This window comes from Amycolatopsis sp. NPDC051903, assembly GCF_044452505.1.
In the GTDB taxonomy this organism is placed as follows: domain Bacteria; phylum Actinomycetota; class Actinomycetes; order Mycobacteriales; family Pseudonocardiaceae; genus Amycolatopsis.
The window spans coordinates 1-49238 of the sequence record NZ_JBITBT010000059.1 but is presented as its reverse complement, the minus strand read 5'-3'; the positions used below and the strand labels follow the sequence as shown (position 1 = coordinate 49238).

The following is a 49238-nucleotide window of genomic DNA, read 5'->3' as shown; positions in this document are numbered from 1 at the left end:
CTCCGGTGCGCTGGCGGCACGCCGCCCGAGCGGCTCCGGCGCTCGGCTGGGCTCCCGGCGTGGGGGGGGGGGGGGGGGGCCCCGCCCCCCGGCGGGGGGGGGCCCGCCGCGCCCCCCCCCCCCCCCCCCCCCCCCCCCGCCCGCCCGGCCCCCCCCCCCCCCCCCCCCCCCCCCCCCCCCCCCCCCCGGCCCCGCGTGGCCGGAATCGAGGCGCGTCCACACCGGCGTCGCTGATAGACTGGCGGACGCACGTGATCACGAGGGACAGGGAGCTGACCACCGCGATGGTGGCTGAGGACGACATCTCCGGGTGAGCCCGGCGACGACAGCGGTGCGCTCGTACGCGACACCGCACCTCGTCGTGTCCCCCTCCAACAGCCCCTGCACCCTTCCGGGCTGCCCCCGTGCGCCCGCATCGCGTCTGTGAGTTCCGCCATGTCCCAAGCTTCTGTCGTCGGCACCGGCCTGTCCTTCTCGTGGCCGGACGGCACCTCGGTGTTCGACGACCTGTCCTTCACGCTCGCGCCGGGCCGCACCGGCCTCGTCGCGCCCAACGGCGCCGGCAAGAGCACGCTGCTCAAGCTCGTCGCCGGCGAACTGTCCCCGCGGGCCGGTTCCGTGGCGGTCGACGGCCTGCTCGGCTACTTGCCGCAGACGCTGCCGCTGGCCGGTGAGCCGACCGTGGCCGACGTGCTGGAGATCGCGCCGATCGTGCGCGCGCTGGCCGCCATCGAGGCCGGCGACGCGAGCGAAGAGCACTTCACCGCCGTCGGCACCGATTGGGACATCGAGGAGCGCGCCCGCGCCGACCTCGACCGGCTCGGGCTCGGCGACGTCACGCTCGACCGCCGCCTCGACAGCCTCAGCGGCGGCCAGATCGTGTCGCTCGGCCTCGCCGCCCAGCTGCTCAAGCAGCCCGACGTGCTGCTGCTCGACGAGCCGACGAACAACCTCGACCGCGACGCCCGCCGCCGCCTGCAGGCCGTGCTCGGCGACTGGAAGGGCACGCTGCTGCTGGTCAGCCACGACCGCGACCTGCTCGACCGGATGGACCGCATCGCGGAGCTCGACCACGGCTCGCTCCGGCTCTTCGGCGGGAGCTTCACCGAGTACGAGGCGGCGAAGCAGGCCGCGCGCGAGGTCGCGGAGAAGAACGTGCGCTCGGCCGAGCAGGAGCTCAAGCGCGAGAAGCGCGAGCTGCAGCAGGCGCGTGAACGCGCGGCGCGGCGCGCGTCGACCGGCGCCCGCACCGGCAGCGACATCCCGCGCATCGCGCTCGGCAACATCAAGCGGCGCGCGGAGACGGCTGCGGGCAAGGCCAACGACATGCACGCGCAGCGCCTCGACGCCGCCAAGGCCCGCTACGACGAGGCCGACCGCGCCGCGCGCGAGGACGACACGATCGTGTTGTCGCTACCCGACACGGCCGTGCCCGCCGGACGCACCGTGTTCCACGGCGAGCGGCTGCGCGTGCGGGACCTGTTCGCCGGTGAGGGTGCGACGCTGGCGATCCGCGGGCCGGAGCGGATCGCGCTCATCGGCGCCAACGGAGCCGGCAAGTCGACACTGCTGCGGCTCGTCGCCGGGCAGCTCGAACCCGACAGCGGCCTGCTGACCAGGGCCGACGGTCGCGTCGCGTACCTCTCGCAGCGGCTCGACCTGCTCGACGACACCCGCACGGTGGCGGAGAACCTGCGCGCGGCCGCACCGCACCTGCCTGAGGCCGACCGGATGAACCTGCTCGCGCGGTTCCTCTTCCGCGGGCCGCGGGCGCACCTGCCGGTCGGCGTGCTCTCGGGCGGCGAACGGCTGCGGGCGACGCTCGTGTGCGTGCTGTGCGCCGAACCCGCGCCGCAGCTGCTGCTGCTCGACGAGCCCACGAACAACCTCGATCTGGCCAGCGTCGAGCAGCTGGTGAGCGCGCTGAACTCGTACCAGGGCGCGTTCGTGGTCGTGAGTCACGACGACCGGTTCCTGGCGGAGATCGGCGTGGGCCGCTGGCTGACGCTGGCCGGCGGCGCGCTCGCCGAATCGGGGCCGCCGCCGGGTTTCTGACAAATGTCACGGGCGAGGGATGCGCCGGCTCACTGCCGTGGGCCGGCGCGCTCGACCAGCATGGGTGGAGCACCAGGGGAGACCTCCACTCAGTCCGGAAAGGACAGTCATGAACGCCGCTTCCACCGCCGTGTCCCACGAAGAACTCAACCACCCGCGCAGCCTCTCGGCCTTCCGCACCACGAGACTGCTCGTCCTCGCGTACCTCACGCTGAGCGTGCTCACCGTCGGCGCCGTCGTGCTGCTGCGCAACAACCACACGATGGTCACCGACGCCGTGTGGGTGCGCACGGTGATCGTCGTGGCCAGCGCGCTGCTCACGCTGACCTTCACCCTCCGCGCGAGCAAGGGCTCGCGCCGCGCGTACCTGCGGCTGCGGCTCGTCACCGGGGTCATGCTGGTGGCGCTGGTCGTCATCGCCGCGCTGCCCGGCGCGTTCCCGGTGTGGCTGCGGGTCGAGCAAGGTGTGTGCGCGCTGCTCCTGCTGGGTGTGGTGCTGACCGTCAACGGGCGGCACCTGCGCTCGTTGTTCGCACGCTCCTGACCCGGATCCCGGTAGCGTGCCCGCCGTGGAAGACAACGCCGATCGCTGGGTGCTCGGGTGGCGCCGGTTCGTGCTCGACGCCGGCATGCTCGTGTACCCGGCGGTGACCGTGGCCGGTCTGGTCCCGCGCGGCGGCACCACGGCCGTGGTGGGCTGTGCGCTCGTGGCCCTGTTCAGCTGCTGCTACGTGGTGGCCGCGATCGCCGCGGACCGCCTGGCCCTGCGGGTGTTCTGGTGGTCGCTGGGCGCGCAGGCGGTGCTGTTCCTCGCCGTGTTGCCGTTCGCGCAGGCCGACGCGTTCTTCCTGGCCGCGGTCGTCGTGGCGTTCCTGATGCGGCTGCTGCGCGGCCGGGCGGCGGTGCTGGTGCTTCTGGGAGCCGGGCTCGCGGCGATCGTGGTGCCGCCTGCTGTGCCGTCGTGGCACTCCGGGCCGGGGTGGTCGCAGGCGATCGCGCTCGTCTTCACCGCGCTGATGGTCTACGCGTTCTCCGAGGCGGTCCGCACCAACCGCGCGCTGGTCGAGGCCCGCGCGGAGGTGCAGCGGCTCGCCGCCGAGGCGGAGCGCACCCGGATCGCCCGCGACCTGCACGACCTGCTCGGCCATTCGCTCACCGCGATCACCGTCAAGAGCAATCTCGCCCGCCGGCTCGGGGAAACGGGCTCGGACCGCGCGTTCGAGGAGATCGGCGAGGTCGAACGCCTCTCGCGGCAGGCGCTCGCGGACGTGCGCGCCGCCGTGTCCGGCAGCAACCAGGTCACGCTCGCCGGGGAGCTGGCGCGGGGCCGGGAGCTGCTGCGCGCGTCGGGGGTCACGGCGGTGCTGCCGACCGCGACGGACGTCGTCGACGGCGCGCACCAGGAACTCTTCGGCTGGGTCGTGCGCGAGGGGCTCACGAACGTCGCGCGGCACGCCCGGGCGACCAGCTGCACGGTCACGCTCTCGGCTTCGGAGGTGGAAGTGCGCGACGACGGGGTGGGCGGGCCGCGGCCGGCCGGCAACGGGCTGCACGGACTGCGGGCGCGGGTCGCCGAGGCCGGTGGCCGCATGGAGGCCGGGCCGGTCTTGCCGCGGGGCTGGCGGCTGTGCGTGTCGATGGGGGAACTGTGACGATCCGCTTGCTGCTGGCCGACGACCAGGCGCTGGTGCGCCAGGCGTTGTGCGCGTTGCTGGAGCTGGAGGACGACTTCGAGGTCGTCGCGTCGGTCGGGCGCGGGGACGAGGTCGTGGACGCGGCGGTGGCGCACCGCCCCGACGTCGCGTTGCTGGACATCGAGATGCCCGGCCTCGACGGGCTGGCCGCCGCCGCGGTGCTCGCCGAGCAGGCGCAGGGCTGCCGGGTGGTCATGCTGACGACCTTCGGCCGCGCGGGTTACCTGCGCCGCGCGATGGAGGCCGGCGCGGTGGGCTTCGTCGTCAAGGACGCGCCGGCCGAAACGCTCGCCGACGCCATCCGCCGGGTGGTGGCGGGGGAGCGCGTGGTGGACCCGGCGCTGGCCGTCGCGACGCTGGCGGCGGGGGAATCCCCGTTGACCGCAAGGGAACGCGACGTGCTGATCGCCGCGCGCACGGGGGTGTCGGTGGCCGAGATCGCGGGCACGCTCTACCTGTCGGAGGGCACCGTGCGCAACTACCTCTCCGCGGCGATCGCCAAAACGGGCACCCGCAACCGCATGGAGGCGCTGCGCGTCGCCGACGAGCGCGGGTGGCTGTAGGTCCCCACGTCGTGGGTACCCACGACGGGTAGAGGTGCGGACGGCTCGCCGGGGACAGCCTGGACTCGTCAGGACAACTGGGACGAGAGAGGCAGAAACCGATGACGGACAAGAAGATCATCGCGGTGGTGGGGGCGACCGGGTCGCAGGGCGGTGGTCTGGCACGCGCGATCCTCGACGACGCCGGCGGGCCGTTCACCCTCCGCGCCGTGACCCGCGACGCGTCGTCGCCCGCGGCCGAGGAGCTGGCGGCGCGCGGCGCCTCCGTGGTGGAGGCGGATCTGGACGACGAGCAGAGCGTGCTGCACGCGTTCTCCGGTGCGTACGGGGCTTTCGTGGTCACGAACTTCTGGGTTCAGCGCACGCCGGAAGAGGAAGCGGCGCGCACGCGCGCGCAGATGGAGCTGGACCAGGCGGCGATCGCGGCCCGCGCGGCCAAGGCGGCGGGGCTGAAGCACGTGGTCTGGTCCACGCTGGAGGACACGCGCCCGCACTTCGAACACCAGGGCACCGAACTGCCGACGCTGCTGGGCGAGTACAAGGTGCCGCACTTCGACGCCAAGGGCGAGGCCAACCGCTTCTTCACCGAGCTGGGCGTGCCGACGACGTTCCTGGAGACGACGTTCTACTACGAGTCGTTCCTCATCGGCCAGGGCCCGCACCGCGGCGCCGACGGCAAGCTCGCGCTGACCAACCCGATGGGCGATTCCGTCATGGCGCTGGTGGCGTCCGAAGACATCGGCCGCACGGCCTACGGCATCTTCCTGGCGGGTCCGAAGTACATCGGCCGCACCGTCGGCCTCGCCGGCGCGCACTACACGGGTGCCGAACTGGCCGCCCTGTTCACGAAGGCGCTGGGCGAAGAGGTCGGCTACCGCCCGCTGACCCACGACGAGACCCGCGCGGGCGGCTACCCGGGCGCCGTCGAGATCGGCAACATGTACCAGTTCTACGCCGACGCCGCGGACTCGTTCATCGAGTCGCGCGACCTCGACCGCGTCCGCCGCATCAACCCGCGGCTGAAGCCGCTGGAGGAGTGGTTGCGGGAACACAAGTCCGAGATCCCGCTGGACTGAACCGCTCACCGGGACCGGCCGGGCTTTCCGCGGCCGGTCCCGCCCGGGCCGTGCCACGATGGGTCAGATGGCACTTCCCGATCCGGTCCCGGCGAACGACTACGACACCTTGGCCGAGGGCTACTCCGCCGAGAACCAGACCAGTCTCCAGAACGCGTACTACGAACGGCCCGCGACCCTGGCGCTGGCGGGAGAGGTGGCCGGACGGCGGATTCTCGACGCCGGCTGCGGCGCCGGCCCGCTGTTCGCCCGGCTGCGCGACCGCGGCGCGGTGGTGACCGGCATCGACGCGAGCGCCGGGATGCTGGCGCAGGCGCGACGGCGGCTCGGCCCCGACGCGGACCTGCGGGTCGCCGACCTGGCCGACCCGCTGCCGTTCGCCGATGCCACGTTCGACGACGTGATCGCGGCCCTGGTGCTGCACTACTTCGAGGACTGGGGACCCACGCTGACTGAAGTGCACCGCGTGCTGAAGCCGGGCGGGCGGCTCATCGCGTCGGTCGACCACCCCTACGCGGTCCACATGATCCAGCGCGAGGAAGGGCAGAAGACCAACTACTTCGAGACCTACGAGTGGACCGAGGAGTGGACGTACGGCGGCCCGCCCGTGCGCATGAGCTTCTGGAACCGTCCGCTGCACGCGATGACCGACGCGTTCACGGCGGCCGGCTTCCGGGTCTCCGTCATCAGCGAGCCCCCGCCGTTGCCGGAGGTCCGTGAGCTCTTCCCCGACGCGTACCGCGCGCTCACGACGAACCCGAGCTTCCTGTTCTTCGTGGTGCACGCGGACTGAGCCGGGTCACTCCCAGGTCGCCGTCGCCGGGTCGACGCCGTGGGCTTCGGCGTTGGCGTTGATGGCGTCGCGCAACCAGTTCGCCAGGTCCGGGGCCAGCTCGCCGTAGTAGGCGGCGAACCCTTCCTCCGGCGAGGAGAGCAGGCGGCCGAGGCAGACGTGGCGGGCGTGCGGGCAGTCGAAGTACCCGGCCACGGTGGCGCGGTGGCGTTCGGCGAGGGCGTTGGCCTCCGGGGAGCCCGGGAGGACGCCCGTCCGGCACGCGGCGGCGAGGTCGGCGTTCAGCTCCTCCGTGGTGGCTGCGATCTCCTGCCAGTCCTCGGGGCTCATGGTGGCGGCGCGTTCGGCGTACTGGGCCCACTGCGGGCTGTCGCCCCAGCGGTCTTCGGCTTCACCGACCCACTCGGGCCGCCAGTCGGAGCCGAAGATCTCCACCTGCTGCTCCGGAGTCAGCTGCATCCCCGACTTCGTGGCGGCGAGCATCGTGTCCACAGCGGACACCATCGTCTGCAGCCGCGCGATCCGCTCCACGAGTTCGCTGCGCTGCCGGCGCAGGTGGGCACCGGCGTCGACGGCCGGGTCGTCGAGGAGCCGGCCGATCTCGGCGAGCGGGAAGCCCAGCTCGCGGTACACGAGGACCCGGTGCACCCGGGCGACGTCGTCACCCGAGTACACCCGGTACCCCGCGTACGTGCGTTCGCTCGGCCGCACGAGCCCGATCGCGTCCCAGTGGTGCAGGGTTTTCACACTGACACCGACGAGTGCGGCCGCCCGGCCGACGGTGAGGCCTTCGCTCATCGGGCCAGTGTGGCGTCAGCCGCGCGGGACGTCGATCCCGACGGCGCGCAGCTGCGCGGCCTGCTCGCTGTCCGGGTCGATCGGCCGCGCGGCCGTCATGACGACCCGCGTGTGCTCGGGCGTCACGATCGTCAGCTCGAGGGAGTTCCACGGCTTCTCCTCCGGCCCGCTGGTGCAGCCGGGCCGGAGCTCCTCGCACCGCTTGGCGATCTCGTCGAGCTGGTCCGGCACGCACGCGAAGCTGATGCGCACCCCCGACGGTTCGGCGGCCTCACCCGGCAGGAGCAGGACGTCCTGGAACGCCCAGCGCCGCAGGTGCGTGATCTGGCCCGGGATGGAGAACAGGTCGATGAAGCCGAGGCCGTGCAGCCAGAAGTCCTTGGACTGCTCGAGATCGGCGGTCGGGAGCATCGGGAACATGGGCATGCCGTAGATCTCGCGGTAGGGCTCCGGGGCGACGGCGTCGAGGGCGGGCAGCGGGACGGGACTGGTGTATTCGTTCACGTCCCCGATGCTCAACCCTCCTGTCGCGTCAGGGTCAAGGCTTCAGCAGCACCCGGATCGGGTTGCCCTCGTGCTCGCGCAGCCGCCGCACGCCTTCCTCGGCCTCCTCCAGCGGCAGGACGGCGCTGATCGAGCCCGACACGTCGAGCCGCCCGCGGGCGACGAGTTCCACCAGATCGGCCAGGTGCGACATGCGGTACCCGAGGTGGCCGACGACCGTGTGGCGGCGCCGCACGAAGTTCATCTCCGCACCCAGCGTCAGCTTGTCGGGTGACATGCCGACGAGCGCGAGGCGCCCGCGGTGGCCCAGCGCGCGGTCGGCCTGCGCGATGCTCGACGCGCGGCCCACGCAGTCGAACGCGACGTCGAGACCGTGGCCGCCGGTGATCTCGGCGAGCCGGTCCGGGGTTGCGTCGTCGAGGGGGTCGAGCACGAAGTCGGCACCGAGGCCCAGCGCCCGTTCACGCGCGGCGGGCAGCGGATCGAGCGCGACGATCGGCGACGCGCCGGAGATCCGCGTGAGCTGCACGAGGTGCGTCCCGAGGCCGCCGAGGCCCCAGATGCCGACGGACTCCGCGACGCGCAGGCCGACCGTGTCGAGGGCGCCGTACGGCGTCGAGACGGCGTCAGCCAGCACCGCGGCCTGCTCCAGCGGCACGTGCTCGGGCACGCCGACGAGGGTGGTCGCGGGCGTGACCACGTACTCGGCCCACGCGCCGTCGTAGTCGAACGCCATGATCTCGAGCCGCTCGCACACGTCGATCCCGCCACCGTGGCGGCACTCACGGCACGACCCGCACGGCCGCCCCGCGGCGACGACCACGCGGTCACCGGGCGCCCAGAAGTCCACCTCGTCCCCGACCGCGGCGACCGTACCCGCCGTCTCGTGGCCGGGCGTGATCACCGGCAGCCGCGGCGTGAAGTGCCCGTCGAGCTGCGTCAGGTCCGAATGACAGATCCCACACGCGGCGACCCGCACCACGACCTCACCGCGGCCGGGCGCCGGCACGGGCACCGTCTCCACGGTCAGCTTCTTCGCCTCCGCGTCGAACCGCGCCGCCCGCATCGTGGCCGGAAGCCCGCCCATCGGAAACCCTCCTCGTGTCAAGACCCGTGCCCGGACCCTAACGACGCCTTCCCCCGACGATCAACGGATTCGGCCCTTCCGGCCTCCCGGTGTGCCCTCGGCTGTCCTGTGTGGACCGTGCGGGGGTGGTGGTGGGTTTGGTGGGTGTTGTCGGGTTCGCGGTGCCGGCGGGGTGGGTCTTGCCGGCTTGGCCGTCGGTGCCGTAGCAGCAGTGCTGCAACGACTGTGAGAAACCGCCGGAGCGCGGTGGGCCTGTCCTCCGGCCTGGACTGCTGTCAGCCGCGGTCCTGCGTGCCTTTGGTGGCGCGGTGCACTGCCCGCGCGGCGCACCAGCCCCGGCGCGGCGGACCACTGGGGAGCGGCGGACCGCTCAAGTGCGGTGGACCACTCAAGCGCCGTGGACTGCTCAACCGCGCCGGACTATTCGAGAGCGGCCGTGAGCTCGAGGTGGATGCCGTCCGGGTCGTCGATGGACAGGATGGCGATGCCGAACGCCGGCAGGTTCCGCAGGGTGCCGTGGCGGACGTCGGTGCCGTCGAGGCGTTCGGCGGCTTCGCGGAGTTCGGCGAGGGAGCCCAGGCGGAAGCTGACGTGGTCCAGGCCCACGCGTTCGGACTCGAAGCGGTCGGTCGGGTCGGCGACCGGGCGCAGGCCGAGGATGAGGGTGTCGTTGCCCAGTACGACGCCGCCGTAGAGGGCGTCGGGATCTTCGCGCACGGCGGGGTCCTGCGGGCTGCCGGGCGATTCGGCGACGACCCGGAAACCGAGCACGTCCTGGTAGAAGGCGCGCGAAGTCTCGAGGTCGGTCACGGTGAGCCGGAGGTGGTGGACGCCGCCGAGGGCGGTGACGATCGCCATGGTGGGCCGCCTTCCGCGTCAGGTCCGCCGCCCCCGCGGCGGCGGTGCCCTTCTTCGACGCTAAGTCGGCGGCCAACGCGCCGGAAGTGTCCGGGTCCGCCCAGTTCTATACCGCGTTCGACGGCCCTGTCCGTCGGACAGGTCACGGCCGCGGTGTCGTGGCCCGCTCAGGAGTGACCGCGGCCCACCGCGCCGCGAGGTGCTGGCCGACCGCTTCACCCGACTGGTTCTGCAGCGACCGCAACCCGCGCCGGTAGCGGCGGTACTTGTGTGCGGCGACGAGGCCGATCAGGCCGAACACGATGCCGCCCGCGACGTTGGTGTGGGAGGACGACCCCGTGAACACCACGTTCGTCAGGTCCGGGAAGAAGGACAGCACGGCGATGGCCAGGCAGACGATCGCGACCACCAGCACGAAGCCGGGGCCCTTGAGCCCGACGCCGCCGCGCATGGCCGTGGTGCCGGCGCGCACGTCGCTTTCGGCGGAGCCGCGGCTCTCCGCGGCAGCCGGCCCGGCCCGGCCGGCCCGGGCCACGACCAGCTCCAGGACCTGCTCGGGGTGCGGGTCCCGCAGTTCCAGCAGCCACTGCCGCTGGTCACCCGCGAGCCGCAGCACGGGCTGGTCGCCGGCGCGGCCGAGCTGGGCGTGCGCGAGTTCGCGGTACGGCATCCCGGGACCCCGGCCGGTGGGCCCGCCGAGCTTTCCGGGGGCGCCGCGCACCACGCGGTCGGCCTGGACCAGCAGCCACCCGTCGGTCAGCCGGACCGCGACTTCCGTGCGCGCGGCCGCCAGATCCCGGCCCAGCGGCCGGTTGAGCACGACGCGCGCGAGCCGCCCGCAGCCGTAGGCCCACACCACCGCGACCGGCGCCGTGACGAGCGCGCGCCAGCCGGCCCCGGTCCCCAGCGCGGTTTCGATCGCCCCGGAGGCCAGCAGCTCCAGCCCGAGCAGCACCCCGGCCCACCCGAGCACCGTCGCCCACACCGACGGCCTTCGGTGGAACGCGACCACGAACCCCAGCACGAGGACGGCGTAGGGACTCAGCGCGCGCAGCACGGCGCCCGCCCCCAGCGTGGGCGGCGCCGAAGCCGGCCCAGGCGTTGCGACGGCCCATCCCAGCGCCGCGAACGGCACCCCGAGCCCTGCCAGCACCAGCACGGCCGCGCCCAGCCACCGCACCGGCGTTCCCGTCCCCTTGGGCAGCGATTCCAGCACCACGCCACTGTCCCACGCCGGCGCTTGCCCGGACGGGTGATCATGATCGTCCACTGTGGACGAATACGGCGTTCCGGAAGACGGGCCGTTCGGCCGCCGTTCACCGTCCCGCCGCCCGGCGGCAACTGGATCACCGCAGGTCGTAGCCGCGCGATCACCGGTGGTCACAGTGCGCGGATCCCGCTGTGATCCGGGGGAGATGTCGGAATAGCCGGGTCCCGTTCGTCGTAGAGGTGTGGTGGCTACCGACTGAGGGAGAGAGCTGTGACGAACAGGCTGGAAGCCGAACCGAGCACCGCGGTGCCCGCAGGGGGCGGGCAGCTGAAGCTGGTGCTCGTGCTGGGGGCATTGGTCGCGCTCGGCCCGTTGTCCATCGACATGTACCTGCCCGCGTTGCCGCGCATCGCGCAGGACCTCGTGACGTCCGAATCCACCATCCAGCTCACGCTGACCGGCACGGTCCTCGGGCTGGGGCTCGGGCAGCTGCTGGTGGGGCCGCTGTCCGACGCGGTCGGCCGGCGGATCCCGCTGGTCACGGGGACGTTGATCCACGTCGCGGCGTCGCTGCTGTGCCTGGTGGCGCCGAACGTCGAGCTGCTGACCGCAGCTCGCGTGCTGCAGGGCCTCGGCGCGTCGGCGGGTGCCGTGCTGGCGCTGGCCGTGGTGCGCGACCTCTACACCGACCGCGGGGCGGCCAAGCTGCTGTCGCGGCTGATCCTCGTGATGGGCGTGTCGCCGGTGCTCGCGCCGACGATCGGCAGCGCCCTGCTCAACTGGACCGAGTGGCGCGGCGTGTTCGTGGCGCTCGCCGTGATCGGCGCGGCCAGCGCGCTCGCCGCGGCGCTGCTGCTGCCTGAGACGCTGCCCAAGGCGCGGCGCCAGCCGTGGCAGGCCAAGGCGACGCTGAGCTCCTACCGCGGGCTGCTCACGGACCGCTCGTTCGTCGGCCTCGTGATCGTCGCGGGGCTCGCGATGGCCGGGCTGTTCGCGTTCGTCAGCGGCGGTTCGTTCGTGTTCCAGCAGCAGTTCGGGCTCGACCAGCAGCAGTTCGGCCTGATGTTCGGCGCCAGCGCCATCTGGCTGATCGCCGCGACGCAGGTCAACGCGCGCCTGATGAACCGCTACGAACCGGCCCAGGTGCTGCGCGTCGCGAGCGTCGCGGCCGCCGTTTCGGCGGCGATCCTCGTGCTGACGGCCGTCACCGGTTTCGGCGGGATGTTCGGCGTCGCCGTGCCGGTGTGGGTCGTGCTGTTCTTCGCCGGCCTGATCCTGCCCAACGCGCCCGCCGTGGCCCTCGACGCGCACGGCGACAACGCCGGCACCGCGGCGTCGCTGCTGGGTGCCGTCCAGTTCGGCATCGGCGCGGCCATCTCGCCCGTCGTCGGCTTCCTGGGCAACAACGCTGCTGCCATGGCCATCGTCATGTTCGGCGGCCTGGCGCTCGCCGGCGTCGTGCTGTGGACCGTCGCGCGCCCGTGGCAGGTGGCGGTCCCGGCCGACACCGCCGAGCTGACCGGCTCGCCCGAGCCGCAGCCGGTGGCCTGCGCCGAAGCCGGCTGACGCGGGTCTGATCACCCGGAGGCCGTCGGGCGGACAGCCGTTGGTAGGTTCTGCGGCTACCGCTGGATGGTCGAACGGGGAGGGCTACCCGCGTGAGTAATCCGCTGATCGCGCCGACGGAAGATTCGACCAAGGCGTATTCCGGGATCTCCCTGCTGGAGACGGCGAACGATCTGTCGACGGCGATCGAGTCCGGTGACTGGGCGTCGGTCGCGATGGGTGCCGTGGGCACCGCGCTGGACGCGTTGTCGATGGCGATGGACCCGTTCGGCGCGATCTTGGCGGCCGGGGTCAGCTGGCTGATGGAGCACGTCGGGCCGCTCAAGGACGCGTTGAACGGGTTGACCGGTAATGCGGATCAGATCAAGGCGCAGTCGGAGACGTGGGCGAACGTCGCCAAGGAGCTGGGCAGCGTCGCCTCGGACCTGAACAGCGCGGTGATGTCGGATCTGCAGTCCTGGTCCGGGGACGCGTCCGATGCCTACCGGCAGCGGGCCCAGGACCTGGGCACGTTGCTGCAGTCGGCGCAGAAGGGCTGCGAAGGCGCGTCCAGCGGGGTCAAGACCGCGGGCGAGGTGGTCGCCGCGGTCCGCACCCTGGTCCGCGACATCATCTCGGAGCTGGTCGGGCACCTGATCAGCTGGGCGTTGCAGGTGCTGTTCACCCTCGGCATCGGTCTGGCGTGGGTGGTGCCGCAGGTGATCAGCGCGGTGGCCAAGACCGCGTCGCAGATCACCTCGATCGTCACCAAGCTCGTGAAGGCGCTCAAGGCCCTGATCCCGTTGCTGAAGAAGGCCGGGACGCTGTTCGAGGACGCCGCGAAGGCGTTGAAGAACATCAAGGGTGGCAAGGTCTCGACGGCGGGCAAGGGTGGCGACATCGGCCCGATGCCGAAGGATCCGCCCAAGCCCGCGGGCAGTGGTGGTGGCACGCCGAAGGGTGGGGGTGATGGTGCGCCGCCGCCGGCGAAGTCCGGTGGTGACGACTCGACGCACTCCTCCAGCGCCGGCGGCGGGGGCAGCCACGGCGGTGGCGACACCCCGCCCCCGCCCGCCAAATCGGGCGGCGACGACGCCACCCACGCCTCCGGCTCCGGTGGCGGAGACACCCCGCCGCCGCCCCCGAAGAGCGACCCGCCCCCGCCGGCCAAGACCGAACCCGAACCCCCACCGGCCCCGGCGCCGAAGGGGCTCGGCTCCGATCCGGGCACCCCGAAGAGCGGCGGCGGTACGCCGAAGGGCTCGCCCAACAAGCCCTCACCGCCCCGCGACCGCGCGGTCGGCCCGGACAAGCGGGTCTGCGAGTCCGACCCGATCGACGTCGCCACCGGCGAAATGGTGCTCGAGCAGGTCGACCTGGTGCTGCCGCTGGACCTCGAGCTGTCACTGCAGCGCACGCACGTCTCGTCGTACCACGCCGGCCGCTGGTTCGGGCGGTCCTGGGCGTCCACAGTGGACCAGCGACTCGAGGTCGACGACGAGGACGTCTGCTACTTCGCGCCCGACGGTGTGGTGCTCGTCTACCCGCTGCCCGCACCGGGCACGACGACGCTGCCGGTCGAAGGGCCGCGCCTGCCGCTGACCCGCAGGCTCGACGGCGGCTACGTGCTCGGGCACCCGCAGCGCGACACCCGCCTGCGGTTCGACCCGGTGCCGGGCGAACGCGCGGGAGTGCTTCCCCTGACCGCGGTGACCGGCGCCGAGCAGCGCCTCGACGTCGAGTACGACGAGGCCGCGCGCCCGCTGCGGATCCGCCACTCCGACGGCTTCCAGGTCGAGTTCACCACCACGCGCGACCGCGTCACCGCGATCTCGGTGGTGGACCCGGACGCGGGCGTGAGCGTGGCGGCCGTGCGCTACGGGTACGACGCGGACGGCCGGCTGTCGGAGGTCGTGAACTCCTCGGACCGGCCGATGCAGTTCGACTACGACACCCAGGGCCGTGTCACCGGCTGGCAGGACCGCAACGGCACCTGGTACCGCTACGTCTACGACGCTGCCGGCCGGTGCGTGAAAACGGTCGGGGACAAGGGGTTCCGCGACGGCACCTTCGCGTACGACCGCGAGCGCCGCGTCACCGCCTACACCGATTCCCTCGGCCGGCGCACCGAGTACCACCTCAACGAGGCCAACCAGGTCGTGCGGGAAGTCGACCCGGCGGGTGGCGTCACGACGTCCACTTGGGACCGCTACGACCGGCTGCTCACCCGCACCGACCCGCTCGGCCGCACCACGGCTTACGAATACGACGAGACCGGCGCACTCGGCCGGGTGGTCCGGCCGGACGGCAGTGTCGTGCAGGTCCACCTCCGGGCCGGCGCCGTCGCCGCCATCAGCGTGCGCGACGGCGAGCGCACCTGGACCCGCACCTACGACGAGGCACCGGATCCGTTCGCCGGTCAGCTCGGCACCGCCGAGGCGTTCCGCCACGACAGCGGCACCAGTGCTTCGGTGCTGCCCGACGCGGTTGCGGAGGCCGGGCGCTCGGCGAAGACGTCGGTGCCCGACATGTTCGGCCGTCCCGCGCTCGTCGAAACCCCCGGTGGGCGGGTGCGGCTCGACTGGACGGTCGAAGGCCGGCGCGCGGCCCGCGTCGGCGCCGCCGGCGGGCGCGAGCAGTGGACGTACGACCCCGAGGGCAACGACGTCGCGCACGTCAACGAAATCGGCGCGGTCACCCGGCGCGAGTACGGGCCGTTCGACGTCGTGGTGGCCGCGGTCGACGAGACCGGCGCGCGCACGACCTACACCTACGACACCGAGCTGCGCCTGGCATCGGTGACCAATCCCGTCGGCCTGACCTGGCGCTACGTCCGCGACCACGCGGGCCGCGTCGTCGAGGAGCGCGACTTCGACGGTCGCACGCTGCGCTTCGAGTACGACGCCGTGGGCCGGCTGACCCGGGCGTTCAACGGGCTCGGCGAACTCACCGAGCACACCTACGACACGCTGGGCAACCTGGTCGGGCGCCGCACGCCGCACGGGCTCACCACGTACTCCTACGACCCCGTCGGCCGGCTCCGCCGCGCGGAGAACGGCGACGCGGTCATCGAGTACGAGCGCGACGAACGCGGTCGCGTGATCGCCCAGACGACCAACGGCCGCACGACCACCTTCGCCTACGCCCCGGACGGCACCCGGGTCCACCGCCGCACTCCGTCCGGTGTGGACAGTGTGTGGTCCTTCGGGGACGGCGGCGCCCCGATCGGCCTCGCCGGTGCGGGCCACGTGCTCTCGTTCACCCGCGACGCCGCGGGCAAGGAGACCGGCCGGACCGTCGACGGTGCCGTGGTCCTCACGCAGCAGTTCGACGCCGAGCAGCGGCTCGCCGGGCAGGAGACCGCTGCCCTGCAGCGCCGGTACGGCTACCGGCCGGACGGGCACCTGGTCCGCACCTCCGACAACACCGGTGGCGGCGCGCAGTTCCAGCTCGACGCCGCGGGCCGCGTCGTCGAGGTGGTCGAGCCCGATCGGCGCGAGGGCTACCGCTACGACCCGGCCGGCAACATCGTCTCCGTCGCCGCGGCCGGTGCCCCGGCGCCGGAGTCCGGTCCGCGCAGCTACGCGGCCAACTCGCTCACCGCGGCCGGCGTGCTCGCCTACCGGTACGACGCGCAGGGGCGGGTCGTCCAGCGCCGGGTCGGCGCGCTGGTGTGGAACTACGGCTGGGACGCCCAGGACCGCATGACCGGCGTGACCACCCCCGACGGCACGCGGTGGCGCTACCGCTACGACCCCGTCGGCCGGCGCATCGCCAAGCAGCGCCTCGGGCCCGGCGGCGAGGTCGCCGAACAGGCCGACTTCGTGTGGGACGGCGCGAAGCTCGTGGAGGAGACGCACCGCCGGCCCGACGGCACGATCCGCGTGCGCACGTGGGACTACGACCCCGACTCCGCCGCGCCACTCACGCAGCACGAAAGCGCCGGCGGGAACCGGCTGTTCCACACGATCGTCACCGACCCGGTCGGCCGGCCGACGGAGCTGCTCGACGCCTCCGGTCGCCTCGGCTGGCGCGGCCGCACCACGGTGTGGGGCCGCGACCTGCCGGGCGGCGGCGACCCGACGGCCACCCCGCTGCGCTTCCCCGGCCAGTACTTCGACGCCGAGACCGGGCTGCACTACAACGTCTACCGCTACTACGACCCGGCGACGGGCCGCTACGTGAGCCAGGACCCCCTCGGCCTCGCGCCCGCACCGAACCCCGTGGCGTACGTGCGGAACCCGCTGCGCGTCGCCGACCCGCTCGGCCTCGCGCCGACCAGCTGTTCCGAGATCGACCTCGGTGAGTCGAACCGGCCGGGCAGCTCGCACGACCCGGCTCACGTCGGCGACACCGGCAGCACCGCCAACCCGTCGCGGTCGTCGTCTCCGGGGTCCGAGTCGGAGGACATCACCGACCAGGCCGCGCCGCCGCCCCAGCAGCACCAGCCGGCACCGGCGGGGCCGGACTTCTCGCACAACCCGCCGTCGGCTCCGGACTACGTCTACCACGGCTCGGGCGCGCCGCCGGACAAGGTGTTCAGCGAAGGCCTCACGTCCGATGCGATCCGCAACAACCGGCCGCCCATCTACGACATCGACACGCACCAGCACCGTTCGTACGGTTCCGGCAGCGGGTACGTGTCCACGTCGGGCAACTACAACACCGGCGTGCAGTTCGTGCCGATCAAGCCGAACGCGCAGGTCACCGAAGGCGCGGACTGGTGGGGCAAGGGCGGCACGCAGTACCACGGCCACGACGGCTACGTGTACACGATCAAGGGCGACGCGAACACGATGGTCCACCTGCCGTCGCACCCGGACCGCGTCCCGGCGTTCGACGGCCAGGACGAGTGGGCGGCGGTCGACCACATCCCGGGCTCGCAGATCGTCGGAGCCAACAAGATCAGCGGAAACTACAACGTGCAGCCGTTCGGTGCACCGGGCCAGCCGCCGACGATCGTGCCGGCCAAGAACGGCATCCAGAGCACCTGGATCCCGAACCCGGACTTCCAGGGGTGAGCGCCGTGAACCAGCCCGACGAATCGGAGAACCCCGTGGTCAGCCCCCAGAACCCGGCGCTGACCCCGGAACTGCGCGAGCGCGCCCGGCAGTCGCCGGACAGCTGGCTCTACGTGGTGGACCCGGCGTTCGAAGGTGCCGAGGAGGTGCCGGGCGTGGCGATCGCCGGCGCCTACCGCGTCGACGAGCGGGGGGAGATCGCCGGCGGCTTCCAGCCGAACCCGGACTACCGGCCGACTCCGCTGGCGCTGGGCATCCCCGCGCCGGTGAACGAAGTCGAGGCCGCGCTGCAAGCCGTCATCACCGGCCAGGGTGACGACAGCGGGGTCCGCACGGCCCTGCTCGCGGCGACGGTCTACGTGCCGGCGGCACCGGACCGGCCGGTGGTTCCGGTGCCGCACGAGGACGGTGAGGTCGTGCCCGCGTACACCTCGGAGGGCTACCTGCCCGCGCCGCCGCCCGGCCAGGAGTTCCGGCCGGTGCCGGTCCGCGAGCTCGGGGGCCGGGATCTGCTGCTCAACCCCGGCAGCGCGCTCGAGGTGCGGGTACCGGGGACCGGCCTGGCCGGCTGACGCGTCACAGGCCCAGCAGTGCGAGGCGGGCCGGATCGGCGAGGATGTTGATCTCGGCGATCCGGCCGCCGCGCACGGTGGGGCACCACAGGGCGGCCGGTGCGCCGTCGACGAAGGTGAGGATCGCGGCCGCGCCGTTGACGAGCACCGGACGGCCCGTGGCGCCCGTCTGCTGGAACAGCACGGCCTGGCTCGCCACCTGGCCGGCGCCGCGGACCAGGCGCGAGGCGTCGCCCGCGTCGGCGCGCAGGACGACGTCCGGGTCGAGCACCGCGACGAGCGCGTCGAAGTCGCCGGAGCGGGAAGCGGCGAGGAAGGCGTCGATGACGGCGCGCTGGGCGGGCAGGTCGGAGTCCGGCAGGGTCGCGCCGCGGACGCGCCGGCGGGCGCGGCTGGCCAGCTGCGTCGTGGTGGCGGGGGAGCGGCCGACGATCGGGGCGATGTCGGCGAACGGCACCCCGAACATGTCGTGCAGCACGAACGCCAGCCGTTCCGCGGGCGCCAGCGTCTCCAGCACCACGAGCAGCGCGAGGCCGACCGAGTCGGCGAGCACCGCCTCGGCCGCCGGGTCCTTACCCGGATCCGCGACCACGGCGTCCGGCACGTGCGTCTCGAGCGGCTCCTCGCGCCGGGACTTGCGTGAGCGCAGCACGTCGAGGCACACGCGGCTGACGACCGTGGTCAGCCAGCCGCCCAGGTTCGCCACGTCCGCGGTGTCCGAGCGGGCGAGGCGCAGCCACGCCTCCTGCACGGCGTCGTCGGCCTCGGCCAGCGAGCCCAGCATGCGGTAGGCGACCCCGCGCAGGTGCTCGCGGTGCGCTTCGAACTGCTCGACCAGGAATCGGTCCACTGTCAGGTTCCTCCGTCGTGATCCGTCAGAGCGTTGACGAACCACGGACGAAGGATGTGACAGACCATGACCGACTTCCAGGCCGTTGCCGACCGCGTCGAGATCGGCGCGCTGTGCGCGGAATTCACCGACGCGGGGATGATGGCCGATTTCGACCGCCTCGCGTCGCTGTTCACCGACGAGGGCACGTTGCGGATCCCCGCCGGGAACATCGAATTCGGCAGCCGCGCCGAGATCCGCCGCGGTATCGAAGGAGCGCGCGACGTGTGGGAGTACTTCCTGCAGACCACGCACCCCGGCTCCATCACGCTCGATGGGGACACCGCCACCGGCCGCGCGTACATCGTCGAGTTCGGGCGGCTGCGCGACGGCAGCTCACACCTGAACCAATCCGTGTACCACGACCGGTACCGGCGCACCCCGGACGGCTGGAAGTTCACCGAGCGCGTGTACGAGATGCACTACGTCGACACGGCGCCGCTCACCGGCAAGGCCTCATCCGCCAAGGGTGAGTCCTAGACCGTCGAGCGTTCTCCGGAGTGGGCGACGACGGCCCAGATCACCAGGATGTCCATGGCGATCACGATGAGCCCCCACGCCGGGGCGGCCGACAGGAACGCGAGGTGCGCCAGCGCGTTGAACCCGGCCAGCACGACGACCACGACCTTCGCCCAGCCCGCTCCGGAGAACAACGCCGCGCCGGCCGCCGCCGCGAGCACCCCGACGATCAGGTGCAGCCAGCCCCAGCCCGTGAGGTTCAGCACGAGGTAACCACCCGGCGCCGCGACGTAGTAGTTGTTCTTGAACAGGGCCACCAGGCCGATGATGATGTTGAAGAACCCGACGAGGATCGCCATCGTGCCCGCGAACGCGAGCCAGCCGCTCGGCTCCGTCGTGGTCACGAACCCGGGCCGGGTCCGGTCCATCGCCTTCTGGTCCGTTCCCTGCATGCGGATGTAGTCGGACATCAGGGCCGCCTCTCGTCGGTTCACCGTCGCCCCAACGGTGAACCTTCGCGGGACGCGGTTCCTCGCCTCCCCGGGATGAGGTGCGGCGCGCCGCACGGCTCGGCCACCGCGGTCTCGCTCGGCCACCAGGCACGTCCCCGTGGCCCAAGCACGAAGACCTGCGTGGGTCAGCTCTCGACGAACGTGACCGTTTCGCCGAGCGGCGCCCGCCCGGTGCGCGGCTGGACGGGCGCCGGGTCTTCGAACCCGATCGACATGCCGCAGAACAGCACGAGCTCGCCGGGCGGCGACACGATTTCCGCGACGGTCCGGTGGAACTTCGCCCACGCCATCTGCGGGCAGCTGTGCAGGCCTTCGGCGCGCAGCAGCAGCATCACGGTCTGCAGGAACATGCCGGCGTCGGACCACTGCGGTTTGCCCATGCCGCGGTCGAGGTAGCAGAACAGCGCGGCGGGTGCGCCGAAGCAGTCCCAGTTGGCGGCGGCGGCCCGCTGGCGGGCTTCCAGGTCTTCGCGCGGGATGCCGAGTGCGCCGTACCGCTGCTCGCCGAAGGCGGCGCGGCGTTCGCGGTACGGGGACTTCAGCGCCGGCGGGTACTGCTCGTACTCCGCGTCGTCCCAGGGGTCGCCCGCCGCGAGGCGTTCGCCGGCGCGTTTCTTCAGCTGCGCCAGCGGCGCGCCGGTGACGACGTAGGCGTGCCACGGCTGGATGTTCGACGCGGACGGCGCCTGTGCGGCCGCCGACAGCACCCGCTCCAGTGCCCCGTCCGGGATCGGCCGGTCGCTGAACCCGCGAACCGCGTGCCGGCTGCGGACCGCTTCGTAGACGTCCATGAACGTGCCCCCTGGCTAGTGTCGAGTAAGAAAGTTTCATTCGACACTAGTTTGCGGCACGAGCCGGCCTCGCCGCCACGTGGGCGTGCTCACGAGTCCGCGGGATAGGTGAACTTCGTCAGCAGCGTCGTCAGCTGCTCGAGTTCGCTCGGATCCAAGCCTGCGGCCAGGCGTTCGGCCAACGGCAGCGCGGCGACGTGGGCCGCGTCGAACAGGGTGCGGCCGTCGGGGGTGATTTCGACCGCGCGGGCCCGCCGATCGCCCGGCACGGCCTTGCGCACGGCCAGGCCCTTGCGCTCGAGGTCGTCGACCACGCGCATGATCCCGGCCTTGTCGGTCCCCGTCGCTTCGGCCAGGTCGCGCTGCACCGTCGGGCCGCGGTCGACGAGCACGATCAGCACGGCGAAGTGCCGAAGTTCGACGCCGAGCGGCCGCAGCGCCTCCGCCATCACCGCGGCCGCGTGCCAGTGGGCCTGGCGAAGCAGCAACCCGAGCGCGAACGGCGACGAGTCGTCTCGGCGACCCGTCGCACGGGCGGTACCGGACTTGCGGGGAGCGGCCATGGCGGCATGGTATCCGCTCGCCCGCGACCGTTTCGGGTGAAACGGTGCGTCAGTCCATCGTCGAGTTCTTCGTCTCCGGCGCCCACGCCACCGACACGACCAGGCCGAGCACGAGTACGACCGTGAGGATCAGCATCGTCGGCGAGAAGCCGATGCCGTCGAGGGCCAGGGGCAGCAGGAACGTGCCGATGGCCGACCCGACGCGGCTGAGCCCGTTGAGCAGCCCGACGCCGGAGCTGCGCAGATCCGTCGGGAACAGCTCCGGCGGGTAGACCTGGTCGAGGTTGACCGCCGCCGACATCGTGAACGTGAAGACGAGGAACAGCGGGAACAGCAGCGCCGTCGGGGCGTCCGGCCAGACCGCCATGGGCGCCATCGTCGCGATGAGCACCACGAACGACCAGATCGTCAGGCCGCGCCGCGACATCTTCGCCACGAGCCACAGGCCGCCGAGGCTGCCCAGGAGCAGGAAGAGGTTCAGCAAACCGTCGCTGGTCGTGTCCTCCTCGCCGACACCCATCTTCACCAGCACCAGCGGCAGGAACGTGTAGATCGCGAAGTACGGCACCACTTGTGCGTTGTAGAAGATCGTGCCGAACGCCGTGTTGCGCCAGTACTTCCGGCCGAACAGCTCGCGGTAGCGCACGCGCCGCGCCGCGCGGTGCGAGCGCACGAGATCTTCGAACGCCTCCACGTCACCCTTGAGCCGGCGAACGACCGCGCGCGCCTGCTCCACGCGGCCCTGCGTCAGCAGCCACCGCGGCGATTCCGGTACGCCGATCCGCAGCAGCACCACCGCGATCGCCGGGACGCAGCTCGTCGCGAGCAGCCAGCGCCACGAGTCGCCGCCGAGGGAGACGAGGTAGTTCCCGAGGAAGAACGCGGCGACGTAGCCGACTGTCCAGAGCACGGTCAGCGAAGCCAGCAGCCCGCCGCGGTACTTGCGGGGCACGAACTCCGCGACGAGCGTCGGCCCGAGTGCGTAGTCGGCGCCGATCCCGATGCCGATCAGCAACCTGAGGATGAACAGCTGCACCGGATCCGTCACGAAGAACTCCGCGGCCGACGCGACGGCGATCAGCAGGAAGTCCACTGTGTACAGTCGCTGCCTGCCGACCTTGTCCGCGAGCCAGCCGACGATGATGCTGCCGAGGAAGATCCCGATCAGCGCCGACGCGCCGAGCAGTCCCTCCCACACCGCGCCGAAGCCGAGGGCCGACGCGATCACCGGCAGGGCGATGCTGATGATGCCGAGTTCGTAGCCGTCGGAGTAGTTGGCGCAGAAGGTGAGCGCGGTGATGCGGAGGTGGAACCGGTTGAGGGGGACGTCGTCAAAAGCCGTGGCCGCCGCTTCTCCCGAGTCACTCGGGGAGGAAGAGGTCTTGCTCTGCGGCATAGTCTTCGAAACCTTCCAGTCGTTGCCGGGCCAGGGCGCCGGCCGCGTCGGCCATCGCCTCGACCAGCGCCACGGTCAGGGAGGCGACCGCGGCGTGGGAGTCGAACACGAACTCCGACGCGACGCCCGCGTTGAGCACGTCGTCGGCGTAGGGGGTGAGCGCCGAGACGGGCCGGTCCGTGATCAGGAGGGTGCGCAGGCCCAGCGCGCGGGCCTGCTCCAGTGCCGCGGCGCTTTCCCGGGGGTAGCGGGGGAGCGCGACGAGGACGAGCCGCCGCGCGCCACGCCGGTGAGCGTGGCGCGCGGCGTCGCCGAACACGGTGCCGGAGTCGGTGACCAGGCGGACGTCGGGGTGGATCTTCGTTGCCAGGTAAGCGAAACTCGCGGCCTGCGCGGCCGAGACGCGGTACCCGGCGACGACGAGGGGCACCGACTCCATCAAGCTCGCGGCGATCGTGCGCAGCTTGGTGTCGTCGGCCAAGGCCGCCCGCAGGGCGCTGAGGTTGCGCAGGTCCGCGTCGATGGCGTCCTGGAACTTGTTGCCCCCGCACTCCGGCTCCGGTTCGGCCGCGGCTTCGCGCAGGTAGCGGCGGAACCCGGCGTAGCCGTCGAACCCGAGCAGCGCGACGAACCGCGTGACCGACGGCTGGCTGACCTGCGTGGCTTCGGCGAGTTCGGCGCTGGTGAGCGCCGCGGCCTCGGCCGCGTGGTCGGCGAGGTAGCTGGCGATGCGCCGCTGCGCCGGGGTCAGCCGGTGGGCGGTGAGCAGTTCGTGCAGCGACCGGGACAACCGGGCCTCCGTCCTTGCGTGTCGAGCGAATGAATAGTTTCATGTCACCCTAGGAATGAATGAAAACTTGTCAAGAGGGATGGCGATGACCGACTCCAGCCGCATCGAGATCAGCGGGTCCGGCCTCCGCTGCGCCGACGTGGTGCGCGTGGCGCGGCGCAGCGCGTGGGCCGAGCTGGAGCCCGACGCGGTGACCAGGGCGGAGCTGAGCTACGAACTGGCGGTGGAGCTGGGTGCGAAACGCGCGGTGTACGGCCGGACCACGGGCGTCGGCGCGAACCGGCACACCGTCGTCGACCCCGAATCCGCCGACCACCACGGCCTCCGCCTGCTGCGCAGCCACGCGGGCGGCACCGGCGATGCGTTGCCGGACGACGTCGTGCGCGCGGTCATGGCGGTGCGCCTCAACCAGCTCGCGGCCGGTGGCAGCGGCGTGCACCCGCGTCTGCTGCGCGGCTTGGAGACCGCGCTGCGCGTCGGCGCGCTGCCCTTGGTCCACTCCCGCGGCGCCATCGGCACCGGCGACCTCACCGCGCTGGCCGAAATCGCGCTGACCCTGGCCGGCGAACTGCCCTGGGCCGCCGGCGACCTCGACCCGCTGGCCATCAGCCCCGGCGACGCGCTCGCTTTCATCTCCAGCAACGCCGCCACGCTCGCCGAAGCCGTGCTGGCCTGGCACGACCTCACCCGCCTGCTGGCCGCGAGCCACGTCGTGACGGCTCTGACGTTCGTCGCCCTCGGCGGCTCCGCCGAGGCGTACTCCGCGCGGGTCCACGCCGCTCGCCCGCACCCCGGCGCCGTCGCCTGCGCCGCCTCCTTGCGCCGCCTGCTGCTCGACGGCGACGACGTCGTCGAGGGCCGCCGCATCCAGGACCCGTTCGGCCTGCGCGCCTTTCCCCAGGTCCAGGGTCCCGCCCTCGACGCCGCGGCCTGGGTGGAACGCGTGCTGGACATCGACATCAACGCCGCCGTCGAGAACCCGTTGATCGACGTGGAAACCGAACAGGCCTACCACCACGGCCAGTTCTCGACCGCTCAGGTGGCGCTGGCGTTCGACCACCTGCGCGCCGCCCTGCACCACGTCGCCGAGCTGTCGACGGCCCGCCTCGGAGACCTGGTGGAGCCGGACTTGAGCGGGCTGCCCCCGTTCCTGAGCCAGGGCCCCGCGGGGAGCTCGGGGATCATGATCCTGGAGTACGTCGCCCACGACGCCCTCGGCACCCTGCGCCACGCCGCCTCCCCGGTCACCCTCGGCACCGCGGTCATTTCGCGCGGCCTCGAGGACCACGCGAGCTTCTCCACGCACGCCGTCCGCAGCACCGCCGCGGCCACGGCCGCTTACCGGACCGTGCTCGCCTGCGAACTGCTGGGCGCGGTCCGCGCCCTGCGGCTCTCCGGCCTGCCCCTGCCGGACACCCCGCTGCGCGAAGCGTTCCGGCTGGCGGAGGGGGCCCTGCCGTACATCGCCGAGGACCACCCGCTGAGCACGGAGATCGCGCAGGCGGAACGATTACTGGACCGGCTGGCGGTGCTGTGACTCGGCCCGCCCTCATCGACAAAGCGAGCCTCATCGACGCGCGCTGCCCCGAAACCCTGCGGAGATCGCTGTCGCCGCGAAGGTTCTCGCCGCCCTGGCAAGGATCCGGGATGGGAGAGATAGTGCCGTGCCACAGCAGTCGCACCGCGTGAGTCGCCGGGACTTCAGCAAGGTGGCCGGGTGACTTCGGCGTTCGAGGACAGGGTTGCGGCACTCGCGGACCACCTCGGCCTCACGCCCGGCCGCGTCGAGGGCCTCGCGAGCGGCGTGAGGAATTCGTCGCAGCGCTACCGGAGGGGCGCGTCCGCGAGTACACAGCGACGAGGGCCCGCGAACTCGCAATCCTGGATTCCCTCGCAGCCGGTGGAAGTCCTGCGTTCGATGGCCGGACCTGGTCGCCGTGGCTCCAGTTCCGGGCGACCCATGACGGCGACCGGCGTGCTCAGATGATCACCTCAGCCCGACAGCACCCGCCCCAGCCAGTTCGTCACCGCCGTGTGCAGGGCGGGCGCCCGGGGGCTCAGGGTGAGGTCGTGGCCGGACGTGGGCAGGACGAACGCGTCGAGCGAGCGGGCTGAGGCGTAGTACGGGCCTTCGTCGGCCAGGACGCCGGTGGTCGTGCACGTGGCGGTGACGAAGCCGCAGAAGTACTTGTCGCGCTGGCCCATCGCGATGAGGACCGGCGAGGTGATGCGGTTCGAGTACGCGGTGAGGATCGCGATGCCGATTGCGTCGGGTGCTTGGGCCAGTGCGAACGCGTCCTTGGTCTGCTCGTCGACTTCGACGACCTTCGGGTCGACGACGCCGGGCGCGTGGAAGGCCTCGTACCGGCGGCCGGTCACCGTGGTCAGCTCCGTGAGGTCGTAGCCGGTGCGTGTGAAGCCGGGGGCCAGCGGCGCGGGCACGAGGTCGGTGGTGAACAGCGCCGCGGTGTCCGCGAGGTTCACGCGGTGCTCCTCGCCGGACACGAGCAGCGCGTCGACGTCGCCGTACGTGGCGGCTTCGAGCACGTCGATCGCCGAGCCGAGCGAGTGCCCGGCGAGCGCGACGCGCTGGAACTCGCCGCGCATCCGGTGCACCACTTGGTGCACGGCGGCGGCTTCGACGGTCGACGTCAGCAGCGGGCCCGCGTTCTTGCTGCTGCGGCCGGTGCCGAGCAGGTCGAGGTTCATCGTCGCGTAGCCGGCGCGGTTCATCGCGCGGGTGAAGGAGTAGCGGTCGGGCTGGTACGGGAAATCCCAGTACGTCGAGTTGTACGTGGCGCCCGGCGTCAGCACCAGCACCGTCCGAGCGCCGGCGGGCACGCACAGGGTGCCGTGCACGACCCCGCCCGCGAGCGCTTCGGGCACGGCCAGGTCGAGGTCCCGGCACGAGGTCCCCGAAGCGGCCGAAGCCGGTACCGCGAACGACGAAAGCACGAGGACGAGCACAGCGGCGACGAAGGCCGGCGCGCGTGAGGGCATGGCCGCACTCCCGTGAAGTGTCCGAAAAGGATGGTCGAAGTAAGCAGTCACTCACCTTGACCGTAGAGAAGGATTTCCCCGGAGCTGGTCACGCGGGCCGAGGTCCGCCCGTCCGGATGAGCCGGCACTGCCCGAACGTCACCGCGAGCCTTCGCGTCCTTGAGATGACCTGGGGCGATGGCTAACCTGACCCCCATCTGCGTCACGCGAAGGGCCTGCGGCTGCCGCGGTGCGGCGCTCGAGAACAACAACCGGGCTGTACCGCCGAAGAGGAAGAAACCGAGCATGGAACTGCAGCCGAAGGGACCCTCGACGAAGGGGCCGGCCGACCTGTTCACCGGCGACGTGCGGTTCGACGTGGTCGCGAACGGCCAGGAACCTTCGCGCCTGCGCGTGAACCTCTTCGCGCAGGGTGCGTGCACCATGTGTCACTCGCACGCCGTCGGGCAGAGGCTGCACGTGACCGAAGGCCGCGGGCTCGTGCAGTCGCGCGGTGGGGAGGTCGTGGAACTGCGGCCGGGCGACACCGTGCACACGCCGCCGGGGGAGTGGCACTGGCACGGCGCCGCGCCGGAGAACTTCATGGCGCACCTCGCGATGGGGGAGAGCCCCGGTGCGGGCGGCGGCCCCGAGTCCGAGTGGGGCGACCTCGTGACCGACGAGGAGTACCGCTCGAGGTGAGTGGCAGAGCCGACGGGGCACGCAGCGGAATCGTGGACGCGGCACCGCCGCGCCCGGCCATCAGCCGTCGCGAACGGCACCACAGGCACGATCCGACGGGCCCCGGGACGTCGCGCTGGGCGCGTCAGCCCGGCCTCGGGCTGGCCGGGCTGCTGGCCGTGCTCCCGGTGGCGGTGCTGCTCGCGATCGGCGCGGGTGGCGCGGAAGCGTCGCTGCTGGTCCTCGCGCCGCTGATCACCTTCGCGCTGCCGGTGGTGTCGATGATCGCGTTCTGGTGGGAGGACTGGCCGGGCACCCGGCTGGGCCCCGACTGGGCCGGCTGGGCGGACACCGCGCTCATCGTGCTCGCCGGTGTCGTGCTGGCGTTCCTCGGTGAAGCGGTGGTGGGTCACCTGTCGCTGGGCGCGTTGTTCGACCCGGCGCCCGACAACCTCGAATTCAGCACCTTCCCCGCGACGATGCCGCTCGCCGGCGCCGCGTTCGTCGTGATGCTCGAACTGACGCTGGTGAGCGAACACTGGCCGCTGCGCCGGTGGCTCAAGCCGATCCCGGGCGGGGTGTGCGCGGTGGTGCTGGCGTGGGCGATCGCGATCCTGCTGTACGTGCTGCTGCTCGGCGGCACCCCGTTCCGCGGCGGCGGCCGGGGGCTGCTCGACCCCGGCGTGTTCGGTGCCGCGCTGACGTGCATCGGGGCTTGGCAGGTGCTGCTGTTCGTGATGTGGCGGGGCTGGCCGTTCCGGCTCATCGGACGGCAGTGGGTGCGGTTCGGGTGCGCCAACGCCGGCACGATCGGCGGCGGGATCCTCACCTTCGTGGTGCTGAACCTCTGGGTGCCGGTTCCGGTGCTCTCGGCGCTCGCCGGATCGTTCGTGGCCGCGGGGCTCGTCGTCGGCATGCAGTTCGAAGACGCCCTGCCGGCGCGCTGGCCGGCGTGGCTCGAACGGCTCGTGTCCCTCGGGCTCACCCTGGCGCTGGCCGCGGTGCTGTACGTGGCCTTGTTCGCGCTCGCCGGCTCGCTCGACTGGGGCCGCGCCGCGCCCGTCGACTGGGTCGGGCACGTGACCCTCAACGCGATCGGCGTGTCGGTGATCCTGCACGTCGCGATCGGGCGGCGCTGGCCGCTCGCGCGCAAGCCGGCGTAGTCCCCGGTTCCGGTGGCTACGCCGGCTTGCGGGCGATGAAGTACAGGTCCATCACGTCGTCGGGCCGCTTGCCGGTGGTCACGTCGGTGAAGCCGGCGTTCGCCAGCCGCGCGAGCGCGTCCTGCCGGCCCCACATCGTGCCGAGCCCGGCGCCGCCCTGCGCGAGCGAGACGCTCATGCAGTAGAAGACCGAGAACGTGTACAGCGCGGGGCCCAGCGGGTGCTCCACGTTGTCCTCCAGCTGCGAGGAACACGCGGTGTCTTGCATCAGGTACGTGCCGCCGGGCCGCAGGACGCGGTGGATGGCGGCGAGGACGCCGTCGGGTGCGGCGGAGTCGTGGATGACGTCGAAGGTCGTGACGAGGTCGTACTCGCCCTCGAGCTCCGTGGCGTCGGCGACGGTGAACGACACGTTCCCGAGGCCCCGTGCTTCCTCACGGGCCGCGGCGATGCCGGCTTCGGACACGTCGACGCCGGTGAAGGTGCTCGCCGGGAACGCACCAGCCAGGAGGTTCACGGCGTGGCCCTGGCCGGTGCCGACGTCCAGCACGGAGATCCCGAGAGCCAGCCGTTCTTCGAGCCCCGGCACGAGCGGCAGGACGTGCGTGAGGAGCTCGGCGTCGAAGGTGCGCGCGGACTCCTCGCCTTGCAGCTTCTGGAACCGTGGATACGCCGAATACGGCACGCCGCGCCCGTCCTTGAACGCGGCGACGACCTGCTGCTCGACCTCGCCCATCATCGCGATGTACTGCAGCATCGACGCCTGGTTTTCCGGCCCGCGCGCCAGCGCCTGGGCGTGCTCCGCCGGCAGCGTGTAGCTGCGCGTCGCGGCGTCGTAGTCGACGAGGCCACCGACCGTCATGGCGGCCAGCCACTCCCGCACGTAGCGCTCGTTCAGCCCCGCGGCCCGGGCGACCTGACCGCTCGTCGACGGCGCCAGGCCCGCGAGCACGTCGAACAACCCCGTCTGGTGCCCGACGCTCACCTGCAGCGCGAGGCACGCCTCGTTGAGCATCGTCTTCATGCGATCGGCGAACTTCTCCACCTGTCCACTGTGGACGCCGACGCGCCGGGGTCAAGGCGGGGACGGGGAAATCGAGCCGTTCGAGCAGCGGGTGTGCCCGGGGGTCAGTGCGACCGGAACAGCAGTGACACCGGATAGGCCGCCGCGATCAGGACGATCAGCGCGGCGTTGAGGATCCGGTAGTCGCGCAGGATGCCGGCGAACTCGCGGATCGTGGCGCTCGGCACGTAGTACCAGGCGGTGCGGGAGCCGATGACCTGGCCGTTGACCTTCAGACGGCGGGCGAGCATCGCCGTGCGGAAGGCGTGGAAGTTGTTGGTGATGAGCAGGCAGCGGTAGCCCGGGTTGCGCGCGGACATGAGTTCCCGGCTGTACACCAGGTTTTCGCGCGTGGTGGTGGAGCGGTCCTCCAGCACGATCTCGGCGCGGGGGATGCCGTGGTCGACGAGGTAGTCGGCCATCGCGACGGCTTCCGGGCGCGCTTCGTCGGCGCCCTGCCCGCCGGAGGTGATCACCGCGGGCGCCGCGTCCCGTGCGGCGCCCGCGGCGTAGAGCGTGCGCGCCCGGTCGAGGCGGCTGGCGAGCAGCGGCGGCACGGTGCCGCGGATCAGCCGGGAGCCGTGCACCACCAGGAAATCCGCGCCCGACGGCGGGCGCAGCAGCCCGTAGCCCACGGAGCACAGCACGAACGCCGCGAACGCCAGGCTCAGGTACCCGACCACGAAACCGGCGCTGATCACCACCACCTCCAGCGCCCGCGGCAGCACGTCCTTGCCCAGCAGGAGCAGCAGGGGTGCGAACGCGAAGATCGCCACCCCCGCGAGCAGCGACAGCAGGTTGCCCAGCCGCCGCCCCTCACGGCGCACCATCTGCAGCCCGTTGAGCACCAGGAACGCCGGCAGCAGCACCGTCACCACGAGGAAGACGAAGAACGCGAGCTCGCCGCCGCTGACCCGGTCGTGCACCGCGGGGAGGTCCAGCAGCGCGAAGATCCCGCCGATGGCCACCAGCAGCAGCCCCGCCAGCAGGAGCACGCCGTTCAGCAGCCGCCTCCGCTCGAACCGGAAGCTGATCGCGAAACCGGCGAAGAACGGGATCGACGTGATCAGGTAACCCACGGACCGAACATAAGACGATCTTGACGGCGCAGGCGGGTCACGTTCGAGTGAATCGCTCGGCCGCGCCGGTTCAGGCGCCCTGGTGCGAAAGGCCCCAGGCGCTCTGCCACGGCCAGTTGTTGCGCACGTTGAGCGTGATGTTCAGCAGCGCCATCTCCTCGAGGGAACGCGCCATGCGCAGGCCACCGGCGTCGACGGGGGAGAAGCCGAGGGACTGGAGGAGCTCGACGGCGGCCGCCTTGGCCGTGGCGTCGTCGCCGGCGTAGAAGGCGTCGAGGCCGGTCGCGGAGCCGAGGCGGCCCGCGAGGACGGTGTTGAGCGCCTTCACGAGCTTCACCTGCGGGAACTGCGCGGCGAGCTGTTCGGTGGCGCTCGTGCCGACGGTGGTGAGGTCGCTGAAGGTGTCGTCCAGCGGGTTGGTCGCGTCCACCACGACTTTGCCCGCGACGGTGCCGCCCAGTTCGCCGAGCACGCCGGCGGCCGCGCCGAAGGGGACGGCGAGCACGACGACGTCGGCGTCCCCGGCCGCGTCCGCGGGGGTGGCGGCCGTGGCGCCGGTCTCGGCGGCGACCTTCTCCGCGTGCTCCGGGTGAGCGGCCACGACCTTGACGTCGTGGCCGGCCTTCGTCGCGGCCGCGGCCAGGCCGCCGCCGACGTTGCCCGCTCCGATGATGGCGATGCGCATGACTTCCCTCTCGCACGATGATTAGTTCAACCTTGAACTAAAGCTAGAACGAAATGCTTCACGCGTCAAGTAAAGTGACGGCCGTGTCCGAACCCCGGTGGCTGACCCTCGACGAGAAGGTGGCGTGGCTCGGCTTCGTCCGCGTGCTCACGCGCCTGCCCGCGGCCCTCGACGCCCAGCTCGACCACGACGCGGGGCTGACCTTCTTCGAGTACCACGCGCTCTCGATGCTGTCGGAGGCGCCGCAGCGCTCCCTGCGGATGAGCCGGCTCGCGCAGATCACCAGCTCGTCGTTGTCCCGACTGTCCAATGTGGTCAAACGCCTCGAAGCCCGTGACCTGGTCGCCCGGGAGCCTGACCCCGACGACCGCCGCGCCACCCGCGCCGTGCTCACCGACGCCGGCCTGGCGCTGGTCGAGTCCGCGGCTCCCCAGCACGTCGAAACGGTCCGCGCGCTGATCGTCGACGCTCTCGGCAAGGGCGAGCTCGCGCAGCTGCACGCCGCCCACGAACGCATCCTCGCCCGCGTCGACCCCGACGGCGTGACCCGCCCGGATTGGCTCTGAAGCGGCAGTGGTGACGAAAGGGCAGGAAAGACGAGACTCGGCACGATGATCATCGGAGGGTGTCTCACTACCGTCGAGGCATGACCGGTGGACCGAACAAGAACCTCCGCGGCAAGGTCGCGCTCGTCACCGGTGGCAGCCGGGGCCTGGGTGCCGCGACCGTGCGCCACCTGGCCGCCGCGGGAGCCGACGTCGCGGTCGCGTACGGGCAATCGGCGGACGAGGCGAAACGCGTCGCCGAACACGCCCGGTACCTGGGCGTGCGAGCCGAGGTGTGCCAGGCCGACCAGGCCGACCGCGACCAGGTCGACGCGATGGTCGACGCCGTCGCGGCCCGGTTCGGGTGCGTCGACATCCTGGTCAACAGCGCGGGCGTGTCCTTCGGCGCGCCGATGGGCGCGCTTTCGCGTGCCGACCGCGACCGCATGTGGGCGATCAACGTGCACGGTCTCGTGGCCACCACCGAACGCGCCGTGGCGCACATGCCCGACGGCGGCCGGATCATCAGCCTCGGATCAATTGCGGGGCAACGGGCCTACACCGCGGGCCTCGCGGACTACGGTGCGACCAAGGCGGCCGTCAGCCTGTACACCCGCTCGTGGGCACACGAGCTCGCGCCGCGTCGCATCACCGTCAACACCGTCGTCTCGGGGTTCGCCGACACGGAGATGCCCCCTTCGCACGAAACTCCGCTGGGACGGCGAGTCCTCGGCGATCTGCCGTTCCACCGCTACGCGCGGCCCGACGAGGTCGCGGCGACGATCGCGTTCCTCGCGAGTCCCGCCGCGTCCTACACCACCGGCAGTGACATCCGCGTCGACGGCGGCTGGAACTCCTGATCGGGCGTAGGTTCAGCTGGTGATCCACCACGTGCAGGTCGCCTGCCCGGCCGGGGCCGAGGACGCGCAGCGCGCGTTCTACACCGGCGTGCTGGGCTGGCCCGAGCTGCCGAAACCGCCGGTGCTCGCGCGCCGCGGCGGGTGCTGGTTCCGCGTGCCCGGCGTGGGTGGCCCGGCCGGGGAGCTGCACGTCGGGGTCGAGGCCGACTTCCGGCCGGCGGTGAAAGCGCACCCGGCGTTCGTGGTGGACGTCGACGCGACCGCGCGAGCGCTCGCCGCGGCGGGGCACGACGTCGTGTGGGCCGATCCGGCCGAAATCCCGGGGCGGCGGCGGTTCCACACGTTCGATGCGGTGGGCAACCGCCTCGAATTCCTGGCGGGCTGAGCTTGCGCACCACCGGAACGGCCGTGCTGGGTGGGCTCGTGCTCGGCCTCGGCACGTTCCTGACGCAGGCGACGGCGTGGGGCTGGACCACGAACGCCGTCGCGACGTGGTCGGCGCTCGCGTTCCTCGTGGGCTGCACGGGAAAACCGTCGTGGCGCGTGGCCGGCGCGGCGGTCGGCTCGCTGCTGCTGGCGCTGGTCGTCTGGTACGGCGTGGCGCAGGCGGTGCACGGCTGGTACTCGGCGAGCGCGTGGTCGACCGCCGCGGTGTGGGCCGCCGGCGCGGTGATCGCGGGGATCGTGTTCGGGTTCGGCGCCGCGTGGTGGCGGCAGCGGCCGGGCACGTGGCTCGGTGCGGCCGGCCTCGCGCTGCTCGTCGCGCTCTTCGCGGTCGACGGGCTGTACCGGCTCGTGATCCTGCGCTACCCCGGCCAGGGGGTGACGATGCTCGTCGTCGCCTTGGTTCTGCTCGTGGTCCTCGGCCGCCGCTCGTGGCGCCCAGCCGTCGCGACGCTGCCGCTGGTCGTGCTCGGCGCGGGTGGTTACGCCTTGCTGGGCTTCGCGCTCGGCGCGTCGGCGTAGTTCTTGAGGAACCGTAGTATTTCAGGAACCGTAGTACTTCAAGAACATCGCCACGCCGGAGTCGATCACGGCGGGCTCGCCCGGCTGCACGCACAACGCGTACAGCTGCGTCACCGCCAGCTCCGGGTCCGGGATCGACGGCACGGCCCGCAGCGCGTCCTCCAGCACCAGCCGCAGCTCCGTCGGCACGCGCCCGAGCCACGCGGCCGTGTCGTCCGGGAAGCGCTTCGCCTCGGCTTCCAGCACCGAGTGCAGGTTGGCCATCGCGGGTGAGGTCAGCACGTCGACGCACGCCGCGCACAGCTCGCGCAGGTCGGCCGGACCGGTGGAGCGCAGCTGCCGCGCGGCGCTCACGGCTTCGTCCAGCTGCTCGGTGATCACGGTCCGGAACAGCGCTTCCTTGCTGGTGAAGTAGCTGTAGATCGTCACCTTCGACACGCCCGCGCGCTCGGCGATCTCGTCGAGGCTCACGCGGAACCCGTGCTCGGCGAACGCCGCGAAGGCCGCGCACACCACGGCTTCGCGCTTGCCCTGCTGAGGAGCGGTCGCCGGCTCGCCCGTGTGCTCGCGCCCCGCCGTACCGAACGCGAGCGCGGACATCAGCTCCACGGCGACGTCGTCGGTCAGCCCGCCGTGCACCACGAGCGAGCGCCACGTGGCGAACTCCAGCGCGTGCCGCGCCGTCGCGCGGGCCGGCTGGCCCTCGCCCGCGATCTGCGCGATGTCGTCGAGCAGCGCCCGGTAGTCCTCCAGCGAGCGGGCGACGACCGGCAGGACCTCCGCGTCACGGATCAGGTTCGCCATCATTTCGGTGGTTTCGCCGTAGTAGGCGTAGACCGCCGAGAGCGCCGTTTCGAAGCGGCACTGCGGTTCCTCGACCTGGCGCCAGCGCGCCGGGTCCGGCAGGGGGTGCAGTGACCAGAAGTGGCCGGAGCAGGCGTCGTTGAGGTCCTCTTCGGTCGGGAAGTGGCGGTACAGCGTGTTGCGCCGCACGCCGGCGCGCTCGGCGACCGCGGAGAGGGTCGTGCGAGCCGGGCCCAGGCTGGCGTGCAACTCCATCGCGGCCACGGCGATGCGGGTGCGGGTCGCCTGCACGTCGTCGGCCCGCTTGCCGAGGTCGTAGTTCCGCGAACGTTGCACGTAAGACACGAGTGTTAGTCCAAATCCTTGACCGTTGCCGCTGATCGTGGCTAGTTTCGAGTTTCACTATACGCAGCTGATCCGCGAAAACAGCCGAGGAGACAGCCATGGGAACAGCCGAGGGCCACCGGGGCCTGCTCAACCAGCCGGGGCCGGACGCGCCCGGCGAGCGGACGCCGTATGCCTCCTACGTCCGCAACGAGGACCTGCACACCCTCCAGGAGCTGGTCAGCGACAGTCCGGCCGAGCCGGCGTTCCTCGTCAACGCGCAGGTCATGGAGCTCTACTTCGGCCTGGTCGTCCACGAGCTGCGCACCGCCCAGCGCGAACTGCGCGCCGATGACCTCCGCCGTGCCCTCACCACGCTCAAGCGCACCGCCGCCCACCTGCGGGCGCTGAGCGGGATGTGGGACTCCCTCGCGTGGCTGACGCCCGCCGAGCTCATGCCCGTGCTGCGCGGTCTCGCCGAACACCACGGCAAGGACAGCGCCCTGCAGTCGTGGATGTACCGCTGGCTCGTCTACTTGCTGGGTACGAAGTCCGCCGACGGGCTCACGCCGCTGGACGCCACGCCCACGCGCCAGGGCCAGCTGCGCGAAGCCCTCGAAGCGCCCAGCCTGTACGACGACGTCCTGGACCTGCTGGCCCGCCGCGGTCACCCGATCCCGGCCGGGCACCTGGACCGCGACTACGCCGCGCCGTACGTCTCCCACGCCACCGTGACGGAGGCGTGGCGCGTGGTCTACCAGGACCCCGCGGCGAACCCGGAGCTCTTCGCGCTGGGTGAGGCGCTCGCGGACGTCGCCGAGGAGTTCACGAACTGGAAGCACCGCCACCTCGTGTCGGTGCGGCGCACGTTCGGCGACCGCGCTGCCTACTACGGCGAACCGGGCGTGAGCTGGCTCGGGCCGACGATCGCCGAACTCCCGTTCCCGGAGCTGTGGACCGCCCGCGCCGCCGTCGAATGAGCTCAGCTCAGCACGCGGATCGGGGTTCCCGCCTGGAACGCGGCGATGTCCTCGACCGCGTCCCGGTAGAAGGTCGTGTAGAGCTCCTTCGCGACGTACCCGATGTGCGGCGTGAGGACGACGTTGTCGAGGCTGCGCAGCGGGTGCTCGGCGGGCAGCGGCTCGAGGTCGAACACGTCGAGCGCGGCGCCGCCGATCGTCTTGCGGCGCAACGCTTCGAGCAGCGCCGGCTCGTCGACGATCGGGCCGCGCGAGGTGTTCACCAGCAGCGCGGTCGGCTTCATGCGGGCGAGTTCGGCCTCGCCGACCAGGCCCCGGGACTGCGCGGTGAGCACGAGGTGGAGCGACAGCACGTCGGCGCGTTCGAAGAGCTCGTCCCTGGTCACCGCGGTCGCGCCGTGCTCGGCCGCCCGCTCCGGCGTGAGGCTGCGGCTCCACGCGATCGTCTCCATGCCGAACGCGCGGCCGATCCGCGCGACGGCCGAACCGACGTCGCCGAGGCCGAGCACGCCGAGCGTCTTGCCGCGCAGCGTCGTGCCGACGCCGACCTGCCACCCGCCCTCGCGCACGGACCGGAACTCGGCCGGCAGGTTGCGCGCGGCGGCGAGGATCAGCGCCCACGTGTGCTCGACGGTGGAGCGGCCGTCGTAGCCGGTGGCCGACACGACGACCCCGTTGCGCCGGGCCGCCGCCAGGTCCACGGCGGCGTTGCGCGCGCCCGTGGTGACCAGCAGTTTCAGGTTCGGCAGCCGGTCGAAGACCTCGGCGGGGAAGCGCGTGCGCTCGCGCATCGCGACCACGACGTCGAAATCCGCGAGGGCGCGCACCACGTCGTCCGGCCCGGTGAACGGCCGGGGGAACACCCGCACGCGCGCGCCGAGGGAATCCCAGTCGGCGAAGGTCAGTGCGACCTGCTGGTAGTCGTCGAGGATCGCGATCTCCATCGCAGTCTCCTTTTCGGGGATGATCGGGCAGCCCGCTGGCGAAGGCGTGGTTTCGACTGTACGGTGCAGTACATGTCCCACGGGATGAGCCCCCTCACACCCGGCGAAGTGTCGTGGTCGGCGACCTCGCTGCTGGCTGCTTTCCGCGACGGCCGGCTGTCTCCCGGCGAAGTGGTCGAGGCGCTCGCGGGCCGGGCCGCCGAACGGGAGCCGGTCCTCAACGCGCTGACCACCGAGGACTTCGACGCGGCGAGCCGGCAGGCCGCCGACGCCGGGCAGCGGTGGTCGCGCGGGAGCGCGCGGCCGCTCGAAGGCGTGCCGGTCCTCGTGAAGGACCTCATCGACACCGAAGGCCTGCGCACCACGCACGGGTCGGCGATGTTCGCCGCCCACACCCCGGCCGCCGACGCCGACGTCGTCGCGGCCATCCGCCGCGCGGGCGGGATCGTGCTCGGCAAAACGGCCACGCACGAGTTCGCCTGGGGCGTCACCACGGACAACCCGCACTTCGGCGCGGCCCGCAACCCGTGGGACCCGGCGCGGATCCCGGGTGGTTCGAGCGGCGGTTCGGCCGCGGCGCTCGCCGCGGGGTACGCGCCGCTCGCGCTGGGCAGCGACACCGCCGGGTCCGTGCGGCTGCCCGCGTCGTTCTGCGGCATCGCCGGCCTGCGACCCACGTTCGGCGCCGTACCCGTCGGCGGCGCGTTCCCGCTCGCGCCGTCGGTCGACGTCGTCGGGCCGATGGCGCGGACGGTCGCCGACCTCCGTCTCTTGTGGACGGTCATCGGCCCCGCCTCCCGCCCGGCGGGGCCGGCGGCCCGCGTCGGCCTCCTGTGCGAAGCCGACGGTGTCCGGCCGGAGCACGACGCCCTCACCCCGGCCGCGGACCGGCTCGCCGACGCGGGAGTGGAGGTCGTCGAGCTCGACGCGAGCGCGCTGCCGCCCGCGTATCCCTTGCTGGGCGCGACGATCCTCGCCGAAGGACTGCTCGGCCACCGGCGCCGCGGACTCTGGCCGGAACGGGCGGGGGAGTACGGCGCCGACGTGCGGGCGCGGCTCGAACTCGCGGAGGCGGCCGACCCGGCGGACTACCTCGACGCCCAGCACGGCCGCGCGCTGCTGCGGTCCGCGTGGGCCGAGCTGTTCACCCGCGTCGACGTGGTGCTGTCGCCGGCCGCGGCCGTGGCGCCGCCGCGGATCGACGCCGTGCCCGCCGACTTCCGGCAGCGCGTGCTGCCCGCGATCTCCGCGCAGAGCCTCGCCGGGCTGCCCGCACTGGTCGTGCCCGGCGGTCTCGACCGGGCCGGGCTGCCCGTCGGCGTCCAGCTGACCGCGCCGGCGTGGCGCGAGGAGCTGCTGTTCGCGACGGGGCAGCTCGTCGAGCAGGTCACCGAGAAGCTCACCGAGAAGTTCACCGAGGAGAAGGAAAGCCCCCATGTCCTACATCAGCGGTAGCCACCACATCACCATGTCGGTGAACGGGGCCCAGGAAGACGTCGACTTCCACGTCAACGTGCTGGGCCTGCGGCTGATCAAGCGGACCGTGCTGTTCGACGGCAAGATCCCGATCTACCACCTGTACTACAGCAACGCCGACGGCGACCCGAGCGCCGTGCTCACGACGTTTCCCTTCGCGCAGGCCGGAATCCGCGGCCGACGCGGCACGAACCAGGCGCGCGAGGTGCTGCTGGCCGTGCCGTCGGGTTCGCTGAACTACTGGTCCGACCGCCTGACCGGCCGCGCGGCCGACGTGCACGACGCGACGGTGTTCGACCGCCGCCGCGTGCTGTTCCGCCACCCGTGCGGCATCGAGTACCAGCTGGTGGAGGTCGACGACGACCCGCGGCGCGGCTTCACCGGCGGTGGGGTGCCGGAGGAACACGCGATCCACGGGATCTACGGCGTCGGCGTGCACGTGACCGGCCCGGACACCGCCGTCGAGTTCGCCGCCGACCACCTCGGCGCCCGCGAGGGGCTGGCCGAGGGTGACCGGTTCGCGTTCGAGGCGGGCAAACCGGGTCTCGGCGGGGCGGTCGAGCTCGTGGTGAACCGCACGGACGACCCCGGCACGTGGATCTACGGCGGCGGCACCATCCACCACTTCGCGTGGAACGCCGACACGCTCGAGAACCAGGACGAGCTGAAGTTCGAGATCGAGGGCGCGGGCTACACGGACATGTCCGAGGTGCGCAACCGCAAGTACTTCAAGTCCGTTTACGTCCGCTCGCCCGGCGGCGCGCTGTTCGAACTCGCCGTGACGCACAACGAAGGCGGCTGGGACTGCGACGAGTCGCCGCAGGAGCTGGGCAAGCGCTTCCAGCTGCCGGAGCAGTTCGAATCGCGCCGCGACGAGATCCTGGGCGAGCTCGAACCCATCGACATCTGAGCCCGAGCCGCCCCGGCTCGGGCGTCACTCGTGGTGCCGCGTCGCGGCTTCGTCGACCTCGCGCCAGATCGCGGGCGCGGTGGGCGTGCGGATCTCCTCCAGCACGTGCCCGACGAGGCCGACGGCGCGGGCCATCACACCGATGCCGCGGGTCACACGCCAGTCGATGCCCAGCCGCGACGCGATGGCGCCGATCGCGCCCGTGACGTTCACCGGCAGCACCTTGCCCAGCGCGTCGCCGGCTTGGCGTGCGACCTCGCGGATCAGCGTGACCTGCGGCCCGCCGAGGCCGGCGTCGTCGAGCAGGCCGAAGAGGCGTTCCGCGCGCGGGTCGAGCGGCTTGTGGATCGGGTGGCCGATGCCGGGGACGATCGCCTTGGCGGACACGAACTTCTCGACGATGACCGCGGCTTCGGCCTCCAGGTCGCCGTCGAGGTTCGCCTCCTGCACGTAGCGCGCAGCGCCCTCGATGGAGCCGACGAACGTGCTCCCGAGCCCGAGCAGCCCGGCCGCCACCGCGCTCTGCAGCGACTCCGGCGCGCCGTAGCGGGTCATCCGCGTGGCGATGGCGCTGGGCGTGAGGCCGTGTTCCACGAGGCTGACGGTGAGCGCGTTGAACACAGTGGACTCACCGGGTGTGGGCAGGCGCCCCGTCAGTTCCAGGAATCCCATGTCACCGAGGTTCACCTTGCCGACGAGGTCGTCGACGAGGTCGTGGCCGAACACGGTGATGGTCTTGGCGGTGCTCCAGCTGATGTCGGACCGGAAGTCCGGGGACTCGAACGACATGCGGTTCCTCCCTTGCTCAGGCGTGCTTCTCGAGCTCGCTGCGGACGACCTTCCCCGAAGCGTTGCGCGGCAACGTCTCCGGGGCCACGAAGTGGATCTCGCGTGGCCGTTTGAACTTGGCCAGCTGCGTGCCGCACAGCTCGATCAGCTCGGCCGCCGTCACGGCGTCCCCGGCTCGCGCGACGAACGCGACCGGCACCTCGCCCCACGTGGCGTCGGGGCGCCGGACGACCACGGCTTCGAGCACTTCGGGGTGGCGCAGCAGCGCGCGTTCGATCTCGGCGGGGTAGATGTTCTCGCCCCCGCTCTTGATCAGGTACTTCGCGCGGTCGACGAAGTCCAGCGTGCCGTCGGGGTTGCGCACGAACACGTCCCCGAGGTGGAACCAGCCGCCACGGAAGTCGTGAGCGGTGGTCGCCGGGTCGTTCCAGTACCCGCTGAACACCGTGGGGCCGCGCATGCACAGCTCACCCGGCTGCCCGTCGGGGACCTCCTCGTCGTCGGGGCCGACGAGCTTGATCTCGCAGTAGGCGCTCTGCACCTTGCTCAGCCGCCGCGGTTCGACGCCCACCGCGAGCGCGTCACCCGAGCACGGCGGGCACCCGGTTTCGGTGGTGCCGAAGGTGTTCGCGAACGGCGCGTCGAGCAGGCGCGTGATCTCGGCGATCTCGTCGGGGCCGATGAGGTCCGGCATCACCCCGCACAGCCGCACGCCTTTCGGGGTGATCTGCTTTTCGCGCAGCACCTCGGCGAAGCGGCGCACGGTGCCGGGCATGAGCAGCAGCCAGCCGATGCGTTCGGTCGCCACGGCGTGGGCGAGCGCGGCGGGGTCGAACCCGTCGACGACCACGACCTTGCCGCCGCTGATCAGCGTGCTCACCGAATTGTCGAACGCACCCATGTGGCTCAGCGGTGACCACGCGACGAACGCGTCGGCACCCGCGAGGCCGTACTCGGCGCGCGTGGCCGAACTGCGGGCGATCTCGGCGCGGTGGCTGATCGCGGCGCCCTTCGGCACCCCCGTGGTGCCGCTGGTGTAGATGACGATCAGGACGTCTTCCGGTTGTGCCGCCAACGGTCCGCGCCACGGGTCCGTCGCGCTCAGCGCGGCTTCGAAGCGGTCGCCGAACTCGAGTTTCGGTTCGGTGCGTTGTCCGAGCACTTCGGCGAACTTCCGCGTGGCGCCTTCCGAGGTGATGAGCACCGCCGGCTCGACGAGGTTCAGGCAGGCGACCAGCTCACCGGGAGCGGCGCGCAGGCCCGGGCACGCGACGGTCGCGCCGAGCACCGCCGCGGCCAGGACCACCTCGAGGTGCTCGGTGCGGTTCTCCGACACCACCGCGACGCGGTCGCCGCGCGTCACGCCCCGGCCGGCCAGCACCGCCGCGATCCGGCGGCTGCGGTCGGCGAGCTCGCCGTAGGTGACCCGGCGCTCGCCCGACTGCAGCGCGATGCGGCCGGGGTGGGTCCGGGCCCGGTTCTCGAACAGGGTGCCGACGGTGCTGCCGGCGGCGTCGAGGGCCGGATTTCCTTGTGTCATCCAGGTTCCTTCGTCAGCTCACGGCCGAGCCGGACCGGGGCCCGGCGCTCGGCACGACGTCTTCGGGTTCGGCTTCGCGCAGCGGTTTCACCAGCAGCACGCCCACGACGCCGATGAGACTGGTCAGAGCCATCCAGCCGGCGATCGCCCACGGGCTGCCGTGTTGCCAGCCGAGCAGGGCCGTCGCGATCAGCGGCGCGAGGCCACCACCCACGACGGTGCCGCCTTCGCGGCCGACGGAGATCGCGCTGTACCGGCTGCGCGTGCCGAACAGCCCGGCGAAGTAGCCGGCCTGGATGGCGTCGGTCGCCGCGCCCGCCCCGGCGATGCCGATCGTGACGGCGATGATCACCGGCGCGACGCCCAAGCTGTCCACCAGCAGGAAGAACGGGAACGCGAACGCGGCCTGGAAGAGCAGGCTGACGACCATGACCCGGCCGAAGCCGAAGCGGTCGCCGAGGTGGCCGTAGACCGGGCACAGCACGCACGCGACGGCCGCGCCGATCACCGTGGCCCACAGGATCTGCGATTTGCCCAGGCCCAGCTGTTTCGTGGCGTAGGTGAGGACGAAAACGGAGACGATGTTGAACGTCGCGTTCTGGCCGACCCGCATGAGGAAGATGGCGACCATGTTGCGCGGCTTCCGGAACGCGCGCAGCAGCGGCGCGCGTTCCTGCTCGCCGGCGCGCTTGATGCGGTCGAACTCCCGCGTCTCCGGCAGGCTCTTGCGCATCCACAGCCCGAGCCCGACGAGCACGACGCTGAGCAGGAACGGGATGCGCCAGGCCCAGCTCAGCAGCTGGTCGTTGCTGACCAGCGCGCCGATCACCACGTAGACCACGGACGCCAGGATCAGGCCCGCGAAGACGGCGCTGGAGAGGAACCCGCCCCAGAACCCGGGGCGGGTGCTGCCGTTCTCCTTCGTCAGCAGCGCGGCGCCGCCCCACTCGCCGCCGGTGCCGATGCCCTGGACGATGCGCAGCACCACCAGCAGGATCGGGGCGGCCGCGCCGATCTGGCCGTACGTGGGCAGCAGGCCGACCGCGAGCGTCGCCAGTCCCATGGCCAGCAGTGTGACGATCAGGGCGTTCTTGCGGCCGATGCGGTCACCGACGTGCCCGAAGATCGCGCCGCCGAGCGGCCGGGCGACGAACCCGGTGGCGAAGGTGGCGAACGACAGCAGGGAACCGTTGAGCGAATTCGCGGACGGGAAGAACAGGCTCGGGAAGATCAGGGCCGAAGCCGTGCCGTACAGGAAGAAGTCGTACCACTCCACGACCGTGCCGAACGACGCGGCGATCGTGGCCCGCCGGGTCAGGTGGGAACTGCTCTCAGTACGCACGCCGAGCCTCCTCGTTGAGCCGGACCAGTGCTAGAGTTTTCGCTAAGCGAAGAAGTTTCCGCTGAGCGACAACAGACGTTAAGAAGGGCGGGTGCCGATGTCAAGCGCGGACAAGGAACAGTTCGTCACGTCGCTGGCCAGGGGATTGACGGTGTTGCGGGCGTTCGGTCCGGAACAGCCCGAAATGTCCCTGAGTCAGGTCGCCGCCGCGACGGGCCTGTCCCCGGCCGCCGCGCGCCGGTTCCTGCTGACGCTGGTGGAGCTCGGCTACCTGGCTCAGGTGGACAAGCGGTTCGTGCTGACGCCGCGGGTGCTGGAACTGTCCGCGGGGTACACGCGCTCGATGAACCTGAGCAGCCTGGCGCAGCCCCTGCTCCAGCGCGTGCGCGACGAAACGGGCGACAGCGTCTCCCTGACCGCACTGGCGGGTACCGACATCCTCCACGTGGTCCACGTGCAAACCGACCGTTTGATGCGCTTCGCCATCACTCCGGGCGCCCGCGTGCCCGCCTACGTCAGCGCCTCCGGACGGGCGATCTTGGCGCACCAGTCGCCGTCCTTTGTGGACTCATTTCTGGCGGGCACCACGTTGGCCCCGCGCACTTCCCGCACGATCACCTCGCCGGCCGCCCTGCGCTCCGCACTCGCCGACGTCCGCCGCGACGGCTACGCGGTCGTGGTCGACGAACTGGACGTCGGCATCACCGCACTGGGCTGCCCGGTGTTCGGCGGGTCGGTCATCGCGGGCGTCAGCTGCTCCACGGTGTCGGGCTACCTGCCCGTCGACGAGTTCATCGCCACGCGGCTGCCGTTGCTGCGCGAGCTGGCGGAGAGCCTGGGCCGGGAGTTCGAGCGGTTCCCGGCCCTGCTGCACTCGTTCGGGATGTAGGTTGATCTCCTGGGGGTGAGCGATGTTGTCGACCAGCCGCGGACTGGCTGTGCGGGATCTGCTGTCCTACGACGAACCCGCCCCGGCTGACTGGGGCGACTCGTGCAGTGAGGACGACTTCCTGCGCGTGTGCGGGGTCGCGGACCGGCTCGTCTACCAAGGGCAGTCGACTCCTTCGGGTGCGGGCATGATGTACGCCAAGGCCATCGCGTTGGCAGCCGTCTTCATGCACGAAGGTGCACCCCGTGACCTGGCGAGGAAACGTCGACGCACGCTCCCGGAACTCTCGTCGGAGGAGAGCCGTCGCATCTCCTTTGACCGCTCGCCGGACTTCGAGGAGCAGCGCAAGCGCGGCACGTACTACGGCGTCACCGACGCGGTGAAGGCGTTCTGGGGCGAAGGAGCGCGCGATGTTGTCGACCAGTAGAGGCTCGGCCCCCCGGGATTTGCTGGAGTATGGCGAAGACGCGGTGGCTGTCTGGGTGATGTCGTGCAGCGACGATGATTTTCTGAAGGTCTGCGCGATCGCGGACTGGCTCCTGCTCAACGGCCCCACCTCGCCTTCGGGAGCGAGCATGGTGATTGCGAAGGGCATCGCCGCCGCGGCGGTGTGTGTGCACGACGGGGCGCCGAGGGAACCGGTCAGGAAACGCCGCTGGAAGGTTCCCGAACCGTCGCCGGAGGAGCGCGCCGACCCCGCGTTCGCCCGGAGCCCGGATCTGAAGGAGCAGTGGGCCAAGGGCCAGTACTACGGCGTCACCGACGCGGTGAAGGCGTTCTGGGGCAGCGAATCCCGAACCACCTGACGTGGCTCAGGACCCGCCGCCGGCAGCTTCCTACTTCGCCAGTTCCTTCGTGAAGAACGCCGCCAGCTTGTCCACCGCCGGGGTCACGAATTCGTCCTTGTCGTACAGGTCCACGTGCGACGCGCCGTCCAGCCAGGCGAGTTCCTTCGGCCCCGCGGCGCGTTGGAACGCCTCGACGCTCATCCACGAAGTCACCGCGTCGCGGCCGGCGACCATGAGCAGGGGCTGCGTCAGCAGGTCCAGCGCGGCGAAGGCGTCGAACGTCGCGATGCGGTCGACGCTGGACCACGGCAGTGTTTTGGCCGAACGCGGGTGGCCGCCGCGCGGGGTGCAGTAGTACTCCCAGCCCTCGTGGACGTGCCGGCCGCCCGCGCGTGCCTCCGAGGCCGAGGAGGGGAACGGCGGGAACGACTGCACCCCTTCGCCGCGGGCTTCGGCGGTGCGGGCGGCCGCCGCGGCGTCCAGGAGGCTGCGGAAAACCGGGGCGGGCTGCGTGCCGTCCGCGCCGAGGCGGAACTGACGCGCGATATCGACCGCCGAGACGGTGCCGACGGCCTTGATGCGGTGGTCCGTCGCGGCGGCGGCGAGGCCGTAGCCGCCCGAGGCGCAGATGCCGAGGAGGCCGATGCGATCCGGGTCGACGTCGGCGCGGGTCGTCAGGGAGGAGACCGCGGCCTTGAGGTCTTCGACGCGCTGGGCGGGGTCCTCCAACCCGCGGGGCAGCCCTTCGCTCTCGCCCTGGTAGGCGGCGTCGTACGCGAGGGTCACGAAGCCCGCGGAGGCCAGGCGCTGGGCGTACAGGCCGGCCGCCTGCTCCTTGACGCCCGTGCCGGGGTGGCCGACGACCAGGGCGCCGAGCGGCTCCTCGGCCGGGAGGTGGAGGTGGCCGGCGATTTCGAGTCCGTTGCTGCGGAAAGTCACGTTCACGGGTTCCACCCTCGGCCCGCCGCGGGGCGCGTACCAGGGAAGGAACTGCCTATGCAGTCCAGTACCAGGCACGCGGCCACCCCGTGGGGGAAACTGGGCGACGTGAGTGAACTCGGCGAATTCCTCCGCGCCCGGCGCGCCGCGCTCGACCCGCGCGACGCCGGTCTGCCCGACGACGGCCGCCTGCGCCGCGTCCCGGGCCTGCGCCGCGAGGAGCTCGCGCAGCTCGCGCACGTGAGCGTCGACTACGTCGTGCGCCTCGAACAAGGCCGCACACGCCGCGTGTCCCGGCCGGTGCTCGAAGCGCTCGCCGACGCGCTGCGGCTCGCCACCGACGAGCGCGACTACCTGTTCACCGTCGCCGAGGTCGCGCCGGCGCCCGCGCGCCGCGCCGCCCGGCCCGAGGTCGCGCCGCGGCTGCAGCAGCTGCTCGACACCATGCCCGACATCCCCGCCATGGTGCTCAACCGCCGCACCGACGTCCTCGCCTGGAACCGCGGCGCCGCCGCCCTGCTCACCGATTTCGGCGCGCTGCCCGCCGACGAGCGCAACCTCATTCGCCTCACCTTCCTCGACCCCGCCTTCCGCTCGCTGTACCGCGACTGGGAGCGCTCGGCCCGCGAATGCGTCGCCACGCTGCGCATGGAGGCCGGCCGCACGCCGAACGACCGCGCGCTGAGCAACCTCATCGGCGAGCTCACCGTGCGCGACCCGGATTTCCGCACGTGGTGGGCGACGCACCAGGTCCGTGGCCCGCGCCGGCTCGCGAAGACCTACGTGCACCCCGTCGCGGGCACACTGGTGGTCGACGTCCAGCAGTTCTCCGTCGACACCCACCCCGGCCAGCAGCTCGTCGCCTACACCGCCGAACCGGGCTCGCAGTCGGAAGAAGCGCTGCGGTTCCTGCTGCGCTGGTCCACCGACGAGGTGCCCGCCCGCTAGCGTCTACTGTGGACGATTCCGGCGCGGGTAGTTGAATCTGGAATCGTTCCCCTGAACAGAGCAACGCGTTTTTCGCCCAGTGGGAGCCACCGCGGATCGGCCAGGTGACCTAGTACTTCTGGCTGAGGCAACGGGCTTGCGACCCGTCGATGGGTGTAGGCCATCCCGGGGGTCTTCGCGCGGAGGGGGTTTCAAGAACAACACCGGCCCTAGGGTGATCTTGCTTCGTGATCTTGATCCGAATCACTCAAAGGGGAATCCACAGTGCAGAAGAGGTTGCTCACCAGATCTCTCGCCGCCGCGGGGACGCTGTGCGCGCTGACGCTGGCCACGGCCGTGCCGGCGTTCGCAGCCGAGCCGTCGACCGTCGAACAGGACGTCGACGCGCTGTACCAGAACGTCGTGGACCTGTACGGCAGCATCCCGGCCAGCGCGTTGAAGGGGATCGACCCGCTGATCGACTCGCCGGTGGACCACATCGGCAAGAAGCAGGCCAACGCGGCGCAGGGCCCGATCCCGGGCTGCACCGAAGGCGCGCTGCTGCAGTACGCGGACAAGGCGGCTTCGGAGCTGACCCCGGTTGAGGGCAAGGCCTTCGACGCGCTGTCGGCGCTCGGCCAGCTGTACGCCGAGGGGGTGGCGTCGGACAAGACGCCGCAGGTGTTCGGCACCGACGGGCAGTACACGCAGCGCGCGAGCGCCACGATCGGCAAGCTGCGCGGCTTCTGGGACATCGAGAGCTGGAACATCCAGCTCGTCGCCTGGAAGGGCACCGACCTCGGCAGCCAGGACAAGATGGCGCAGACCTACGGCGTCGGCTTCGACCCGGCGCGCGCCAAGGAAGCGGCCGCGCTCACGAGCAAGGTCCTGTACGAACTGCCGGCGCTGCAGGGCGGGCGCAACCCGCTCCTGACGCTGAACGCGTTCTCCGCGCCCGCCAACGACATCGGTGGTAAGCGCGTGGCCCTCGGTGACGGCATCCTCGACGTCACCAAGTCCCTCGGCTTCGACGACGTCTCGGTCGAAGCCGTTCTCGGCCACGAGTACGGTCACCAGCTCGACTTCGCCCACAACAACTTCCCGGGCAACGAGTCGGGCGAAATGGGCCCGGACGCCTACGGCGGCTACTTCGTGGCGCACGCCAAGGGTGAGGTCTTCGACGCCCGCGCCCAGCAGGAGGTCACCTACCTCAACGCCTCCATCGGCGACTGCTTCCACTCCCACGGCACTCCGGACCAGCGCAAAGCTGCCGGCGCGTGGGGTGAGCAGCAGGCGACGAGCCAGGGCAACCCGAACAAGATCGTCCCCTCGGCGACGATGGTGACCAAGTTCCAGAAGGAGTACCCGAAGCTCGTTCCGTCCGACGACCAGGCTCAGCTGGCCGCGGCGCACAGCTGATCTTTCCGTGAGCGGCGAGCCGTTTCCCCCGGGGGAGAGACGGCTCGCCGTGCTATGTCCACACCGGACAGTGTCGAGTCCGCTTCGGCCTCACCGCCGGACGACGAACCGCAGGTGCGTCACGCCCTCGTCCTCCAGCCGCCGTACGAGGTCCAATTCGGTGGGTTCGACGGACTCGAACAGCCGCCGTCCGGCCCCGAGCAGGACGGGGACCAGGTGGATCTCCAGCTCGTCCAGCAGGCCGGCGCGCAGCAGCGCCTGCGCCGTCCCCGCGCCGTGCACCATGGTGGCGCGCTCGCCCGCCGCGGCCCGGGCGTCGCGAGCGCAGGCGGCGACGTCGGTGTAGTAGCGGATGGGCGGTACGTCGGCGGGACCGACGTGGTGCGTCAGGATGTGGATCGGCACGCCGTCGTGGTGGTCGCCCTGCCAGCGGCCGGCCAGTTCGAAGGTGCGGCGCCCCGAGATGAGGGCGCCGGTCGCCATCGCCTCGCCGAAGATCCGGCCGCTGGCGCCGTCGCCGTTGCGGTGGTCGAGCCAGTTGAACAGCCGCCCGCCGCCGCGGCCGAGCTCCTGCCCGGGCCGGTCGTCGGGGCCGGCGATGAAACCGTCGAGCGACATGGTCATGTACAGCCTGATGGGTCCGGTCACGATTGCCTCCTCGCGTCACGGATACGTCGAACGGGCCGCGACCGGATCGACAGCAGCCGCCGGACGGATGGACAGACGGAAAACCCGCCCGCTACCGGCGAGTTCTGCCCCGCGGAGCCGGCTTCCGCCCGGAAGCTGACACCGCGGCAGAACCAGGCGGTCGCGAAGCTGCAGGAACGCCTCGCGGGCTGACCCAGCGGACCGACGCCGCGGCGGCGCCGGTCCTTTGTGGACGGATCAGGAGCGGAAGAACTCCAGCAGGTCAGCGTTGATCGTCTCCGCCTTGGTGGTCGGCATGCCGTGGGGGAAGCCCGGGTAGGTCTTGAGCGTGCCGTTCTGCAGGAGTTTCGCCGAGAGCGGCGCGGCGTCGGCGTAGGGGACGATCTGGTCGTCGTCGCCGTGGCCGACGAAGACGGGGACGGTGATCTTCTTGAGGTCTTCGGTGAAGTCGGTCTGGGAGAAGGCGACGATGCCGTCGTAGTGGGCCTTCGCGCCGCCGGTCATGCCCTGGCGCCACCAGTTCTCGATGATCGCCTCGTCGGGTTCGACGCCGGGGCGGTTGAAGCCGTAGAACGGGCCCGACGCGAGGTTGCGGTAGAAAACCGAGCGGTTGGCGGCGAGCTGCGCCTGCAGGTCGTCGAAGACGCTCTTCGGGAGCCCACCCGGGTTGTCCGGTGTTTGCACCATCAACGGGGGGACAGCGCTGAGGATGGCCGCCTTGGCGACGCGCGACTCGCCGTGGCGCGCGAGGTAGTGCACGACCTCCCCACCGCCGGTGGAGTGCCCGACGTGGATCGCGTCGTGCAGGTCGAGGTGCGCGGTGACGGCGGCGAGGTCGTCGGCGTAGTGGTCCATGTCGTGCCCGTCGCCGACTTGCGAGGATCTTCCGTGGCCACGGCGGTCGTGCGCGACGACGCGGTAACCGTGCTGCAGGAAGAACAGCAGCTGGGTGTCCCAGTCATCGGACGAGAGCGGCCAGCCGTGGCTGAACACGATCGGCTGGCCGGTGCCCCAGTCCTTGTAGAAGATCTCGACACCGTCGTTCGTGGTGATCGTCGGCATAAGCGCGGTCTCCGTTCGCTCAGGGGTGCGACGGACCCCGCCCGCCGCGTCGGTGCCCACGATGCCCGGAGCGGCGCGGGCCGACAAGGATCGTGAAAAACAGCTACAGGCAAGATGATCTCCGGCGCTCGCCCGCCGGTCTGACCCGAAAAACAAGGGGCCTGCCGTGCCTTGTAAGCGATACGTCGACCGGCCGGGCGGGCGCCACCGGCACGACCGGTGGCGGGGACGTGGCCTGATAGGAGCCCGAGCAATCCCAC

General features: G+C 71.8%; 48 protein-coding genes. 25 read left to right on the top strand and 23 right to left on the bottom strand.

Translation table 11 applies throughout. The annotated features are described in order from the left end of the window. Positions 1–435: 435 nt before the first annotated feature. The 6 genes from ACIA77_RS49725 (at position 436) to ACIA77_RS49700 (ending at position 6181) form a co-directional block, all read left to right on the top strand. Positions 436–2055, top strand: a complete 1620-nt coding sequence (locus tag ACIA77_RS49725) for an ABC-F family ATP-binding cassette domain-containing protein (protein ID WP_395893233.1) — start codon at positions 436–438, stop codon at positions 2053–2055. Positions 2056–2164: 109 nt separating this feature from the next. After that, positions 2165–2599, top strand: a complete 435-nt coding sequence (locus ACIA77_RS49720; protein ID WP_395893232.1) for a hypothetical protein — start codon at positions 2165–2167, stop codon at positions 2597–2599. A 25-nt stretch (positions 2600–2624) separates the two neighbouring features. Continuing rightward, positions 2625–3707: a sensor histidine kinase gene (locus ACIA77_RS49715; protein WP_395893231.1), complete on the top strand. Its 1083-nt coding sequence runs from the start codon at positions 2625–2627 to the stop codon at positions 3705–3707. Then, the gene (locus tag ACIA77_RS49710; RefSeq protein WP_395893230.1) at positions 3704–4312 is read left to right on the top strand and encodes a response regulator; all 609 of its coding nucleotides are present in this window, start codon (positions 3704–3706) and stop codon (positions 4310–4312) included. The genes ACIA77_RS49715 and ACIA77_RS49710 overlap by 4 nt, the downstream gene beginning before the upstream one ends. Before the next feature lie 101 nt (positions 4313–4413). Further along, entirely contained in the window at positions 4414–5388 is a 975-nt protein-coding gene (locus ACIA77_RS49705) for an NmrA/HSCARG family protein (protein ID WP_395893229.1), read from the top strand. A gap of 67 nt (positions 5389–5455) precedes the next feature. Continuing rightward, positions 5456–6181: a class I SAM-dependent methyltransferase gene (locus ACIA77_RS49700; RefSeq protein ID WP_395893228.1), complete on the top strand. Its 726-nt coding sequence runs from the start codon at positions 5456–5458 to the stop codon at positions 6179–6181. A gap of 6 nt (positions 6182–6187) precedes the next feature. Here the strand turns inward: ACIA77_RS49700 and ACIA77_RS49695 are convergent, their stop codons facing one another. From ACIA77_RS49695 to ACIA77_RS49675, 5 genes are all read right to left on the bottom strand, one after another. Next, positions 6188–6979, bottom strand: coding sequence for a MerR family transcriptional regulator (locus ACIA77_RS49695; protein WP_395893227.1), 792 nt, complete (start codon positions 6977–6979; stop codon positions 6188–6190). A gap of 15 nt (positions 6980–6994) precedes the next feature. Next, the gene (locus tag ACIA77_RS49690; protein WP_395893226.1) at positions 6995–7483 is read right to left on the bottom strand and encodes a VOC family protein; all 489 of its coding nucleotides are present in this window, start codon (positions 7481–7483) and stop codon (positions 6995–6997) included. Between the two features lie 34 nt (positions 7484–7517). Then, the gene (locus tag ACIA77_RS49685) at positions 7518–8570 is read right to left on the bottom strand and encodes a zinc-binding dehydrogenase (protein ID WP_395893225.1); all 1053 of its coding nucleotides are present in this window, start codon (positions 8568–8570) and stop codon (positions 7518–7520) included. A gap of 420 nt (positions 8571–8990) precedes the next feature. Beyond that, positions 8991–9428 (bottom strand): VOC family protein, encoded by a 438-nt coding sequence (locus ACIA77_RS49680; protein WP_395893224.1) that lies wholly within the window; start codon positions 9426–9428, stop codon positions 8991–8993. Between the two features lie 142 nt (positions 9429–9570). Continuing rightward, positions 9571–10698: a hypothetical protein gene (locus ACIA77_RS49675; RefSeq protein WP_395893223.1), complete on the bottom strand. Its 1128-nt coding sequence runs from the start codon at positions 10696–10698 to the stop codon at positions 9571–9573. Between the two features lie 210 nt (positions 10699–10908). Between ACIA77_RS49675 and ACIA77_RS49670 the strand changes: the two genes are divergently transcribed. The 3 genes from ACIA77_RS49670 to ACIA77_RS49660 all read left to right on the top strand — a co-directional run bounded on the left by ACIA77_RS49670 (position 10909) and on the right by ACIA77_RS49660 (position 17776). Continuing rightward, positions 10909–12204 (top strand): multidrug effflux MFS transporter, encoded by a 1296-nt coding sequence (locus ACIA77_RS49670; RefSeq protein ID WP_395893222.1) that lies wholly within the window; start codon positions 10909–10911, stop codon positions 12202–12204. Positions 12205–12296: 92 nt separating this feature from the next. Then, on the top strand, positions 12297–17204 hold the full coding sequence (locus ACIA77_RS49665) for an RHS repeat-associated core domain-containing protein (RefSeq protein ID WP_395893221.1): 4908 nt from the start codon (positions 12297–12299) through the stop codon (positions 17202–17204). A 5-nt stretch (positions 17205–17209) separates the two neighbouring features. Continuing rightward, positions 17210–17776, top strand: coding sequence for a type VII secretion system-associated protein (locus ACIA77_RS49660; protein WP_395893220.1), 567 nt, complete (start codon positions 17210–17212; stop codon positions 17774–17776). A gap of 4 nt (positions 17777–17780) precedes the next feature. Here the strand turns inward: ACIA77_RS49660 and ACIA77_RS49655 are convergent, their stop codons facing one another. After that, positions 17781–18632, bottom strand: coding sequence for a sigma-70 family RNA polymerase sigma factor (locus tag ACIA77_RS49655; protein WP_395893236.1), 852 nt, complete (start codon positions 18630–18632; stop codon positions 17781–17783). Positions 18633–18692: 60 nt separating this feature from the next. Here ACIA77_RS49655 and ACIA77_RS49650 point away from each other — a divergent pair, with 60 nt between their 5' ends. Next, positions 18693–19145 carry a nuclear transport factor 2 family protein gene (locus ACIA77_RS49650; RefSeq protein WP_395893219.1) on the top strand — a complete coding sequence of 151 codons (453 nt, stop codon included), beginning with the start codon at positions 18693–18695 and terminating at the stop codon, positions 19143–19145. Here ACIA77_RS49650 and ACIA77_RS49645 read toward each other — a convergent pair. The 5 genes from ACIA77_RS49645 to ACIA77_RS49625 form a co-directional block, all read right to left on the bottom strand. Then, complete coding sequence (locus ACIA77_RS49645) at positions 19142–19552, bottom strand: hypothetical protein (RefSeq protein ID WP_395893235.1); 411 nt, start codon at positions 19550–19552, stop codon at positions 19142–19144. The genes ACIA77_RS49650 and ACIA77_RS49645 overlap by 4 nt on opposite strands. A 209-nt stretch (positions 19553–19761) precedes the next feature. Then, positions 19762–20427 (bottom strand): nitroreductase, encoded by a 666-nt coding sequence (locus tag ACIA77_RS49640; RefSeq protein ID WP_395893218.1) that lies wholly within the window; start codon positions 20425–20427, stop codon positions 19762–19764. An 89-nt stretch (positions 20428–20516) separates the two neighbouring features. Further along, positions 20517–20990: a MarR family winged helix-turn-helix transcriptional regulator gene (locus tag ACIA77_RS49635; RefSeq protein ID WP_395893217.1), complete on the bottom strand. Its 474-nt coding sequence runs from the start codon at positions 20988–20990 to the stop codon at positions 20517–20519. 49 nt (positions 20991–21039) lie between these two features. Next, positions 21040–22386 carry an MFS transporter gene (locus ACIA77_RS49630; protein WP_395893216.1) on the bottom strand — a complete coding sequence of 449 codons (1347 nt, stop codon included), beginning with the start codon at positions 22384–22386 and terminating at the stop codon, positions 21040–21042. After that, on the bottom strand, positions 22352–23176 hold the full coding sequence (locus ACIA77_RS49625) for a MurR/RpiR family transcriptional regulator (protein ID WP_395893215.1): 825 nt from the start codon (positions 23174–23176) through the stop codon (positions 22352–22354). The genes ACIA77_RS49630 and ACIA77_RS49625 overlap by 35 nt, the downstream gene beginning before the upstream one ends. 85 nt (positions 23177–23261) lie before the next feature. Between ACIA77_RS49625 and ACIA77_RS49620 the strand changes: the two genes are divergently transcribed. Further along, the gene (locus ACIA77_RS49620; protein ID WP_395893214.1) at positions 23262–24713 is read left to right on the top strand and encodes an aromatic amino acid ammonia-lyase; all 1452 of its coding nucleotides are present in this window, start codon (positions 23262–23264) and stop codon (positions 24711–24713) included. 455 nt (positions 24714–25168) lie between these two features. Here ACIA77_RS49620 and ACIA77_RS49615 read toward each other — a convergent pair whose 3' ends face one another. Next, positions 25169–26176: an alpha/beta hydrolase gene (locus ACIA77_RS49615; protein WP_395893213.1), complete on the bottom strand. Its 1008-nt coding sequence runs from the start codon at positions 26174–26176 to the stop codon at positions 25169–25171. 285 nt (positions 26177–26461) lie between these two features. On the opposite strand from ACIA77_RS49615, the gene ACIA77_RS49610 reads away from it, so the two are divergent. Then, on the top strand, positions 26462–26857 hold the full coding sequence (locus ACIA77_RS49610; RefSeq protein WP_395893212.1) for a cupin domain-containing protein: 396 nt from the start codon (positions 26462–26464) through the stop codon (positions 26855–26857). After that, on the top strand, positions 26854–27999 hold the full coding sequence (locus ACIA77_RS49605) for a hypothetical protein (RefSeq protein ID WP_395893211.1): 1146 nt from the start codon (positions 26854–26856) through the stop codon (positions 27997–27999). The genes ACIA77_RS49610 and ACIA77_RS49605 overlap by 4 nt, the downstream gene beginning before the upstream one ends. Positions 28000–28015: 16 nt before the next feature. Here the strand turns inward: ACIA77_RS49605 and ACIA77_RS49600 are convergent, their stop codons facing one another. The 3 genes from ACIA77_RS49600 to ACIA77_RS49590 all read right to left on the bottom strand — a co-directional run bounded on the left by ACIA77_RS49600 (position 28016) and on the right by ACIA77_RS49590 (position 30826). Continuing rightward, positions 28016–29044 carry a class I SAM-dependent methyltransferase gene (locus ACIA77_RS49600; RefSeq protein ID WP_395893210.1) on the bottom strand — a complete coding sequence of 343 codons (1029 nt, stop codon included), beginning with the start codon at positions 29042–29044 and terminating at the stop codon, positions 28016–28018. An 83-nt stretch (positions 29045–29127) separates the two neighbouring features. Then, on the bottom strand, positions 29128–30141 hold the full coding sequence (locus ACIA77_RS49595; RefSeq protein ID WP_395893209.1) for a YdcF family protein: 1014 nt from the start codon (positions 30139–30141) through the stop codon (positions 29128–29130). A 70-nt stretch (positions 30142–30211) separates the two neighbouring features. Further along, a complete protein-coding gene (locus ACIA77_RS49590) occupies positions 30212–30826 on the bottom strand; it encodes an NADPH-dependent F420 reductase (RefSeq protein WP_395893208.1) in 615 nt (204 codons plus the stop codon). An 83-nt stretch (positions 30827–30909) separates the two neighbouring features. Here ACIA77_RS49590 and ACIA77_RS49585 point away from each other — a divergent pair, with 83 nt between their 5' ends. The 4 genes from ACIA77_RS49585 (at position 30910) to ACIA77_RS49570 (ending at position 33197) form a co-directional block, all read left to right on the top strand. Continuing rightward, the gene (locus tag ACIA77_RS49585) at positions 30910–31392 is read left to right on the top strand and encodes a MarR family winged helix-turn-helix transcriptional regulator (protein WP_395893207.1); all 483 of its coding nucleotides are present in this window, start codon (positions 30910–30912) and stop codon (positions 31390–31392) included. Positions 31393–31472: 80 nt separating this feature from the next. Continuing rightward, on the top strand, positions 31473–32231 hold the full coding sequence (locus ACIA77_RS49580; protein ID WP_395893206.1) for an SDR family NAD(P)-dependent oxidoreductase: 759 nt from the start codon (positions 31473–31475) through the stop codon (positions 32229–32231). Between the two features lie 19 nt (positions 32232–32250). After that, positions 32251–32616 (top strand): glyoxalase, encoded by a 366-nt coding sequence (locus ACIA77_RS49575; protein ID WP_395893205.1) that lies wholly within the window; start codon positions 32251–32253, stop codon positions 32614–32616. Positions 32617–32618: 2 nt separating this feature from the next. Beyond that, positions 32619–33197 carry a DUF6518 family protein gene (locus ACIA77_RS49570; RefSeq protein WP_395893204.1) on the top strand — a complete coding sequence of 193 codons (579 nt, stop codon included), beginning with the start codon at positions 32619–32621 and terminating at the stop codon, positions 33195–33197. Between the two features lie 21 nt (positions 33198–33218). Here the strand turns inward: ACIA77_RS49570 and ACIA77_RS49565 are convergent, their stop codons facing one another. Next, the gene (locus ACIA77_RS49565; RefSeq protein ID WP_395893203.1) at positions 33219–34346 is read right to left on the bottom strand and encodes a TetR/AcrR family transcriptional regulator; all 1128 of its coding nucleotides are present in this window, start codon (positions 34344–34346) and stop codon (positions 33219–33221) included. Positions 34347–34444: 98 nt separating this feature from the next. Here ACIA77_RS49565 and ACIA77_RS49560 point away from each other — a divergent pair, with 98 nt between their 5' ends. After that, complete coding sequence (locus tag ACIA77_RS49560; protein ID WP_395893202.1) at positions 34445–35305, top strand: tryptophan 2,3-dioxygenase; 861 nt, start codon at positions 34445–34447, stop codon at positions 35303–35305. Between the two features lie 2 nt (positions 35306–35307). Here ACIA77_RS49560 and ACIA77_RS49555 read toward each other — a convergent pair whose 3' ends face one another. Further along, positions 35308–36249 carry a D-2-hydroxyacid dehydrogenase family protein gene (locus ACIA77_RS49555; RefSeq protein ID WP_395893201.1) on the bottom strand — a complete coding sequence of 314 codons (942 nt, stop codon included), beginning with the start codon at positions 36247–36249 and terminating at the stop codon, positions 35308–35310. Between the two features lie 72 nt (positions 36250–36321). Between ACIA77_RS49555 and ACIA77_RS49550 the strand changes: the two genes are divergently transcribed. Together ACIA77_RS49550 and ACIA77_RS49545 are read left to right on the top strand one after the other, a co-directional pair. Beyond that, a complete protein-coding gene (locus ACIA77_RS49550; RefSeq protein WP_395893200.1) occupies positions 36322–37704 on the top strand; it encodes an amidase in 1383 nt (460 codons plus the stop codon). Beyond that, entirely contained in the window at positions 37685–38635 is a 951-nt protein-coding gene (locus ACIA77_RS49545) for a ring-cleaving dioxygenase (protein ID WP_395893199.1), read from the top strand. Before ACIA77_RS49550 ends, ACIA77_RS49545 begins: the two co-directional genes overlap by 20 nt. Before the next feature lie 24 nt (positions 38636–38659). Here the strand turns inward: ACIA77_RS49545 and ACIA77_RS49540 are convergent, their stop codons facing one another. Genes ACIA77_RS49540 through ACIA77_RS49530 form a run of 3 tightly spaced genes read right to left on the bottom strand, consistent with a single transcriptional unit; the run spans position 38660 to position 42306 of the window. Further along, positions 38660–39424, bottom strand: coding sequence for a citryl-CoA lyase (locus ACIA77_RS49540; protein ID WP_395893198.1), 765 nt, complete (start codon positions 39422–39424; stop codon positions 38660–38662). A gap of 16 nt (positions 39425–39440) precedes the next feature. Beyond that, positions 39441–40964 carry a class I adenylate-forming enzyme family protein gene (locus ACIA77_RS49535; protein WP_395893197.1) on the bottom strand — a complete coding sequence of 508 codons (1524 nt, stop codon included), beginning with the start codon at positions 40962–40964 and terminating at the stop codon, positions 39441–39443. 13 nt (positions 40965–40977) lie between these two features. Beyond that, positions 40978–42306, bottom strand: coding sequence for an MFS transporter (locus tag ACIA77_RS49530; RefSeq protein ID WP_395893196.1), 1329 nt, complete (start codon positions 42304–42306; stop codon positions 40978–40980). Between the two features lie 97 nt (positions 42307–42403). Between ACIA77_RS49530 and ACIA77_RS49525 the strand changes: the two genes are divergently transcribed. Genes ACIA77_RS49525 through ACIA77_RS49515 form a run of 3 tightly spaced genes read left to right on the top strand, consistent with a single transcriptional unit; the run spans position 42404 to position 44001 of the window. Further along, the gene (locus tag ACIA77_RS49525) at positions 42404–43195 is read left to right on the top strand and encodes an IclR family transcriptional regulator C-terminal domain-containing protein (protein ID WP_395893234.1); all 792 of its coding nucleotides are present in this window, start codon (positions 42404–42406) and stop codon (positions 43193–43195) included. Positions 43196–43217: 22 nt separating this feature from the next. Continuing rightward, positions 43218–43622 (top strand): hypothetical protein, encoded by a 405-nt coding sequence (locus ACIA77_RS49520; RefSeq protein WP_395893195.1) that lies wholly within the window; start codon positions 43218–43220, stop codon positions 43620–43622. Then, complete coding sequence (locus ACIA77_RS49515) at positions 43606–44001, top strand: hypothetical protein (protein ID WP_395893194.1); 396 nt, start codon at positions 43606–43608, stop codon at positions 43999–44001. The genes ACIA77_RS49520 and ACIA77_RS49515 overlap by 17 nt, the downstream gene beginning before the upstream one ends. A 30-nt stretch (positions 44002–44031) precedes the next feature. On the opposite strand, the gene ACIA77_RS49510 is transcribed toward ACIA77_RS49515, so the two are convergent. Next, complete coding sequence (locus ACIA77_RS49510; protein ID WP_395893193.1) at positions 44032–44928, bottom strand: alpha/beta hydrolase; 897 nt, start codon at positions 44926–44928, stop codon at positions 44032–44034. A gap of 51 nt (positions 44929–44979) precedes the next feature. On the opposite strand from ACIA77_RS49510, the gene ACIA77_RS49505 reads away from it, so the two are divergent. Continuing rightward, complete coding sequence (locus ACIA77_RS49505) at positions 44980–45870, top strand: helix-turn-helix transcriptional regulator (protein WP_395893192.1); 891 nt, start codon at positions 44980–44982, stop codon at positions 45868–45870. Between the two features lie 264 nt (positions 45871–46134). Then, complete coding sequence (locus ACIA77_RS49500) at positions 46135–47268, top strand: hypothetical protein (protein WP_395893191.1); 1134 nt, start codon at positions 46135–46137, stop codon at positions 47266–47268. A 90-nt stretch (positions 47269–47358) separates the two neighbouring features. Here ACIA77_RS49500 and ACIA77_RS49495 read toward each other — a convergent pair whose 3' ends face one another. Together ACIA77_RS49495 and ACIA77_RS49490 are read right to left on the bottom strand one after the other, a co-directional pair. Next, the gene (locus ACIA77_RS49495) at positions 47359–47916 is read right to left on the bottom strand and encodes a dihydrofolate reductase family protein (protein WP_395893190.1); all 558 of its coding nucleotides are present in this window, start codon (positions 47914–47916) and stop codon (positions 47359–47361) included. Positions 47917–48153: 237 nt separating this feature from the next. Then, entirely contained in the window at positions 48154–48978 is an 825-nt protein-coding gene (locus ACIA77_RS49490; protein ID WP_395893189.1) for an alpha/beta fold hydrolase, read from the bottom strand. Positions 48979–49238: the final 260 nt, after the last annotated feature.

Coding starts and splice junctions, on each gene's coding strand:
- ACIA77_RS49580 (WP_395893206.1), top strand. CDS start 31,473: ATGACCGGTGGACCGAACAAGAACCTCCGCGGCAAGGTCGCGCTCGTC.
- ACIA77_RS49590 (WP_395893208.1), bottom strand. CDS start 30,826: ATGCGCATCGCCATCATCGGAGCGGGCAACGTCGGCGGCGGCCTGGCC.
- ACIA77_RS49555 (WP_395893201.1), bottom strand. CDS start 36,249: ATGGAGATCGCGATCCTCGACGACTACCAGCAGGTCGCACTGACCTTC.
- ACIA77_RS49525 (WP_395893234.1), top strand. CDS start 42,404: ATGTCAAGCGCGGACAAGGAACAGTTCGTCACGTCGCTGGCCAGGGGA.
- ACIA77_RS49615 (WP_395893213.1), bottom strand. CDS start 26,176: ATGCCCTCACGCGCGCCGGCCTTCGTCGCCGCTGTGCTCGTCCTCGTG.
- ACIA77_RS49695 (WP_395893227.1), bottom strand. CDS start 6,979: ATGAGCGAAGGCCTCACCGTCGGCCGGGCGGCCGCACTCGTCGGTGTC.
- ACIA77_RS49635 (WP_395893217.1), bottom strand. CDS start 20,990: ATGGCCGCTCCCCGCAAGTCCGGTACCGCCCGTGCGACGGGTCGCCGA.
- ACIA77_RS49705 (WP_395893229.1), top strand. CDS start 4,414: ATGACGGACAAGAAGATCATCGCGGTGGTGGGGGCGACCGGGTCGCAG.
- ACIA77_RS49645 (WP_395893235.1), bottom strand. CDS start 19,552: ATGGACCGGACCCGGCCCGGGTTCGTGACCACGACGGAGCCGAGCGGC.
- ACIA77_RS49545 (WP_395893199.1), top strand. CDS start 37,685: ATGTCCTACATCAGCGGTAGCCACCACATCACCATGTCGGTGAACGGG.
- ACIA77_RS49540 (WP_395893198.1), bottom strand. CDS start 39,424: ATGTCGTTCGAGTCCCCGGACTTCCGGTCCGACATCAGCTGGAGCACC.
- ACIA77_RS49640 (WP_395893218.1), bottom strand. CDS start 20,427: ATGGACGTCTACGAAGCGGTCCGCAGCCGGCACGCGGTTCGCGGGTTC.
- ACIA77_RS49630 (WP_395893216.1), bottom strand. CDS start 22,386: ATGCCGCAGAGCAAGACCTCTTCCTCCCCGAGTGACTCGGGAGAAGCG.
- ACIA77_RS49685 (WP_395893225.1), bottom strand. CDS start 8,570: ATGGGCGGGCTTCCGGCCACGATGCGGGCGGCGCGGTTCGACGCGGAG.
- ACIA77_RS49550 (WP_395893200.1), top strand. CDS start 36,322: ATGTCCCACGGGATGAGCCCCCTCACACCCGGCGAAGTGTCGTGGTCG.
- ACIA77_RS49680 (WP_395893224.1), bottom strand. CDS start 9,428: ATGGCGATCGTCACCGCCCTCGGCGGCGTCCACCACCTCCGGCTCACC.
- ACIA77_RS49560 (WP_395893202.1), top strand. CDS start 34,445: ATGGGAACAGCCGAGGGCCACCGGGGCCTGCTCAACCAGCCGGGGCCG.
- ACIA77_RS49720 (WP_395893232.1), top strand. CDS start 2,165: ATGAACGCCGCTTCCACCGCCGTGTCCCACGAAGAACTCAACCACCCG.
- ACIA77_RS49650 (WP_395893219.1), top strand. CDS start 18,693: ATGACCGACTTCCAGGCCGTTGCCGACCGCGTCGAGATCGGCGCGCTG.
- ACIA77_RS49535 (WP_395893197.1), bottom strand. CDS start 40,964: ATGACACAAGGAAATCCGGCCCTCGACGCCGCCGGCAGCACCGTCGGC.
- ACIA77_RS49700 (WP_395893228.1), top strand. CDS start 5,456: ATGGCACTTCCCGATCCGGTCCCGGCGAACGACTACGACACCTTGGCC.
- ACIA77_RS49725 (WP_395893233.1), top strand. CDS start 436: ATGTCCCAAGCTTCTGTCGTCGGCACCGGCCTGTCCTTCTCGTGGCCG.
- ACIA77_RS49620 (WP_395893214.1), top strand. CDS start 23,262: ATGACCGACTCCAGCCGCATCGAGATCAGCGGGTCCGGCCTCCGCTGC.
- ACIA77_RS49515 (WP_395893194.1), top strand. CDS start 43,606: ATGTTGTCGACCAGTAGAGGCTCGGCCCCCCGGGATTTGCTGGAGTAT.
- ACIA77_RS49610 (WP_395893212.1), top strand. CDS start 26,462: ATGGAACTGCAGCCGAAGGGACCCTCGACGAAGGGGCCGGCCGACCTG.
- ACIA77_RS49505 (WP_395893192.1), top strand. CDS start 44,980: ATGCAGTCCAGTACCAGGCACGCGGCCACCCCGTGGGGGAAACTGGGC.
- ACIA77_RS49490 (WP_395893189.1), bottom strand. CDS start 48,978: ATGCCGACGATCACCACGAACGACGGTGTCGAGATCTTCTACAAGGAC.
- ACIA77_RS49520 (WP_395893195.1), top strand. CDS start 43,218: ATGTTGTCGACCAGCCGCGGACTGGCTGTGCGGGATCTGCTGTCCTAC.